Raw genomic sequence first — 56,597 nt, 5'->3', positions numbered from 1 at the left:
TCGTGGTCGAAACGCGGGTATAGATATAAACCTTAATTTTCTTCTTTACCATCAATGACTCCTTAATGGTTTGGACATACTTTCCACGTGTATCTTATTAAATATACTTAAATCTTTCAAAAAAAAGAAGGCCGACTCCATGGGAGTATCTCACAGAATCGGCCTAAGGCTATACTCGCCTTAATTAAAACATTTGAATCCCATTAATTTCTATGGGTTCTTTTGCGAAATCCATACCGGATACAGGGTTACGCCACTTGTTTTGTATCATTGTCCGCCGGAACTCCTCAGGAATTTTCAGTAAATACGATTCAACATAGTAAGCCAAATCACCGGGCCATACCCATGTTCCATCCGTATATGCTGTCGCTGTTCCGGAAAATCCCTTTTCAGGATGTAATACATCAACAGTCACTCCCGGACTCACAATTAGTGCTGACCCGTTTCTTAAATAATTACAGATCATCTCAGACTGTTCAGCATCTTCCTGATTGATGAACTCCTCCATACAAGGGTCGGTCACCTGCCCATGAGGCATTTCTTTGTAATATCCGATTGTTCTAAGTTTCATAATCTCACCTCTTTCTCTTCTGAGGGTGATAGTCAATCCACCGGCCGGTATTAGTAAACATATTATGACCTATCACCATTCTCCCACTAGGGAAAATATATAGAGTGTCCGAAGGAGCTCTCACAGTCTCTCCCATCTTGTTTGCCGGGTTTTGTGCAAAGGTTCCGGTTTTACTCCCCGTCTTACAGGAAAGCAATCGAATGTTTCCACCGCCATAACCCTTATCGCTTTTCAAGAATTTAGCCAACTGTCGATGATCGAGTACAATCTCTTTGTCCTTCCCGTTTTCACTCACAATTACGGAGATGCTGTCCGGAGAGCCGTGCACGGCTACATCTGTAAACCCATTCTCCTTCTTTACTCGCTTTGCAACCTCCTTTAGCTCAAAGCCTTTTCCGTTTCCTACCAGAGTGGAATCGGCCGCAACGACATGAGAATGAGATCCACTATTCCTGCCGCGCAGGATTGGAATAACACTACCGCGACAAATACAACAGATAAGATGCCAGATACAAGTTTCCATCTTTTCATGCCATTTGCCTACCTTTTGGTATGTTTATGGATTTATAATAACTGTCTCTTTTGCATAATCATTAGCTGAATAGTCTTCATAATTGTAGGCGCGAATGGTTAATTCAATAGCTTCGACAGTTTCAATGTTATTTTCCTCAAATGCAGACGTATTGAAGCTCATATCAGAAAATGCCACGTTTCCGGCCGAAACTGATCTTGCCCAAAACGGGTCTATCATATAACCATTAACAGACACATCCTCTACATAGAACATAACGCTACTGTCCGATTTGTTCTCTAGATACAAGTTTAATGTGTATCCCAATATAGAATCATTTTCTGTGCCAATAACCGTTGCCTTGCATTTCTCATTATCAATAAGCACCTGGTCAGAGGCTTGTTCTTCTCTAACAAATAAAGTAGCATTCTCTTCACCTAAAGGATAGACATGTACTGTTTCACGGGCCACCTCCTCATAATCTGCCAACTCATTTGAATCGTATACTCGGAATGTCATAGCGATATCCGTGAATTCGATGCCGTTCTTCTTTAAGCAGTCATCCATGAAATTGATTTCTTTGTTGGCCTTCTTTCCGGCAGCAACCTTGTTGGCAAAAAGAGGATCAACTTCAATTCCGTTTACAGAGGCAGATACGACGGAATACATATAGGTCTTTTCGGCATTTTTATTTTCCAAATAAACCTTTAAGGTATCTCCCCACATGTTGTCGGCATCGATGTCAGTGATTTTTATAGCGCATTCATCGTTATCGACAACTGTAACCTCCTCAAATTTAACTTCCGGAGCGGAAGTCGTTTCAACAGGATTTGAAGCTGCCGGAGTAGACGATCCACTCGATGAGCCGCATCCTGCCAACAGAATCGCGATCAAGCCCCCCGACAAGAGAACAGAAAGTAACTTTTTGGTCTTTTTCATTATTTTCTCCTCCTTTTGTAGTTTCTTAGGAACTCAGAAACGGGCATATTTACCTATTGCTTATATTGAAACTATCTTTCAACTCTTCCGGAAAGGCTCCGATTGACTCTACTATTGGTTTTGTCTTCTCGTTATGGGTAAAAAACATTATAAGTGATAGATAAATATTCCAAGGCATCCTTTTCTTTTGGTTTCAATTGCACTATATGTTTGCCTACTAATACCTATCGTATTGCCTATCCGGTCTTGCGTGAAGCCTATTTTTGCCTTCAAAGAGGGGAGTTCTTCAGACAGAACGTCAATAAAATGATCTCTATCGATTTCAATACTTATCCTTTTTATATCATCCACTATTCATCACATCTTTCCCTTCTTGAGACCTACTTATTCCTTGTTTTCGCGTTTACAGGCTCATTGGGTCCACCTCACTCTATGATTTTTTAAGAATATATTATCGGGAAAGGTACTGTAGAGGTATGCTGTGTTTTAAGGTTACCCCATATTACATGTTTATACCAATGACACTATTCTGTCATGATGCTTATATTTTAACATTTTATCTGTTTCACAGAAACTATCTTAACCACCTATTATTCTTATTATTTCTAACTTTTCGTCCTGGCTACCCTCTATCTTCCTACATGAAGCTCTCGTCTCGTTCTTCCTATTATTACAAAACGAAAGCCGCCCAAATGACATAAGGACGGCTCAGAGGCATAAAGTATCGGCGATACTTTTTCGTATTCAGTTTTACAGTTCAAGACCTGATGTAATCACGCAATCCGGTATTTGCCACATCTATCAGTGCCACAAACCACTCTCCGATGATAGGAATCATGAAGATCACGAACCCGGTACTGATCATTTTCAATGCTTCCGAGCCGCTGTTTGTCACTTCCGGGTAACAAAAAAGCGCCGTATTGCTACGACGCTTTTGTCTTGCTCGGAAGATGGAGCAAGGAAACGCTATTCAATTATTTGTTGTACTTTTTCTTTCTGCCGGCAACCGTTATACCAATGGCAGCACCGCCGCTGACAATCAGCAGCGCAAACCACAATGCGGGGTTGGCAGTGTCGCCGGTGCGCGGAATCGAGGAAACAGGCTGTGCCGTTGGCTGCGGGATTGCCGTTTCCGTCGGCTTTGCCTTGATGGTGAACTTAGCTGTTGCCGTACCGTGTTGAGAAACAATCGCAAGCGTATGCTCACCCACGGAAAGCGTGGCAACAAAATCACGGTTCAGCGTGATGATGGTGCTGCCCTCTCTCTTCGTATAGTTCTTTTCTTCCAGCGTAGTCCCATCAAGCTCTACACGAAGGAAATCGGCAAAGGATGCATCAGAATTGAAGGTCAGTTCCTTTTCCTCACCCTGCGTGACCGCTGCACCATCCCCGGCTGTGATTTTCGGTGGCAACTTTGCCGTCACGGTGGCAGCCTTGGTGATTTCCTTGGTTGCCGCAGCATCGGAGAAATACTTCTTGCAGCCGTCGCAGTACCAATACGCAATATTGCCTTCTTCAGCAGCGGTGGCAGCCTTTGCGTCAATGTGTTTCAGGTCGGTGTGGTTGTTCGGGGCAAGGCTGCCGTAACTGTCTCCACAAATCTCACATATGGCCTTATCCTTGCAGGTTGCCATACCGCCGGAACATTTTTCTGTTTCCACGGCATTGCAGGTGCAGCGGCGGCTGTGGGTGCCGTTGCCGTTCGATGTCCAGTTCCCATTGTGGGTATGTTCATCGCCCTGTCCATTGAACACCGGCAGTGTCTTGTCAGCTGCAGCCAGATATTTGCATTCGTCTGCCCACGGGTCAGCATTGTTGTCGCGTTCGCCGGCCTTGAGCAGCGCCAGCACCGTGCCGTCAGCAAATTCCGCAGCGGTTCTTGCTGCGAGATCTGTGTCCGTGTCGCTTAGATAGTAGCAGTTGCGTAAATGATCGGAGCCGTCGGCTTTGATTTCTCCAGTGTATTTACCTGTAATCTGACCGGCATTGTAGCAGTTGGCAATATAGCCGTAAAGATTCACTCCTCCGGCAATCCCGCCAACACGGTTAGCACCCGTAATGGTTCCAACATTATAGCAATCGCTTATCAATACGAGGGAGGACTGATATCCTTCGACGCAATTGACATATCCTGCGATTCCGCCGGCTGAACCACTACCCTTGTTTTCCACTATACATAGGTTGGCGCAGTTTGCGACAAGACCGTAGAAAGACCCCGATATGAGAACTGCATGAAATCGGATAAATTACATCAATAATAGTATATTCGTATCAACGATACATTTTTAAGAAAAACAAGCCCCTAAATCAAGCTTATTACTATGATCTAGGAGGGTTCAAAATACCATTATTGCCACCGGAATTCTGGAGATATAGAATAACTGATTCTTGTCCCTTCAATTTTTTTCTTTAAAGCCCGGGTTTCTAATGCATCCATTGGTTTAAACTCAAATCCGGTTACCTCAATAATCTTTTTTGCTTCAAGCATATTGCAACCACATATCTGTGCAATTTCTTTTAATACATCTTTATCATGTTCCTTTGACGTAAGAATCTTTATAGTATACTTATTTGAATCAAATTCTATAAGATTATCAATTTGTGTAGCCGGAGCTTCATCGCAAACAGGGCAAATGTACTCTGTTTTATCTCCAACTTTGTATTCTATCAATTCACTATTGCATTTTTTACACTTCATTTTTTCTTGCCTCCTGGATAAAAAGGAATAAACCCGCCTCTTATTTTAGAATCAGGATATTTTTGATTGTATTGCGAACGTGGCGCCACAATATGACGTCCAGATGGATATGCCCAAACAAGATAGTTTGGAGCCCATACTGTAACATTTAATTTATTTGCAAGGTGTTGTGCAAATCCATCCGGCAGCGATCCTGTATTACAAGAAAGTAACCTTATTCCATTTTTCTTATAATCTTTACGATGCTTCAGGATTCTGGCCAGCTCTCTTGGTGTGTAGTAATCATTATCACCATCTCCAAACTTAATTTTATAAGGTGTCCCGTGTCCAACCACGTCATACAAGCCATTAGGATCAACATCTTTACGGTTCGCAATATTATTGATGTAATCATAATCAGCACTGGCAAATACGATTTCTCCTGCTGCAGGATTACCTTCAAAATACCCTTTTGTGGCACCAAAGCCACCATGAAATCCAGCTCCCATTACTCCACCTCCTTGTGTGAGGCAGAATAATCACTTTCAAAAACAATAATTCTTATCCCGTCATCTATATATTTCTGAAAATACTTTTCCGGGGCGCTACCATATATCACCACAGCAGATGGCTGCAGCAATTTTATGATAACATCAAAACCAGCCAAGAAGATTTCTCTATCAGCCTTATGTTTCAAATTCCCATGAGAGCCTACCGCTATCACACAGTGTTTCTCAATCCCATCACAGCAAATATGATATGTCCGTCTATCACCATATCTGATATTTGGAATAATCTTAATTCCATTAATCTGAAGCCAATGGCCGATTGCCCTGCTGCGGTAAATATTCCATAGTTGCATAACCAGAGGCATATCCCTATATAAGCTGAAATCCGGAAGAACAACTCCGTTATAGCGCTTTAAAATTTCAAGGTATTTCCTTGGATGTCTCCATATTCTTTCAAATATATAATCATCCTCGTAAAAATGCACCCACTGATTATAATCTTTACAGGACAATACCTTTGAAAATGCTATAAGTCTGTTAGGAATGTCATATGTAGGCCTGATACGAGGGAACTCAAAGAAACCGGCATATGTAGTCATTGCTACTAAAAAAGCATTAAAAACGTCTTTGCAACTTTTACGCTGTGAATTTACTTTGCTCATAATAAAGTACCTCCTATGAGATATACGACCGGTGACGAGCATACTCCACCGGTGGTGACCTCACAGGTACTTCATATGAATTGTTCAGATTCGAGTTGAAGTACCCGTCAGGCGATCAAACAGTTGCTGTTCCTTCCAGAGAACTTTAACTGCAGTTACATTTTTTATTGCCATACCCGGCAATTTGTGGTAGGGTAAAAGTGTTCAGATTCGAGTTGAAGTACTCGAGCGGCACCGTACGATAGTTCCAGCTATTGTATGGTGCTTTTCTTTTACCCGATAAGTGGCACATCGTAATCACCCTCTTTCTCTATTATTTTATATACTAATCTTGTCGATACCACTCCTCAATATGTATAGCGAGATCTCTTATCCAACTGCCAGCTATCTCTTTCCTGCTGCATCTCATAATCATCTTCATACCATGTATTCCTATTCTTCTTTAGTAAAATAGAATCTATGAAAGCCTTGTATTTAAAGAGAATCGTTTCATCAAAAAGACTTTCATCAGCGGACCTCCAGTCATAATTGATTTTACCCATTGTTTCGATTCTCTTTTGTGCCGCTTCCTTCGAAACGCCAAAAGTCTTTGACAAAAATTCAACGGTTATTACTGCCCCTCTGTCTTTAAGTTCATTTAGAACCTGTTCCGGCATTAGTATCTGAGCCGCAAAACAATTAGCTTCTACTTCAAGACACCCATATTTTTCATCATTTTCATATTTCTTTAATTCATGTCCCAAATAATAGTGCCCAAATTCATGAAGAATAGAAAACTTAATGCGAGGTCCATAATCATCCTGATTATAAAAAATCATATATCTTCCGTTCTTACTTTGAAGTACAGCAGCCTCGCTTCCAAAAGCTTCGATATCAACACCATAATCGTGAGCGCATTTAAATGATAAGATTTTCATATCAGACCACTCTTTAACAATGCTCTTTGTATTAACTGGAAATGCTACTAATGTACTTGAGGCAACCAATATTTCGTTAGCCAAAATATTAGCTTTTTTAAAGTCAGGTTTCTTAGATGCCATCATCATCGTCCTCCTCTCCGTTCTCAAAAATGTCATCGAACATTACAGAGAGCATTTTTTCTGCTTTTTCAAGACGACCTTCATCTAATTTTCCCAGTCCGCGTTGGAGATATTGCAAGCGTTCACTATCCGGCTCTTTATCCTCCATCTTTTCATTTCCAAGCAGATAGTCAATGGATACATTAAAATACTTAGATAGTTGAATCAGTACATCATCGCGTGGCACAGTTCCTTTGTTTTCCCACATGCTGATGCGGCTCTTGTTAATATTCAATTCTTTTGCCAATCCATCAAGAGTGAGGTTCTTATCAGTCCTAAGTTTTTTAATCCTATCTGCAAAAGTGTTGTTACCCATACTCACACCTACCTTTCAAATTTATTGTACTTGTTCAATTTAATTATGTCAATATTTTTGTTTGTGTTCAATTTTATTGAAAATACCATATATTGTATCTCGGTCAATCTTCGGAAACTCATCTGACATATTCCACATTTTTACCAACCTATTACATTGGGTAAAAAGTTGGTAAATCCTTTCTCCAAATAACAAACCCTCCCTGGTCTGTCAAAGAACAGAATGATCATCCCATCTTTTGACATTCCTTGGAGGATTTGTTTATTGGTAATCAAGGCGCTTAAGGATAAGCGCATTTGCACTGAGGCTCATTTTGGGAAGTAACTATTATTATCACTTACTTATCATTTTGGCCAAGTCTACCGAACTAGCCAGTACTTACGCCATCGCCACGCCAATATTTTATATTTTTTGTGAAGAAATGGGAATTTATGTGAAATCTATGATATGTGGGAATTCCGAAATAATAAGGCTTTGGAACTTATGGAGGGAAACGTGAAATGCAGCACTGACGCCGATTCCTAACTTCATTTTTCTTTTGTAAATTACAATAACAAGTTGGACACCCTCCGCTAGGCAGTAGCTTGGTAGATTCGGTCGATTTCCTCCTCAAAGATTTCATCCGGGTGTCTTGTAACCCAGAACCTTCCTTGGGAGGCAGTTACACCAGGTCTCCGCATCGGAGATCTGCTGACCAGTAAAGTCATCAATCCGCTTACCCTTTAATATGAACCTTCTGATCAGGCCGTTATGCCGCTCTACGATTCCCTTATCGCAGGACGTGTAGGGATGAGCATAGTAAACAAGCGTATCAGCCATCTTCTCAAGATCTGAAGGGTCGGCGAATTCCGAACCATTATCGGTCGTGATTGTTTTGAACACTTCACTGAAGTGTTCGCTGTAAGTCTCCTGAATCTGTTTGATTGCCTCCATGACACACTCTGATGTCTTATCTGCAATCGGAAGCATCAGGAACTCACGGCTTTTGCGTTCAGCAAGAGTGAGCAGGACCTGATCATCCCGGGTCTTAGCCCCCAATACGAGGTCACATTCCCAGTGCCCGAATTCCTCACGAGATTCGATCTTCCTTGGACGTTCCGGGGTGCTGCGGTCTAGCTTTTTCTTATTGATCCGAGATCTATGTTTCTTGGACTTACGCTTCAGCTTTTCGGGAATGTTATGGTTCCTGATGCCAAGGAGGCCAAGATCAACATAGCGGTAAAGTGTTTTTATGCAGACGATCTGTCCTCTGGTAAATTCACCATCGAGAACAGCGCATCCAACACAGGTATCCAAGGACCAGCCGTCTTCTGTAAAATGTTTCAGCACATACTCCAGAAACGCTGATCTGCTCAAAAAGTCATAATGCCGGCAACTGTGCTTTCGGTTGTTATCATAAGCTTTCTAACCAGCAGGCGCCTTATAACGGGTCACGTGGCCGTTATACAAGGCAACTGAACCACGTGCCATTTCATTCGAGACAGTGCTCGGTGAGCAGCCGATCTCGCGGGCAATTGCCCGGATGGAGTAGTTGTCTTTAAGACGAATCTGAATAAGAACTCGTTCCTCATACGAAAGATGTCTGTCTTTTATATGGAAAGTTATGGTAGAATGAGAGCAGTCCATGGTGGCGATTCTTCTGTAGAAAGTTGGTTGTGGTGACTTACATTCTACCAAAGATCCTGCCATGGATCTTTATTTTATTCAGATGTCCAACTTCATTTTACGATCGGCGACCATAATGTAATTGCAACAGCTTCAAAGATTATGAGCATAAAAAGCGGCGCCAAATATTTCTTCAATCTATCACCTCCATTCGACTTTCCCTGATATCTATCTCACAGCTACAACTCCCCAACATCTAACTCGGCAACTCAACATAGTGACATCTATCAAGGCAACGGGGCTCTAACACTTTTTGAGCCGGATTGCCCTTGGATAAGTTACCGCAGACGATTACTCGCTCCATTCACTCGAAACTGTCCGAAACCGAAAAGTGCCTGAAATCAAGGGCTTTCGCGGCTATTTTCCATCTACCCGTGACATCAATACTTACCGTCTCAACATGGCACGATTGTTCAATAAAAACCTATTCAAGCCCTATTGTACAAGGGAATGGCGGAACACTTATTTTCGCCCTAAAATGGGTATGTCGAATCGATATAAGTGTTGAGTTGCCTTATTGCTCGTATAGACCAATAGGATAAATACCTATTACCTAAGTTTCAATTTATAAATTTAGTTCGCTAGTAGCAAACAACGCTGCCTCACCCGAAAGGAATACTTTGTCTCCATCTAATCTGCAATACAAAGTTCCTCCTCTCTGCGATGCCTGATATGCAACTAGTTCTGTTTTGTCCAAAACCTTACTCCAATATGGTGCAATATGACAATGTCCAGAACCACAAACAGGATCCTCTATAACAGAGAGTTTAGGAGCAAAGCTTCTTGAAACACAGTCAACATTTTTTCCCTTAGCTGTAATATGTAATAATAATCCATCTATCGACTTGACCTTATCCATATCCGGCTTTGCATTAATTATTTTCTCTTCATCATCTAATATGCATAGCAAATCTCTACCCATGAATGCACTTGTAGGTCTATAACCAATAGCCTGCTCCATTTCATCAGTTACAGCAACTTCTTTTAAATCGTATGCCGGGAATTCCATTTCTAATAATTCACCATTTTTTACTACAGTTAAGTCTCCACTCAATGTGGTAAATACTACCTGATTTTCATTAGGCATATAATAGTTTAACAAAACATAAGCTGAAGCAAGAGTAGCATGACCGCAAAGGTCGATTTCTCCTCCCGGTGTAAACTATCTCAAATGATATTTCTCGCCTTCTTTTACTATAAAAGCTGTTTCTGAAAAATTGTTTTCCTTTGTAATACTCATCATAATATCTTCAGATAACCACTGCTCTAATACACAAACCGCAGCTTGATTACCATGAAAAATATCCTTCGTAAAAGCATCAACAATATACTGTTTCATCTTCCTACCTCATTTCATAAAATTTAAATTTTATCTCTCTACTTTGGATTCAGATATGTAATCGGATTTTGTGCCTGATATCTTTTTCTTCAAGTTCAACAGCACCATTAATTCTTTCATACTCATCTACTGATAAAACCTCTGCTGAATGATGCCTGGCAGCAATGTTTGTCAGTCCTGCATCACCAACATAGTTGAATGCATTGATCAATGATGCATCTGCAGCAAATACCTCTTCTTCAGTTAAGTTTGAATTTATAATTATCTTTTCAACTTCAAGTCCTGCATTCTTAATATCTGCAATAGCCTTCAGTTTTAACTTCTCACTATCAGGACTTCCCAGGCTTTCTTTTTCGTGTTCAAATACTCTGTTTTTAGTGCTTTTTCAATATAGAAGATTTGCTTACTGCGAGGATCTATGAGTCCATAGACATAATAATCTCCAAGTGAAAGAAGGCTCTTCTGTGAAAATCTATCCATAGAACTCGCCACCTATTCGTTGCTTGTCTTTATCTGCTCTCCATCTGGGAAGATAAAGGATTGCTCAAAGGTTACCCCCATGACATCAGCTATCATCTTTAACTCCTCAAGAGTTACAGTATCTCGCATCTCATCGATTCGTTTTCTTAACATTTCCTGTTCGGCATCCCTGGTTACAACTGCTGCCTTCTTTTCTCTTAAGGCATCAATCTCATTTGCAATTACATCGTACTCGGCATTCTTATTCACGCACATTACAAGCTTTTCTTGAAGTTCTGCCATCCTTTGGTCGATGTACTCAAGTGTTGCCGTAGAATCACCATTCAGCACATCTTCGATATTGTGCTGCAACCGTACCAGGAACTGTTCTCGTCCTCCAAGGGTCTTATTGATGGCTCTTACCACTGCATTCTGAATCTCTGTTTCACTGATAGAATCAGCATCGCAACCTTCATTTGGACCATTTTCAATTCGGCTGGCACACCTCCATTTGTTGTATGATGCACCTCTGGCCTTCCAAGCCACTCTTCTGAAAAGATCCTCCGCATTTACCACAGTAAACAATGCTCGATAATGCATATTTGCTGCTGTAGACTCTCTTGATCTTTCCACCTTCTGTTTTTAAATGTGCCCTGCGAAGAAGTTCTTCCTGCACCTGCATGAACAGATATCTTGGAATGATTGCCTCGTGATTATTCTCAACTCTGAAAATAATACGTACATCTGCTTCGTTTAAAGTATTGATTGCATCAAGTACTTCAACAGTATCTCTTCCAATGTCTACTGATATTTTTTACTACAACAATATCCGTAAGTCCGGCTTTACATTCTTCTATCATTTTATGAAATGCAAGACGAGCAGATCCTTTTTTAGAGGATGCAATATCTATATGAATATCGACAAGTTTCAAGTTGTTATGCCCGTATACAAATCCAACCAAACCGGAAATCTATGCCTTTAAACTTTCCAGCCGTTCCATACTGTTAGAACTCACACGAGCATAGATGACAACGTGCTTTACGGATTCACTTATCCTTGGTGTATCACTCTTACCTTACCTGGCATAACTACCTCTACTTCCCAAATAGGCTACTTGTCCATAAAAATATATCATATGATTATTAGCCTATTATCAATCTTGCTTTAATCCATATTAGGAATAAACATTTTTATCTACCAAACCTATTCTCAATACTTCTGTCTATTTTCCATCATCTACCATATCACGAAGCTTGAGGATAAGATTTGTAAGGCGGATATAACGCTGTATGGTCATGCAGCTCTCACCCATCTGTTTAGCCAAAGCCTCATTGCTATTAATAGCCCTCTCTGTGATTTCATCCTGCTGAATTATCCAATTTCCAACTTCATCGTGGCTGGACTGCAAAGGATATATCTTCATAGTAGAATTCTCCAACTTCGTTCCATCTTGGTCCGAGGTTCCCGTCACATTTTGTGACGAAGATAACTTTTCCCAACTTGGGAAGAAGTTATCTTTTTGCCAAGTTGGGAAAAAGTAAATCCGTTCTTGCTCCCTGCCTCTTCATTTCCTCCAACTTCATCTTATAAGCAAACGCTTTCTCACTTGCCTTCAGATGCTCACGCTATAAATTGCTATCAACCATGGCAATCACCGCTTGATTATCATCCAAATCTCGAACTACCACAGGCATACAATTAAGTCCCGCCCATTTAACATGCAGCTTTTCTTCTACGCCCTGCAATCAGTTCATAACCACCATCCTCTCTCGGTCCTGAAAGTGCCGAGACAATCACACCTTCTTTCTCAATGCTCTGCATTAATTCAGAAAGCACCATATCATTTTCTACCTTAAATGGATGCCCATTAAAATCATGCAATTCCGATAAGGGAATCATTCTGATATCGGTTTCCACCACAGCACAATCGTTTTGTTGTGGAAAAGAATACAATTTTTCTTGTTTCTTCATAAAATCAATTATTCTCGCACATTTATCCGAGAACGAAAAAGAGCCGCTTATTTCCAAAATCACTTGAAAATAAGCGGCTCAGACCACTTTGTTACTTTATTGAATTGTTAGCTATTCTTAATGAAATATGAACGACAAATTTTTGTGTTTCCGAACTGCACCCTCACAACCACTTGTACGTTTACACCACTGAAAATTACCTTTTTCTTGTCTTTTCGTTCACTTTGAGAAAATAGGATATGTCGCTCAAAGTGCCTAAATTCAAGGAGTTTCAGGTATTTTTCCTTTGGAGCATTGTCACCGTCTCGACGTGAAAGGACTGCTGTCTATGAATTACCATCGTGAAAGGAAACATATCCATGAACCTTTTAACGATAGGTCGAGGCTATCGTTAAAAAAGTGTCACCACTGAAGACACTTTTTTAACTGTTCTCTACTTTTGAATTGCTTCTATAATATATGTCTTTCCTTGGAAAGGAACCTCATCTCCAATCCAACAGCCTAAAAGACTTTTTGCCAATAGCGGAATCTTTGTGGAATTCGGAAGATAATTTACCAGTATTGTTTTTGGTTCATCGGTTTCCTTAATACGAACATTGACTTTTTGACCAATAACTATATACTCTTCTTCAACACTATCTTCAGAGTTTTCTTCTTCTGATATGTCATTGCCATCAACATCCATATCTTCATACTCTTCGGATTCCTCTTCAATCTCTATCCCCTGCTCATCACCTTGTAAAATTCCATAGATGTTATCAATGAGCATATCAGCAATCTCATCCTCATCAAGACAGTCTAAAACAACTCCACCGCCTACTGCATTCAAGAATTGCAATGTTGGTCTTATATGTTCCTTGAGTGAAAGCTGTGTGTTTTCCTCTTTGAAGTTTTTGAATGCTTTAACGATGCCATTCAAAATAACCGGATTTGCAGAGAAATTATTATTGTAAAAAATATCGGAAATTTTACTACTAATATCGTTGCTACCTATAATATCCAATTTTTCAAATGGATTTGCTACATTACTTGGATCATAGGTATTTCTTCCAACCCACCAACACTTGGCTATGGAATTTCTAAATAATCCAGCTCTTGTACCACCAGAAAAGAAAAATCTCGATTTTATATTTGATACAGCCTCTTTCTGTGCTTTAGGTGATTTTGTATCATAGTCCCATCTTTTTCTAAGGTAATCGTAATAAACCGAATGGCACAGACCCGCCCACAGTCTTTCATCACAAGCCTGTGACTCTGTCAAAAATGACAAGTGCTGATAAATAATCTTACAGTTCGCAAACTCAACTTCACCTTTTGACATATCAGAATCAATCGGTGCCAACTGGAAATCTTGTATCTCCTTAAATTCGACAAACGGATCTCCTCCACAGACCTTCCAAAGCCATTTATTATCCTTTTCCGTGAAATACATGTTGTAAACTATATCGAGGTTTGATTTAAGGATGTCCAGTGCTTCTTTTTTCATAAAATATAGTTTCATTTAGACATCCTCCTCTTCCTCACCAGTTTCAAACAAATCTGCAAATTTTCTCAATGCAGCATTCAACGGTAATTCCATTGCTTCCTGTGCTAATTGCACAGAGGTCTTATCAGAATATAACATCTCATTTTCCAAGTCTACTCCACGTTTCTCATAGGCCTTTGATAAAGAAATATACCAATTTGTACCTGCATAATTTTCAATGCCATTCTCTTGCTTTAATTCTTCAAAAACATATACTAAGGCAGGGAAAACCATCATGGAGTTCAATATTAGTTGAAATTCTTCTTTGTCACAGAAACGAGAGTAAATCTCATACTCTTCTAATCCCAAACCGATACCGATTTGTGCAGTTGACAATTCCACCTCCATTGGCTTTGGTTCTGTTGTTAACCGCTTATACACCTTAAAAATTGAACTTGCGCTGTTAAATTCTTCGTAATTCTTTACAATATCAATAGCTGGTATATTTTTATACGCAAGAATACTTCCTTTCGACAGTTCGAATGACAGCCCCTGATAATCATCGTTCCAATTAGAATTCACAAAATGATTAACATCTTTTTTTGTCACTATTAAAACGATAATTTCTATTCTTCCGTTAATTCTTCCAATCGGAATTTCTTTGCTTACATGATTGGAAATATCATAAATCGTAGTTCTATATGATGTGTTTACGCATTCAATATGAATCACATATTCAGCATCACCTTCCAGGATCATTTTCTGAAGTTCTTTGTTATCCATTTCTATATCGAAATCAAACAACAGATTATTAACACCATTCATTTTATACTGCACATCTGCATCAAAGACAGAATCAGTGTAATCATCTCTTTCTTCGCTTAGAACTGGATATGTATATAATCTTTTAGTTATGTTCATATACATTTACCTCCATCGCATAATCCCGGTTATCAAGCAAAGCGATTTCAAACTGGACTTTTTCGTTTCCCTTCATACTAGAAAAATCTACACCTTCCGAACTCTTCTTTATTCCTGTGCACCCCATCAACTCTGATGCAGAATGGATGGCCAGTCGATTTGATTTACCATTTTCACCAACTGTAACAATCTCAACATGCCCTGCACAAATATCCCGTGGCAAAATAAAGGAAACTCTATAAGTGTTTCTCGATGTCTTTATAACTCTAACATTCTTAAGTTCTTGGTTTATATCTCCACCATATCTTTTATGTACGGTATCATGTCCACCTTGTTCCGCTCTTCCTTTATGAGAATCCTTTTTACTCCTATGTCTAGTACCGCCTAAATTCCGAGTTGTTGGATCACCTCCATTAGAACCGATGGTTCCTTCCGTATCCGTGTTTTTCGACTTTCCATTTCCATCACTGCCGTAAAATAAACCCTTTGGCTTTGTTTTTGATGTTCGAGGCTGAATTGTAATGGAACCAATCGTATCTTGAAGACTTTCTTTATTGCTGTCATCTCCACGCTGATTAGTCTTATCCGATTCCTTCTGTAGAACACCAGCCAAACCTGCAACTTCAATTTCATCGTCACTGGAATGTTCGCCCAACGTTTGAATACAGCCTCTTATCCAATCCTTTAGCTCATTGTTATATTCTTTTGCAAGCGGCACATCTGTTGAGTGTCTGCTTGGCAACCACTTATCATGTGCTGGCGTTTCCATTTCTCTAAAGAATTCATTAAGCTCTTTACCTTCCATTTCAAGCACACCAGAAAATGAAATAATTCTCGACATATTACCCAATGCAAATAATTTCATTCCGGAAGATCTAGTGATGAGAATTTTTCTATTCAATTTCTCCGAAGGATCGACCAGAACGCTAAGTTTTAGAGTTCCCATCCCGTGAAAGTCCTTTTTGAACACTTTTGTTTCAGGTCGAACAAGCACTTGGTAGTACCAATATGCATTTTTTATTTTTGAGTTATACGTGCTGAGATAACTTGCAAGCGTAGAATTATCGATGACTTTATTGTCAACTGTAACACTTAATAAATTCTTGTGAATAGACATCAAGAAATTTTCTAGAACCTCGTTAATTACATCGCTATTCCATTCATGTCCCGCATTAAATCCGTACACAAAAACATCTGTACCAATCTCAGTTCTCTGATATAGTTTTTCCAACTCACTGATAGAATCAACAGGTAAGTTGCCTTCCGGATTTCCGTAATAACCAATTCCAGTTGTCATCGTATTCATACTATTGCTTAAATCTTCCGGAAAAGATATAAAGCGTGACATTCCCTGTGCAGCAGTCTCTTGATCTTCATTTAGAGTTCTATAAAAAACTAATCTATAATCCGAATTTGTAAATGGTGCGTTCTTTCCTATTCCAAATGCTCCGGCTTTATCACCCGTTTTTGTCGCACCACCATCAAGTTTTGTCAATACATTCCAGCCTTCGTCACTATCCTCATATGGATGGCTAAGTCCAGTTGTGTTGAAATCGCTAATTCGCAAAACAACTGTATTAGGCTTCTTAATTGCATTTAATGCCTTTGTCAGTACCTTAATGGTCTTTTCACTATTCTTTTTCGACCAATAATCATAAGCCTTCTGAATTTTAGAAGCATACTGCTCATATCCAGGAATATCAGAAGAAGGAATTCTATACTGTTCAAAATCAACTTTGATGGTCGCATTACTGCCTACCACCGCTGCATCTAATGAGTTTTGACAAATTTCTCTTGCAAGCGACTGTATCTCTGTTCCTGTAAAGGTTTCAATGCCTGCGTCCGATACTCCACGCACTTGTCCAAATCCATTATGCGGAAACTTCCATTCAATAGTCATCTAAATCACCTCAACGTAAATTTGCTTTCTTTATTGCTATTATCATGATACTTGCTTTTACAAGTTTTTAATTCTGATTCTAGTGCAGAGAAAATCTTTTTTACGTCTTCATCAGTGTATTCATATGTTGCGGTATTAGAGCAGTTACTTAAAAGTCGAATCATATCAATAATTTTATTTGTTCTAGCTTCAGCAACTCTTATAAATTTATTATGCTTCGATTCAGCCATAATTTTCTCCTTATCGTACATTTTTATTTTATCACACACATTTCAACTATATTGTCTATATATCGCAATTATTTCAAAATTATTTTTCATATAATTTTATTATTTGCAAATTAAAACGTCCAGCCTTCCATCTGGACGCTGCTAATTTATTTATATTTTATCTTAAAACATTGATTTCCATCTTGGCTTTAAAACAGACCACAAACTTATCTTTGTTATCCATTCCACAGTGTCAACTCTATCGAGTAGACCGGTTCCCACTTGGCCAATTTTAAGCACCAAAAAGGACTTCCACAACGACTTCATATACCTTTTAACGATAGCTTTTGAGAAAGTCCTTTGTTTTCTACACTTTATTTACTTGCTAGGGTTCACTTTTGACATCAATACTACCGTTTCCACATGCATCGGGTGATGTATTTGACTGCAAACCAGAATGACTTAAAGAACTATTAGAAGATGTATCATCACTCTGGCAAACCTCTTTGGTATGACTGTCAGAACCGGTTTTCTTCTTGGACGCATTAAGTCTTTTGGGTTTAAAGTGATTAGCATCTTTTCGATCCTTAAATCCAGTCCGATAAACAAAAGTTATCATCGACGGATCAGCATTTCCTTATTCATTATAACCTCCCACTATGACATAATTCACTATACTTTCAAACACTTGACGATCAAATTCTTTTATGGTTGTCTCTGCCTCCATTTTTTCACGCATGAATGAAATACGATCCTCTAAATCAAGTTTAGAATTTCCTATGCCATTCATGATAGTGTAAAGGAAAAGGGCGAGCGTAATCTTCATGTTCATATTTTGTTGACAATGCGATCGATACTTGAAAACGGTGAATGGGGAGAGAAATCCCGTAAAGTCTATAAGCATGACAAGGAACGATGGACGATTAAGGGCTTTTCAAGGAAGATTTATGAGCGTAAGCATATATCGGATCTTGAAAGCTACAACTTCTTCCGGCAGGAATTAAAGGATATTATCAAAGAGCCGGATGGAAAGATTACGCCAAAGAAGTGGAGAAAGGAACTTGATAAGCTTAATGAGGAATGTCCCAAGGCGAAAAGTACCTATTCACGGTCAGTTTATCGTCTGGCGGGAATTGAAGTGTTAAGACATAACCGCATCGCCCTTATTCAGATGCTTGAGAATGAAAGTAGGCAACGACAGAGAACTGTTGAACAGTCACGGTCACAGGTACAGGTATCGAAGAAAAAGAATGACAGAGGGATGTCACTATAGAGAGGAGCAAAGAATATGATTGAAGAGAAAAATATAATACAGAACAATGAAGAAAAGCCGATGCAGAAATGTGTCGGCTTTTCTCGTAAGATTGGTAATACAACCTATGAGGTATCCGGCTATTATTCTGACACAGCGACAGAAACTATAGAAAGCAAGATGAAAAGGATTATCAAAGAGGATATAAAATCAAATGATTTCAAATAGAGGATTAATAATTGCATAATTGCAATTTATAATAATGTTGTGAGTTTGCAAACATCACATGTTCAGAAAAGAAGGAGAAAGCATGAATTGGAATGAAATGGTGTCTGATCTTATGAAAAAGAAAGGGATTAATCAGAAACAGCTTTCTAAATTAAGCGGTATCACCGAAAGCTCAATCTCCCGTTATCTGAAAAGCGATAAGACTCCGAGGATGGATGTGATGGTGAATATCGCTAAAGCACTTCAGGTTGAAACGGATTATTTCCTTAAGGAGGAGGACAAAGGACAGACTGCGATAATGTTATTTCAGCTGCAATTGCAAGAAAGGGTGGTAAATTAACACCAGAGGAAAAAAACAGATTGATAGCTCTCCTTATAGGAGGAAACGAAAATGTATAGATCCTCTGACATATATGAAAATATCGTTAAAGTCATAATTGAGATCTTTCTTGATTATGATATTAAGGATTTTCCGATAGATGAAAAGGATATATGCAGACGACTGGGAGTTGCGTTGGTACCCTATTCTGAATTTCATAAAGAAGCAAGAGCTTTGCTTGAAAAGAAAAGTAAGTACGGCTTCTTTGTCATGTGTACAAAGGAAAACCCGCCAACGATTTATTACAATGACAAGTTTGAACCCTATGGTGCAGTCAGGCTGACAATTCTTCATGAGTTCAAGCACTATCTGTTTGACGAAGATGCTAATGATGAAGATCAGGATGATCTTGCTGACTTTTTCGGGAGATATTTTCTCTGCTCTATCCCTTATCTTATTATGAAGGGGATTGATACAGAAAATGAAATAATCTCTCACTGCGGTGTCAGCGGATTTGATCTCAGCCCGAGCATAGGGATGTTAAGACCCAGACAGAGACTTAGCATTTTGGTGAATGCGATCCATGCATGTTATCTGGGCACCAAAGGGATAAAAATTCTTCCCAATTATAGAGCGGGAGACTTCGGAACCTTATGTGCGGCGGATTATTTCCCAGATGAATGTTCGTTTATTGTCGGTAACCTTGGATGTACTAATAACAGGTTTAAGGCTTATGGAGAATACCAACTCGATATAGTACTTCAGAAGAAGAATCCGTCAATTCTGTTTGTATATGGTTCTATTTTCAAGAGGGAAGCGGCACGTTTAATTAGGCAGTACGGATTTGAGATAATCTCGTTTCCGGATCGCCGTAACAGAGTAAGAAATAATAGCCGGAGTTACCGTTATTATTTGTCCGAAAATGAAATCTGTAAGGTATTATATGCAGACGCAGCGAAAAGGAGGACGGCATAATGGGAGCAAAAGCTATTTATACTGATGAAAGGCGTAAAACTATTCATCAACTCATAATAACAAAAGATATAGAAAAAATAAGAGGCGTGCTGCATGACCGGGATGAATATCGGCAGTTCTCAAGTGGCTGGAAAGCTGTAAATTTGGATGAGTATGTATCAAAATTTGGGATTAGTAATATTTCCAACAGCTTTAATAACAACATGCGTAAAATCACATTCTTTAAGGATGGCAGACAGTATGCGATTATAACTGCAATTGGTGGCAAGTATTTTCGTGTTGGAGAAGTACGTGCAGATGGCAGAATAGGGAGATATTTAACTCTTAATCTCAAAGATCCAAGTATTCCCGGAACTTTTCAAGGAGCTGCAAGAAGGGCGGAAAACTTCAGGTTGACTCATTTCAGAATGACGCATAAGAAAGGAACGGTGTGATATGAGAGATTTTTTTCAAGGAAAAGACGAACGTATTGTAGATGGCACTCGATATACAAGATATCTCGATTTGGACAAATGGTATGGCATTGTGGTTCCTAAGGATGAAAACGCATATAATGAGATGTGTGACTATAAAGTATGGGATGACAATAAAGGTGATATAAGAGATATTTACTGGTTTATGAAATTTCACGAAGACAAGTTTTATCTTATGGAGAAATACTTATTTAATTTCATAGACGCAGAATGTAATCTGTTGATCAATATGTATGAAGAGGAGTGGATAGAAGGAGATAATTTGAAAAAAACTCTTGAGATAACTGATCGCATGATTAATAATTCAGATAATGAGGAATTTCTTGAACTGGCAAAGGAGTTTCGCAACCTTGTTCTGAAGGCAATTGAAGTCAATACATGTGTGGGGTGCTTTTTCTAAATGAGTGAAGAAAAGATATTCTTTCAGGACTTCCTGTTCAAAAATATGCCAGTTGATGGGCAGGACTATCCGACTACAGAACTTCAGTATCTTCCAGAAGGTGCAGATATTAGCAATTATATGGTCGTATCATTTGATACTATGCTTAAAATGAATAAGCCGGTGGAATGGGAAATGCTTTTTAAGCAAACAGAGAATAAGGATGTATGTATCAGGGATGATGTGGTGATAAATAATTCCGAAATGGAACCGTACAAATTGTTTTATCTCAAGACATATTATTACAATATCTTAAAGCATAGCCGGAATCTATATGTTTTCTAACGGAATACTCATCCGCCATCCAATTTGTCATTAAAAGAGTCTAAATAATCGGATCTTTTTATTTTTTCATTCTGTACTTGACAAACACACCCTAAGGAAAGCGTGGTTCTTGAATGTGGCAATCACTATTTTTGCACAGATGAAATAGCCAATCGAGAAGATCACTGCCTTCGCCAACCACTTCACCGTGGAATTCAAGCCCGGGATTACAATTGAAACTAAATCATAAAAAGGCTCCTCGCCACTGAACCTAATCAGTAGTAAGGAGCCTTAGCCTGTCTTATTCTTCTTTTGTCAGAACTTTCTTCTGCCAGCTCCACTTTCCGCATACCGGGCACTTCATATATCTCGTTCTGCCCACATGCATAGCAAGATTTGTCTGCCAATAAGTTGGAATGTGTCGATCGTGGCATTTACGGCATTCATAATATCCCGCTTTCTGCTCAATACCCACCGCTATAAATGCAACGGTGAAAATCATCACAAGAGCAACTGCAATAAGCGCGATCCTTATCCATACAGGCATCTCCACAAAAGAAGCCACAAAGCACATGAACAGCCCTGCTATAACTGCCGGAAAAGATATCATGTATTCCGTTCTCATCAGCTGTCTGTTCTTCTCCTCGACCTGCCGCCTCATTTCAAGCAAGTTTGCTTCTGCCCGCTTATCATACGATTCTGCCATGATTCTTTCGCCCGACAGGAGATCGTTAACATTAATTTTCAGAAGCTCACACAGCTCCAGCATGATCCCGGAATCCGGCATAGACTTTCCGGTTTCCCATTTTGATACTGCCCGGTCACTGATTCCGAGTTTCTCAGCAAGGCTCGCCTGAGTCATGCCCTGTCCCTTCCTGCATGATGCTATAAATTTTCCGATTTTGATTTGATCCATATCGGGCACCTCCTTTCACGGCTCAAGCATAGCCGGAATTCATGTAAATTCACACGAACCGGCAGTTGTTTTTGCCCACTCTACCGTTGGTTGAGTCCGGAAAAGCTCGTTATACTCCTTTTTGTAATCAAAAGCCATAACGCTTCCTCCTATCTTTCCTTGACATCTATCTCACAGCCACAACTCCCTGACATCTAACATGGCAACTCAACATATATAAGTATTGTCAATAATGTTTTTTTCATCTGTTCCACCTTTGTCAGAGTTCAAGCCACATTCTGCATATAACCTTCCAACAGCCTCGGCCCCTGAAAAACAGCCTTTCCACAGTCACAACTTCCGAAAATAGAAAAGCCACAGTCTCCACATGGCATAAGACAAGCACCTGAATGTTCGGTTTTCTACCGTCGCAGATTCTCGGCCGGCATTCTGCTACCGGCTCCGCGACACCCATCGTTAAAAGATTCAAGCTGTATGACATCTAATCCCGACACTCGCGCCGTATCTGTTGCCCTTCTATATCTGATACAATGTAACTTTTCCGGCATTTACACTCCTTAACCCAAAATGCACACTGGGTCTGTATTTCCTCGTTTCATACAGATGGGTGCACTGGGTGTATGCAAACTATCACACCTGCTGATCTTCGTTTTCCAGGCACAAACAGACCTGGAAATCCTCAATCTTCAACATTATAACATTTCGATTAAAATGATTTCACTCTGCCACTCAACACAAAAACACCCCGCCGGAGCGGAGTGTCTGTCGCCTGATTTATGTTCAGTTATACCATTATCTCGGTACCGTCCCGAAAGGTGAAAATCATCTCCTTCCGGCGGCCTGCTGTGACGAAATCCACCGTAAGGTTTTTAAACTCCGTCTTGTTGATCGTGATCGATTCAAAGATTTTCGTCAGTTTCATAATGCCCTCTATCAAATAGTTTATTAGCAGCCGATATCGTCGATATTACAAGCACCCGGCGTATTGCCCTTTTCCTTGATAATATTCAGATTTCTCTCTAAATCATTCAGCATAATCGCACTTCTTGATTTACAGCCCAAGAAGCGGTCTAACCCATTCAGCATAGCGCTCTATTGCAGCATCAGCATCTTTACAGTTGCCCGCCAGCTGATGAAAACCATGCTGCATATGGCCGACAATATCAACCCTGATATCAACGCCGGAATCATAAGCCGTGTCAGCCACAATCACTGCCTCGTCAACCATATTCTCATCTCCGCCTACCTGGATATAAACCGGAGGAAAGCCTTTCATTGTTTTCAGATACATCGGTGCAAGATGCGGATCTTCAATATCTGCCCCTGCATTCTTCAAGACATTTCCATATGCCTGAATGGAGCTTTTCGGATTCAGGGCATCCTTATCGTTCGTCTCATACCTTGGCGTGGTTCCCATAAGGTCGAACCAAGGGCAGATTGGCATGACTGCAGCCAGCATCGGAAGCCCTTCTTCAAGAATCGTCAAAGTTGTAGACACCGACAGTGCGCCACCACAAGAGTCCCCCGTAATGGCAATATGCTCCGGCTTGTACCCGACCTTAAGAAGCCACTTATACACAGTTACGACATCCTCCAATGGTGCCGGCCATTCATTCTCCGGGGTGTTGCGGTAGTTGACCAACAGTCCACGGCATCCGATTTTTTTCGCCATGTGTGCATACGCCTTCCTGTGGGAGTACATGCTTCCATAGGTATAGCCGCCGCCGTGGCAGCAGATCAGTATCCTGTCATCCGTGCGTTCTTTCGGCAGCGCCCACATACATTTCACTCCGTCTGCGTCAAACTCAATATAATCGACTTCCCCCGGTTCCGCACCTAAATCTCCCCATTTTTCAAAAAGTCTTCTGCCCTCTTTCAAAGTGCAGTCCGGCTCCTCCAATGAAGTACGCAGGGTATTGTAGTACTGTATAAACTCCTTTGCGACCTTGCTCTGCGAATCCATATCCGGGATTTGGTTTACATAAGATTTCTCATTCATTTTCATATTCAATCCTTTCTTTGTATGACAATTATATATCAAATGACAACGAAACAAATGCCGTTATCATCCATTTCAAAACAAGCATCTTCGGCACACATAGATTTTCCGGCCGGTTCTGCCTTTCTTCCTGTTACAGGCTCCTCATATTTTTCCGATGATTCCGGAGCCGCTCTTCACCGGCCATTTCTATCGTATTGCGAAGCTTCTCAAGTATCGCATCCTTGTCATCCGGCAGGCATCCGAACACGGGCGCCATATTTGACACATTCGTGGCATCCAGAATGGTGTTGATTTCAAGCGCCCCAACAAAAGCGCTTAATTCCATAATCTTTTCTGTTTCTGTTGCCTCACAAAATTCCCCCTTTCTTACTTCTTCCATAAGCGGTGTGTCAGGGAAGATTGAGAGTCCGGAAGCCAGTACCCTGACAGGTGACAGTTTGTTTAAGACCTCCGCCGTTTTTAACGCATGCCCCATACCATAATCATGACCGCCCAGTCCGTATAGGAATATGACAGAATAATGCATTCCCGCCTCATCCATCTTGGAGAGCTGTTCCACTATATCACCGGCATGATAGCCCTTGTTCATCTTATCGAGGACAGCATCATCGCCCGACTCGATCCCGAATACAATCATGTCGTATCCCATCTCTTTCAGTGACTTAAGCTGCTCCACAGACTTGTTCTTTACGCTGTCAACCCGGCCATATCCGCCGACGGAAACACCCCAGGGCAGGTATTCTTTTATCAGGTCCATGATTCTTTTAAGCCTGTCGTAGCTCAGCAGGAACGGATCTGCCCCCTGCAGAAAAATCCGCTTTACCTTCCGTCCGGAATCCCGGATTTCCTGAAGATCCTCCCGTATCTCACTCTCCGGAGATACGGAAAAAGGTGCTTCCTTGTAAAAGGTACAAAAGCGGCACTTATTATGCGAACAACCCGACGTTACTTGTAAAAAACAGGAACCGGCCTCATAAGGCGGCCTGACGATTCCACATGAAAAATGCATACGAATTCCTCCTCGTTTCTATATATTCTTATATCTCGCTTTATCGATATATAATGATTTAAATTAAACGGGATCTTCATCCCGTCTAATCTATGCTCAACTTAAATTTCGTGACTGAAGTAGTCTGCCAGCGCAGCGAGGGTCTCTTCATCCCGTCTGTAATATGTCCACTTTCCATGCCTTTCTGAAAGAAGAAGACCTGCTTTTTGCAGCATATCAAGGTAATGAGATACGGTTGACTGTGATATACCGGCTTTGTCGCGGATGCTTCCAACACACACACCGCCTTTCAGATCCACCACATCATCAAAATGTCCTCCCTGCGGCGGAAAGTTTTTCTCCGGTTCCTTCAACCACTCAATAATACTGAGCCGGGTTTCATTTGATAGTGCTTTAAAAATTTCAATCTTATCCATACACTTATTATATCTATCTTTCTCGATATGTCAATACTTATAAGCAAAAAAAAACGGCTGATAGAGAAATATATTTACTCTATCAACCGTCACATCAGTGCCATACGATGCCATCGCCGATGAGATTTTCCGGCTCAATCTCCGCAATATCATCAAATGTGCAATTCATTGCTCTGCTGATTCCGTATTATTTCGATGCTTCCAGCCACTCCGTAGATGTTTCCTCACCCGGAACTTCTATTGCCAGATGCGAGAACCAGCTGTCCTCTGCTGCGCCATGCCAATGCTTCACGCCAACAGGAATGTTTACGCAGTCACCCGGCTTCATTGCAATCGGTTCCTTGCCCCATTCCTGATACCATCCTCTGCCCCCGACACAGATCAGAATCTGACCGCCGCCGCTTTTGGCATGGTGGATATGCCAGTTGTTCTGACAGCCCGGCTCAAAGGTAACATTGTAGATACCGATCTGCGAAGCGGAAACCGGTGCCAGAAAACTTTTGCCGGAAAAATAACGGGCATAAGCATCGTTGGGCTCACCAATCGGGAAGAATAGGGACTTCTGATATTTTTCCATCTCCGTTGCCTCTGCAGAAGCTTCTTCTTTCCAGACTTCCTTCGCCTGATTAAACGCAGCCCAGGCTTTCGGCCATCCCGCATAAAAAGCCACGTGCGTCAGGATCGCGGCAATTTCACTCTTCGTCACACCGTGTTCCTTAGCATTTTGAAGATGATACGTCAGTGACGAATCTGTAATACCGGATGACACCAGTGCAACTACTGTGATAATGCACCGGGTTTTCAGATCAAGATCCGGATTATTCCAGTTCTCTCCAAACAACACATCATCATTGAAATGGGCAAACTCCGGAGCAAATTCTCCAAGTCTGTCTCTTCCCGCCGTCTGAACAATCTTACCGTCCATGCTTTTGTTCCTCCTTTGCTTCCTTTAAATAACTGCCTTGCCAAACCGGTAAGCCTTCTCCTGAATATCAGAATTCTCCGCAGCCTCTCCTGCATCGTTCAAGCCGCCACAGAATAAAGTTACGGCAAGACGCGCCTTAGGAAAGCAGTCAATCCATCCCTGCAACCCGCTGACTGCCCTCTCCGGTGTACTGGATTCATCTTCTGCCGCGACGGTTAACAGATAAACATTCCGGAACTGATAATCGGAAGGATACAGCGGATTCATCCGATCAAGCAGGGTCTTCATCTGCCCGCTCAAGCCGTAATAATAAATCGGTGTTGAAAATACCAGTGTATCTGCCATCTTTACCTTTTCCGCGATCCAGACCGCATCATCATTCAGAACGCATTTCTGCGTCTTCTGACAGACGAGGCAGCCGGTGCAGAACTTCAGGTTTTTACCTTTGAGACTGATTGTTTCCACTTCATGGCCGGCTTCCCGGATACCCTCTGTCATTTTTTCGGTTAGAAATTCTGAATTGCTCCTGCTCCTGAGACTGGTTGAAAATACAAGTATTTTACTCATGTATTGGTTCCTTTCTGATGTTGTCATCAATCTGTCTGTATCGTTATCGTTACATCGCTTCCAAGAGATGATGCAGAGACAACGACATCTGCCGCAATAGCAATCCCATATCGGTCATTGAAACGAACATGTTCCCTTATGACTTGTTCATTCAGTTTTGCAATATATCCGTATGCCATTTTTAATATCCTTTGTCATTCATAAAGATGCTCTGAAAATATCTGCAATATCCTTCTCCCGGAGCGGTGCCCATGCACTTTCAAGTCCTTCATTTTCTGCTACATGATGTGCCATCTCATCAATGCGGCTTTCATCAATGCCAACTTCCTTAAGATGCATCGGGATACCAATCGATGCAAAGAACCGGTACGTTGCTTCAATCGCTCGATCTGCGATTTCAAACCGATCCAGATTCGGATCAATCCCGAAAACATTGACACCGTATTTTACAAAGCGGCTGACAGTCTTCTCGTTCAGAATATGCTTCATCCACCGCGGCGTGATAATCGCAAGTCCTTCTCCATGCGTAATGTCATAATATGCTGAGAGTGCATGCTCCATGCCGTGGCATGGCCAGCCTGACGGACTGTTTCCAAGCGAATAGATCCCGTTACATCCATACGTGCAGTCAAGCATCATTTCCGCTCTTGCCGTATAGTCTTCCGGATTCTCGAGACACTTCTTCGCATTCACCATAAGGCTCTTAAGCGCCGCTTCCATAAATCCATCGTTAAGAAGCGTGGAATCCTCGCAGAAATACTGCTCCATAATGTGATTCATTGCATCCGCGCAACCGGCAGCCGTCTGTTTTCTGGATACCGTAAATGTGTAAGTCGGATCAAGGAACGAAACCGCAGGATAAAGAAGCGGATCCATATAGCCGATTTTATCGTTTGTCTCGGTTCTGGAAATCACTCCGCCGCAGTCATACTCACTTCCCGTAGCGGCAAGCGTAATAATATCTACAATCGGCAGTGCTGCCTGTGCCTTTACCTTATAGGAAATCAGATCCCACGGATCCCCGTCATACTTCGCTCCGGCTGCGATTGCCTTCGAGCAGTCGAGTACACTGCCTCCGCCAACCGACAGGATCACATCCACATCATGTTTCTTGCAAAGCTTTACGCCGTCCAAGACACTTGGATCATACTTGGGATTCGGCTGAATTCCTGACAGTTCCACAATTTCAAAATCACTGAGAAGCGTCTTTACCTTGTCATAAAGACCAATCTTCTTGATACTTCCGCCGCCGTAGGTCAGAAGAATTCTTTTCCCATATTGACGCATTACTTCAGGCAGCTGTTCCACTACCCCCTTTCCAAAAATCAATCTGGTTGGTGTAACATAATCAAAATTCTGCATGTTTTTCCTCCATAAATGCATTACTTACGCTTTTTCAAATTCCGGTTTCCACTGTGCAAACTGCATAAGCTGGGCATCGGTCCTGTGATAATATCTCTCGCCCTTATCCAGCTTTGCAATCTCCGCCATTTCATCATTCGTAAGTTTGAAATCAAAAATATTAAGATTGTCTCTGATATGGTCTACATTTTTGCTTCCCGGGATGACAACAAAGCCCATCTGTATATGCCAGCGAAGGATTACCTGTGCGGGTGTCTTTCCGTACTTTTTTCCAAGTTTGGCGAAAACCGGTTCATTAATGAGGGATTTATCTCCGTGTCCCAGCGGATACCAGCTCATAAGCCTGATATTATATTTATCGAGCGTCTTACACAGCTCTTTCTGTGTAAAATAAGGGTGCGCCTCCACCTGAACAAACTGGGGAACTACTTCCCACTTCGTCTGAAGTTCTTCTATGTACTTTCCTTCAAAATTGGAGATGCCGATGGCTTTTGCTTTGCCCTCACGGTATGCTTTTTCAAGCTGACGGTATCCGGCAAGCCAGTTGCCTGCAGGCTGATGGATGTAAAGGAGATCCACATAATCCACACCAAGGCGTTCAAGCGTCTCATCAACTGCGTTGTCATTTTCATACTCGCTTGGCCAGAGCTTTGTTGAGAGGAAGATTTCCCCACGCGATACACCACTATCGCGCATTCCGCGGCCGACAGCACGCTCATTGACATAAGCGTTTGCTGTATCAACCAGCCGATAACCCATCTTCAGGGCTTCCCGGACGCTGTTTTCTGCCTCAGCAGGTGATAACATAAATGTTCCGATTCCTACGGCCGGACATTCCAGTTTGTTGTTCAGAATAATATTCTCCATATGTAACCTCCTATATCAAACCATTGGACTTCAGCCAACTCTTAATCTGAGCGTCAGCTTTATTTGCACTGCTTCCGTTGATTGACAGTCCACGTTTCACATCTGCGCCCGGGCAAAGCTTTCTGATATCTGATTCACTGTATCCTATTCCACTCCCCTCGTTTGTACAAAGAGGAAGAATTGTCTTTCCTGAAAAATCAAACGCTTCAAGAAAAGTAAATTCTGCCATTGGCATTGTTCCCCAGTAATTTGGATAACCGAGAATCACCGTGTCATACGCATCAATACTTGTAGGAAGAGACTTGAGTTCAGGTCTTGCATCATGCTTTTGGTGTTCCTTTACCTCAGCAATGCAGGTGTTGTAATCCTTCGCATATGGTGTCTTCATTTCAATTTTGAAGGAATCTGCCCCAATCATATCTTTGATTTTTCGAGCCACAACTTCCGTGTTGCCAACCTCTATATATCTCATAGAACCGCCAAAATAATTTTCATCCGCTCTTGAAAAGAATGTCATTAACGTCTTTGCCATCGTATCTATCTCAATCTTTCTTAATATTCTCAGCATCCCATGAAAGGACACCGGTTTTCACGGCTTCATCGTATCGGGAGATCTTGTAGTTGAGCCTGTCCATAGTGGTCTGATACTTATCTAACTTCTTCTGTACCTCCGCACGCACTTCCATCAAAAGTTCTCGTCTTGCTGCGATTGTAGAATCACCCTGCTGAAAAAGCTTTACATACTCAATCAGCATTTCTACCGGAACCCCGGCATTTCTCATACAGACAGCATTCTCTACCCATTTCAGATCTTCATCAGAATAATCTCTAATGCCGCCTTTGGTTCTTCTGACTTCCGGAATTACACCTGCGCGCTCGTAGTAGCGCAGCGTGTCCGGAGAAAGATTGAATTTTTCGCAAACTTCTTTTATCGTCATCGTCATTACCCCTCTTTACAGTTTGCCGCTTGCTTTGTCATCTGTAGCTGTACTATACTCCCTGGAGTTAACTCCAAGTCAAGTACTATTTTGAAATTAATTTAGTTGTCCTCGCAAAATCGTCATTTTGCAAAATCATCTCCGCATTTCTTCTCGCATTGACAAGATCCCTCATCCTCTCTCGAGTAGTGCGGTACCGGGTATACTCCGCATTTTTTCTTGGCAAGACGTTTGAACTACCCATTCAGCTCTGCAACTTTTGGAATCTTCTTAAGTCCCGGCTGCTCATAATCGTGGATATCATTCTCCTGCAAAAACAGCAGAACCTTTGCCATCTGCTTCAGGTTAAAGACCTTTGCCCAGCGCCGATAACCGGCTCTATTGCCCTCCTGAATCTTTTCCTGCAGATCAATCAACAGGTCAATCCTCTGGCGTTTGCCGGTAAACCTCCCGTGTTTTTTTGGAAGGTCTTCCTTCCCGGCTATGTAAGGACAGTTATGATGTGTTTGACCGGAAATAAAATAATCTTAAAAAGCCTACGGAACATCAGGATTTCTCCCAATGCCCGCAGGCATGATAATGACTCGTTATTCAGTTTATAATCTCTTCAGATGCTGTTCCCTCAACCCGGTCTTTATTCTTTACAAGCTTTAAATAATCAATCTTGTCCGAAGTCAGCTTGTATATCTGCACCATAACATCGATAAAGCTCTCAAAGTCAAGTTGCTGTTCTTGAGTCATATTAAGCCCTTCATCAATACTTAATACACTTTACTGTTTTATAGTTAAAATCTCGTCTAACGGAAGACGCGTTGATGCAAGCCCGTTCAGATTGTCTTCCGACGCATAACCCAAAGCAATTCCCATAATGATTTCTTCATCATCCGATATAGAAAGAAGCGGACGAAGTTCCGCAGGGAACTTGATGATCTCATAAGCCGGGATTGAATCCACACCATGATCCTTTGCCGCCAGCATCAAAGTCATACCAAAGGCTCCAAGATCGTAAATCGGCCATCCCGTATGGCCTTTCCCAAGGGTCAGATAAACCAGCGCCGGTGCATCAAACAGCTTTTCGTTCATATTCAGAAATGAACCTCCTGTGTTTTCAATTTTTGTATCACTCCTTACAAAGTTCTCTTGCTTCGCCTGATTGCTGCCATTGCGTCCAGATCACCGTGTTTGATTTCCCGCTCAAGCGCCGAGACGATCTGATCCTTGCGTTTCAGAAAATCAGGGCATGAGAGGTTCCTGCCTGAAACGGTATGATGTGTGATAAAACTGCAGTCACATGTCAGGTTCTCTGCAAATATTTTCAGTTCCTCCAGCATTTCCTTTTCCGACATAGGATCGAACTCGCCTCTTCCGGCTTCCTCCAGAAGCGGTGTTCCCGGGAAGAGCGTCAGCCCACCCGTACCAACAAGCATCGGCTTACACCGGCTGAAGATTTTTGCGGAATTTACAGCGTGTTCATGACTATGAGACTTTCCTGCCACGCCGTTTAAAAATGTCATCCAATAGTCTATACCGGCTTCTTCCAGCTTATGGCACTGTTCCAGAATATCTTCGGCATGATATCCCTTATTTATACGGTCAAGCGTCCAGTCATCACCGCTTTCCACACCAAGGGAAATCTCACGCATGCCCAGTTCCTTCAGCTTTTTCAGTTCATCCACCGTCTTATTCTTCAGATCAGAGACCCTTCCCTCAACATAGATATACTCCATTTTCGGTAGATACCTATGTATCATTTCAAAGATTGGTGCAAGCTTTTCATAGGTCAGCACCAGCGGATTGGCAGAAAGGATCTGGATTGTTCCGGCATTCGGATCGCTTTCGGCCAGTTCCTGCAGGTCTTCCTCGATCCACTCCATCGGAGACATTTTAAAAGGCACGTCCTTATACATCGTGCAGAACTTGCACTTATTGTGGGTGCATCCTTGTGTGATCTCTAAAAGCGGCCAGGTCGGCCAGTAGGGGTTTCTGTATACAGTTCCTGTAAAATGCATTTTATTTTCCTCCTACCAGGCTTCTTTTACCATCTTCGCGCCAAGCTTAAAAGCTATCTTCAGATCCTCAGGGAATGCCTTGTCATGATGTTCCTGTTTAGCCTGAGGATCGAATATCGTCCAGTTGAGGCGGCTGTAATCTTTTACCTGTAGTGTGTTCCCTGCGATGAGCGTCTTTGTGTTTCCGACAGCTTCATCGAAACCGCCCTGATATTTTTTCATCATCTCCAGATAGCCCAGTGGTGTATAAAACTCCTTTGAAGCATTACTTGTCATGATAAACAGGACCGGTATCTTTCGGACGTCATAACGGTGAGGATCCTTCTGATAAGTCAAAACCTGGAACAAAAGCCTTTCATAAAGCGCATGAAATTCCGATGTTACGTCTCCAAAATAATTCGGAGAACCGATGATCAGTCCATCTGCTTCCCGGATTGTTTGAAGAACCGGGGCGAGACCATCCGGAAAAATACATTTCCCTTCGTTTGGTTTTCGCTTGCAGGCAAAGCATGACATACATCCTCCGTGCTTTTCCAGTTTATAAAGGTCAAAATGCGTTATTGCAGCTCCTTCTGACTCTGCCCCTTCAGCCGCTTCATTTACCATTGACCAGGTATTCCAGCCAATCCGCGGACTTGCATTAATCGCAACAATTTTCTTCATATATCCAACCGCCTTTCCGGACTTTAAATCTTCTAAATGACTCATATTTTATGGTTCATGCTTGCAAATGTACACATACAGAACTATAATTATGAAATATTATTTTACAGAAATGAATTTTTGTAAGAATCAACGGAGGCTCCTATGGCTGAAAGAACAAAACTATGGATAGCAAATACCATGAAAAAACTGCTCTTAAGAAAACCGATTGATAAAATCCGGGTAACTGAAATCTGTAAAGAAGCAGAGATCGAACGCCCTACATTCTATTATCATTTTCAGGACAAATACGACCTTATGGCATGGATGATATTCCAGTCCGCCTATGATACGGATATTCTTGACCTTGATTCCGCCGCAAGAGCGCTGGATCAGATGAAGAAAGATATCATCTTTTACAAAAGGGTTTACGAAGATAATTCACAGGAACCGATGTGGCATTATATACTGGAATACTTTGTAACTCGCTATACTCAGCTTGCCATTAGCATCACTCATAATGACATACTCGATCCGAGAATCAAATATAGTATACGGCTTTACTGCTATGGAACACTTGGCATGACCAGAGAATGGGTTTTATACGACAACATCACTCCTGCCAGAACAGCCGCTGCAATGATGAATGATGCTATGCCTGAATCACTGAAAAATATTTACTTCAAGAAATAAAAATAACGGTCAGCAGAGAACTCACTCCCTGCTGACCGTTATTCTTAAATCCTACGGATGAAGTGGGCATTCCTCCCCAACCTAAGAGGTCGGGGTCTCCTGCCCGCGATATGTTATGATGAACAACCTGTACCGTCGATATTACAGGCAACGGGCATATTGTTTCCATCATTGAGGATCCCGCCCTTTTCCTTAATTATATTCAGATTTTCCTCTAAATCATTGAGGGTAATTGCACTTCCTTTTAAGTCATAATGCTTCCCATTTATTTCAAGAAACAGCGTCGGGAAGGATGTGACTCCTATTTTTCTTGCCTCATAAAAGTCCGGATGGTACTTGCCCTCTTCAGAAATACGGATGAACTCCTCTGCGATCTTGTCTGCAGGAAGGTCATAGGATTTGGCAATTGATTTGATCGTCTCCACGTCAGAAAGTGATTTGCCATCCAAATAGAATGCTTCATGCATCTTTGACGCAAGATTAACATGTTCTCCTTTAGGTAAGAAGCTCCTGAGAACTCCAAATCCTATTGCGGCACCATTCGAGTCAGGAACCATACTTCCCGTCTCTAACAGGTTCAGATATGGCTTGCCGAATTCCACTCCAAACATATCCGCAATTCTTTTATTCGTATCACTCATATACGGAAATGCCAAAAGCGAATGTCCGTCCATAAATAATCCACCTGATAACGCCGTTACTTCCAATTCCGGATGTGCTTCAATAAACGGTTTAAGAATTGTCTCAAACCCATAGCACCATCCACAATAGCTGTCAAAAATATAATACACTTTCATATAAATACCGCCTTTCTGATCCACCGCATCATCAAAATGTCCTCCCTGCGGCGGAAGGTTTTCTCCGGTTCCTTCAACCACTCAATAATACTGAGCCGTGTTTCATTTGATAGTGCTTTAAAAATTTCAATCTTATCCATACATTTATTATATCTATCTTTCGCGATATGTCAATGCTTATAAGTAAAAAAACGGCTGATAGAGAAATATATTTACTCTATCAACTTTCATTCCTTTTACCTGTATCACAACGCATCTGCCCAATGCGGATTTTTCAGTAATTCGCGTCCAACTCCAATCAGATCAGCAGCTCCGGATTTCAGGAGCTTTTCTGCATCATCTTTTGTCTTGACGCCTCCTGTCAGCATGACGGGGATGGTTACGGCTTTCTTGATAGCGGAAGACATATCCTGAAAATATCCCGGCTCAGTATGTCCCTTTCTCGTATAACGGCACATCCCGCCGGAAACATTGATCATATCCACGCCTGCTTTTTCCAGCACCTTTGCCGCATATACACTGTCTTCGATTGTACTGCCTCCGTCCATATAATCGCAGCCGCCCAGACGGACGGAGATGGGGTAGTTATTTCCAACGGCATCTCTGACAGCCTCAATTACTTCTCTGTGCAGCCTTAATCTGTTGTCCAAAGTGCCGCCATACTCATCATTTCTGTGATTTGTCAACGGCGAATAAAACTGATTCAGCAGATAGGCATGCGCGGAATGAATCTCAACACCGTCGTACCCGGATTCTTTTGCCCGCACCGCCGCTTTTGCGAAATATTCCACAATTTCGGCAATCTGCCTCTTTGTAAGCTCATCCGGAGCAGTTCCGTCACCCATCATCGGAGTTGTCGGAAGAACTATACTGCTTGCTGAAACAGCTTTCAGACCGGTCACGGAACTAGGTGCGGCGGAACCGGCATGATTAAGCTGAACCATAGCTTTTGTCCCGCTTTGATGAATGACATCGGTCAGTTTTCGCAAGCCGTCTATATCATCATCACTTGAAATGGAGAGTTGCTTTGCTTTTGCCTTTCCCTGCTTCATAATATAGCTGTGTTCGGTGATGATCATTCCGAGATTCCCGCTCTTTGCCCTTTCCCCGTAATAATCCAGCATCGTATCCGTAACTTTCCCATCCTCCGTACTTTGATAAGTGGCAACCGGGGGCATAATGATTCGGCTGTTCAGTTCCATCGTGCCAACTTGTATTGACTGTTTTATCATGATAAAGTACTAACCTTTCTTTTATCTGTATCTTTGCTTTTCAATCCCTACCGTCGTTTGAGCGGAGTGCCCTGAACAAAGCACAGTCTCATCTGGTAGGGTGAATATTTTGTTGAGGATACTGTTTTGTAAATCTATCAGATTCCCGCCCGGATATTGATAGTTCCCAATACTTCCTTTAAAAATCGTGTCTCCCACAAATGCAACGTGATCTTTGGCGGAATAGTAGGTGACGGAATCCGTCGTGTGTCCCGGCGTATAGATTACGTGCAGGAAAAAAGACGGGTTTGCTTCCAGCGTGATATTGTCCCCATCATCTATAAATGTTGCATCTCGTATCGTAATCGGAGGTCCGCAGAGAGCCGACAGATTTTTTCCGGCATCCAGCAGATAATCGTTCGCTGTTCGATAGGCGAGTACGGGAAGATTTAATACACGGCGGAGTTCGTTTACCGCTCCGGTATGGTCAAAATGCCCATGTGTAAGCAGTATTTTTTCGATTTCCCAGCCGTTTTCTTTGATAAGCTCAAGCAGTCCTGCAGCTTGTGCGCCGGGATCAATTAAAAAGCCATGCTGTGTTTTATCGTCAATGTAAAAGAAGCAATTTTCCTCAAAATACCCTTTTACCGGTACCTCTATAATCATAGCTCAACCAATCCTGCAGCCATCCGGACCGCAGCTCATCCCCTGTTCCATGCCGGCCTCCGTCTCCTGCTCCAATGCTTTTTGAAGCGTGGCCTTCATGCCCTCTACGCTTTGTGCACCGGAAATTCCATACTTTCCTACTACAAAAAACGGAACCGCGTGGATGCCATTTTGGAAAGCCTCATTCTCGTCTGAAATCACTTCATCCCGGTACTTGTCTGAATCCAGGACTTCTCTTACCTCTGCCGCGTCCAGTCCGCACGCTTCACCGATACTCTTGAGAAGCGCTTTGTCCGCAAGTTCTTTGTTGTCGGTAAAATATGCTTTGAACAGTGCAGAGATAATACGCTCTGTCAGTGCCGGATTTCCTTTGCTCTGGGCCAGTTTCGTCAGGCGATGTGCATCCATTGTATTTGTAAAAAGTGTAGAGGCGTACCGGAAATCAAGTCCCTCAGCAATTCCCATCTGAGAGATATTTTCAATTTGCCTTCCGGCAGCCTCAAACGAGATTCCGTATTTATCAGCAAAACGTGTCTGCGTGTCGCTGACTGCGTGTTCCCCTGCGGAAGGGTCTAACCGGAAGGCTTTCATTTCAAGCTGCACATTTTTCATTTCAGGGATAGATTCAATCGCTTTCTTTAGACGCTCCTCACCGATATAACAGTAGGGACAAGCGTAGTCTGACCAATACGTAATTTTCATCGTTGCAAACTCCTTTCAAATAATCGAACGTGTTATATTTACTCTTGATTGCAATTGTACTGAACACGTTCTATAATGTCAATAGTCAAAACGAACTTGTTCTAAAAGGAGAATGACATGGCAAAAAAATGTGGGCGGCCTGCGAAAAGTGCAGATCAAGTAGACAGCAAACAGAGAATCATAGATACAACCATTGACCTGATTCGAAAAAACGGAGCGGATTATATCACCGTGAGAAATGTGTGCGCCGCAGCAGATCTTTCCATCGGAACTTTTTACCATTATTTCAGAGACAAAGATGACCTGCTTATGTACTTTGTCCGTGAGACTTCCTTTGAAAGCTGTTCTCTGAAAACACCCCTCAACAAGATCGGTGAGCGCATTTCAGAACTGTATATGCATCTCATAAACCGATACATGAATTTCGGCCTTGACTTTATGAAGAGCTTCTATACTGCCGGAAACCGTTCACTTTCAGCCTATATGTCTGAAGTTAATGGACAATTCGAGCCGGATACCGTGATGGCCCGCAGCGAACGGGAAATAACGGCGGCGCAGGCTCAGGGAATTATCAAAAAAAGTGCAAATATCCATGAAATATGTATGGACATCTGCACAATCGTTAAAGGCTGTGTTTTAGAGTGGTGTCTCATGGAGGGGAATATGGATATAAAGAGCGCTCTGCAACGGATTATAAATCTGTATATCCAGAATTATCTGAATTAGAGATTTTAGGAAACGTGGTAGTCAATTGCGCTCCCTGCCGATCTGAGCATCTTCAGTCCGCCAAAGGAAGCACTCGTCTCGAAGACCGCTGCCGCAATATGCTTATTCTCCTTCAAGGCTTTGAACTAAACGGATGATAGAGAAATATATTTGCTCTATCAACTGCCACATCAGAGCCATACGATGCCATTGCTAATAAGATTTTCCGGCTCCGCGACCAAAAATAAAAGTCCGAGGTCGATAGTTATCACCGGAAAGAAGCCATGAACCGGATCAAGGAGCTGCAGGACTTCATCGGAAGTCAGCAATCCGAAATCACCGAATTCGACGAAAGCCTCGTCCGAAAGCTGATCCAGCAGATCACCGTTTACGACGACCACCTTGCCGTCCGGTTCAAATCAGGGGTTGAGATCGACATCGAAGCGTAAAACGGCTCCTCGCCACTGAACCTAATCAGTAGTGAGGAGCCTTATTCTTTTTGCTTACAATAGTTTCTCTACATCCTTTGCCTTCAGCACTTTTCCTGCAGAAACAATTTTGTCATCAATCATAAGGGCGGGCATGCTCATCACCCCATATCCCATGATTTTTCCATATCGGTGATGTACTCAACCTCAGCATGAACTCCCTTGTTTGCTACCGCCTCTTTTACGGACTTCAAAAGTGCCTCACAACTTTTACAGCCACTGCCTAAAACCTTAATATTCATCTTTCTTATCCTCCTTCAGCGAAAAAGTTATATAAACTGTTTTAGCTATATACGTAAATTATTGTGCCAGATGCTGTGCTAGCTCAACAATTTTCGTATGGATTTCCCGAATTGTCTCGATAAAAGCTTCATCACCAGCTCCCGTTGGATCCTCAAGTCCCCAATCAAATCTCTCTGTGCAGGGAAGAAACGGGCAACGAACATTGCAGCCCATCGTAACAACCACATCTACGGCCGGGATATCGGACAGAAGCTTACTGTATTGCGTCTTTTCCATATCAATGCCATAGATTTGCTTCATCAGCCTCACTGCATCCTGATTAATCTGCGGCTCTGGTTCTGTTCCGGCAGAATAGCTCTCAAAGATATCGGGCGCAAGATGTCTGCCTAATGCTTCGGCAATCTGACTGCGACATGAGTTGTGAACACAGATAAATGCCACTTTTGGTTTGTTCATTGAAATTTCCCCCTACACCGGTAAGTACGCTATGGCATTGAAGCCGTATCCGACAATGATGATACCCACTGTGCATATGGCTATAAATGTCGCTAAGAGTTTTGGCTTGATAGCCTTTTTCAGCATTATAAGGGACGGAAGGCTGAGCGTGGTAACCGCCATCATAAAGCTGAGAATCGTACCGAGCAAGGCTCCCTTTGCCAAAAGTGCCTCGGCAATCGGAATCGTGCCGAAAATGTCTGCGTACATGGGTATGCCGACAAGCGTGGCGAGTATCACACCGAACGGATTATTGTCGCCGAGAACGGTTTCCACCCAGCCTTCGGGAATCCAGTTATGGATCACCGCGCCGATAGCCACGCCGACAAGGATATAAGGGAACACTTTCTTAAAGGTGGATGCAACCTGATCTCCGGAATAAATCAGCCGGTCTTTAACAGTGAGATTCGGAGACTCGATATCCACCTTGCTGTTGTTATTGCGGATAAAATCAGCAATCTGGTCTTCCATGTGCAGGTGTTCTATCAAAGTGCCGCCAATCCGACTATCTACATTAAGTCCGACCATGAGCAGCAACTGCTCAATCATGGCATTCAACCACTTCATCCCAAGAATCTAATCCTGAATAAAAGTCCACATTACGCAAAACTCGCTTTCGTTTTATTTGCTATTCGCACTAACAGGAGCATGACGGGTACCTCCGTCAGAACGCCTACAGTGGTAGCGAGCGCTGCAGGGCTTGTCGTACCAAATAGTGCAATCGCCACAGCTACCGCAAGTTCAAAGAAATTTGATGCGCCGATCATCCCGGCAGGAGCCGCAATATCATGCGGTAATTTCAGTAGCTTGCTTGCTCCATAAGCGATAAAGAAGATCAAAAATGTCTGAATGGTCAGCGGCACCGCAATCAGCACAATATGAAGCGGATTAGACAGAATCACCTCTGCCTGTGAACTGAAAATAATAACCAGCATCAGCAGCAGACCTATTGTTGTGGCATTGTCGAACTTGTGGACAAACGTGCTCTCAAAGTAATCCGCACCTCTTTGCTTCGTGACTGTTATTCTCGTGAAGATGCCACCCACAAGCGGAATCACAACGAACAGAAAAATGCTTACGAACAGAGTACTGTAGGGAACAACCACATCGGAAACGCCTAAAAGGAATTTTACAATCGGAACAAATGCCACCAGAATAATAAGGTCATTGGTGGCCACCTGCACAACCGTATAAGCAGGGTTCCCTTTTGTAAGGGTACTCCACACAAACACCATCGCTGTACATGGAGCAGCTCCTAAAAGCACAGCTCCGGCGAGGTATTCTGTTGCCAGTTCCGGTGATATGAAGGCTTTGAATATGACAAACAAAAACAGGTAAGCAATTCCATACATAGTGAAAGGCTTGATCAGCCAGTTCGTCACCCATGTGACCAGAAGTCCCTTTGGATTCTTCCCAATCTGTTTTACGCTCTGAAAATCTACTTTCATCATCATAGGGTAGATCATGACCCAGATGAGAACAGCGATAGGAATCGAAATGCCGGAAATCTGAAACTTGCCGAGTGTGGCAGGAATGGCCGGGACAAAATGCCCAATCAGTACTCCTATAGCCATGCAGAGCAGTACCCACACAGAAAGATACCGCTGAAATGTATTCATGCCTTTGCTTTGATTGTTCATGACTTTGCCTCCATTAGTTTGATACATTTATATATATCTATGTTTATGACCTTTATATAGGCAATCCCAAAGGACTGCCTATGAATTACAGATATCGATTACTTCTTTCCTTTACATCCGCAGGATACGCTGCTGTCTGTTTCACAGTCACATCTTACGTAGGAACCTATCATTTCCCGGAAATCTTTGACGCCGTCTGCGGAGATGGAGTAATGCATCCATTTTCCCTCTTTGTAGTAATCAACAAGGCCGCTGTCTGCAAGAATTTTCATGTGATGCGAAAGAGTCGGCTGCGTGATATTCAGTTCCCTCAGCAGATCACATCCACACTTCTCTCCATGCTGGAGCGCAAGCATAATCGCAAGACGGTTCTCATCTGTGAGTGCCTTTATTTTTTTGACGTCTTCTCTGAATCCCATGATTTTCACCTCCGAGAGATGTACATATTATATCGAATACATTTACAGTTATCAATGTGTGAATGTAATATTGTTTAAAAATCTTTTCGCATCTGATGGTAGTGTTGAAGCCTTTTTCCAACATCTATCTCACAGCCACAACTACCCCAACATCTAACTCGGCAACGGGGCATATTGACATCTATCAAGGCAACGGGGCTCTCACACTTTTTGAGCCGGATTGCCCTTGGATAAGTTACCGAGAAGCGTTTGATCTGCCCGATGTCAAATTTGCCTGATTGCCCGAAAACCGCAGTATACTTAAGCTTTCGCGCCTATTTTTCTTTGAACCTTGACATCAATACTACCGTCTCGACGTGCCCCGAGACAGTAGAAAAAATAATCATACTGGTTCATGCTGTCTGGGAATTGGTCAAGGTAGGGACATGCTGTTCGGGAATTTGTCAGAAATATGATGCTCCATTACCTTCAATGATATCAGCGACATTGCAAAACACATTGAACTGGAAGTTAGCGATTTCTTTTTCCGGTATTCTCTGTCCCGCGGATTTCCTCATGATAGAAATAATCTACGATCACCGGATGCCCCTGCGGGACTCTGCCATAAGGCATTTCATTATCCACAAAGGCACAATCATACTTCTTAGCCATTTTCTCAGCTTTTACTTCAAGTGCTTCAAAGTAGCTGCGATTATGCTTGTTATAGATCTCGTCGTAAAGTGGTACCAGATCAGGATATTTTCCGGCGATATAATCCATAATTGTCTTTTTGAAACCGCCTCGAAGATTGAGATTTTCGAGCCAGAACAGATCGCACTGATCCTTTACTCGCTCAAAGATCGCTTCAAAATCCGTGATACCGGGGAATACCGGGGATACGAAACAGACTGTACGGATACCTGCTTCATATACCTGCTTCATAGCAGAGATACGGCTCTCAATGCTCGAAGCAGAGTCCATATCATTCTTGAAATTTTCATCAAGTGTGTTGATCGACCATGAAACGGTTACACGTCCAAGCTTCTTCAGCAGATCAATATCCCGTACCACAAGATCCGACTTTGTGCAAATCAGAATATCTGCGTCACTGCCGATCAGCTGCTTCAGAAGTTTTCTGGTATTCCCGAATTGCTCCTCCTGTGGGTTGTAGCCATCTGTCACAGAACCGATGACTACCCGCTGTCCGGCATATTTCTTCGGATTTTTAATTTCCGGCCAATGCTTCACATCAAGGAAAGTGCCCCATTCCTCCTTGTGCCCGGTAAAGCGCTTCATAAAAGAAGCATAGCAATACTTGCAGGCATGTGTACAGCCCACATAGGGATTGACCGAGTAACCGCCTACCGGCAGACTAGACTTAGTCATGATGTTCTTTGTTTCAACCTCACGAATGAGAATTCCATTTATTACTTCTTCCATGATTTCTGTACCTCTAACACTTTATTAAATTCTTCCGGCATCTCCTGAATCATATTTTCATCCCCTATGATAGGGACAAGGTCTTCCTTCATAAACACCGGAATGCCGAGCTTGTGTGCCTGGTCCGTCAGAGACCATGTCCATTCCGGCTTCGTATGAATCTTCCTGCTCTGAGCTCCGGTCATGGTGCCGACAACGATCCAATTGATTCCGGAAAGGTCAACTGTGCCGGGATCATCGAATAACGGCTCAAAGGTAACATGGTAATGTTTTGCTCTGACGTTTTTCCGAAGGGCGTCGATACGCCACAGTTCTGCTTTCCTCGTCACCGTAACGCCAAACCATGCGTTTTCCAGATCGATATCAAAATCCAGCAAATCAGGTCGCTTGGTAAGGAACAGGAACTGATGCTGTGGATTTTCACGGATCTTTGCAAATACCTCGTCTCTCCATTCCGGCTTCCATCCAGAGAGATCGCTCATGCCGGTGAGAAGAAAGTTCTGCGGACGTTTCTTTTCCATCATCCTGAGCTTGCCTGGAAAGAACTCAGGATCAGAGAAGTCATCAATAATATGCCAGCGTTTCACATTGTTGCGGGCATAGCAATATGTACACCCCACTTTGCAGCCAATGACGATATTCATGTTCTGAATCTGATCTTTGATACAAATACTCATGACTTCTGCCACTCCTCAAGATTCTTTCTGATGCGGTCGAGGTATTCCTCAAACCGGGTAATTTCTTCCTCTGAAAAACCTTTGTAGTAAATACTACCCATCTCATCAGATACAGAATCGTACTCGCCCTTTAAGGCATGTGCTTTCTCAGTCAGAAACAGGAGTGTTTTTCTTTTGTCCGTTTCAGACTGAACACGGCTTATCAGCCCTTGATTTTCCATTCTTTCCAGCATCGTAGTAAGAGATGTTATCGCTAATCCGCATTTAGTCGAGAGTGACCTGATTGAGATACCATCCTCCTGCCACAGCACATAAAGAATACGTCCCTGGGCTCCATTAAACGCATCAATATTCTTTTCACTGAGAATCTTCTCGAAAATACGGTCTCCAAGCTGTTTTATTTTGGTGACAAGAAATCCTCCATTCATGTTCATACAAAAGCTCCTATATAGTAGTTTATTAAAAACATACTATATAGGAGCTTTATTGTCAACAGTTTATATGTCTTAATAGGTAAATTCCGATTTGTCTCCCCAACATCCAACCCCTACCCTACATCTAATCACAGTTGCAACCTGCCCGATTATTTAATCGCGACACACAACCCTGTAAAAACGCCCTGGATAACTTCCCTATGTGCCGTTTTCCGACCAGATTTCGGGTGCTCTAAATTATGAGAAAACCGCTGTTTATCAGCGGTTTTCGGGCTCGTCTTATTTTTTCTTCGACATCAACGCTACCGTCTCCACATGCCCTGTTCCCGGGAACATATCCACTACCTTTCCGCGCACCAATCTGTACCCGTCTTTATAAAACAACTTTAAATCCCTTGCAAGAGAAGTGGGCTTACATGATATATACACAATATTCTCCACTCCGTATTCCAATATCTTCTTCAGAGCTTTGGCATTTACGCCGTCTCTCGGCGGGTCAAGAATGATAATGTCCGGCTTAACCTCCACATCATCAAGGGAAGTGAGCACATCTCCCGCCAAAAAGTCACAATTATCAAGCCTGTTAAGATTCGCATTCTCCTTTGCGGCCTCCACAGCTTCCTCAACTATTTCTATTCCGACAACTTCCTTTGCAACCGGAGCAAGCATTTGTGCAATAGTTCCGGTTCCGCTGTACAGATCGTATATAACGGGTTTTTCGCCGTTTTCGATCATTTTATCCGTGTAAACCATATCTCTTACCACGCTGTACAGCTTTTCCGCTCCCTTTGAATTTGTCTGAAAAAATGAAAACGGAGTGATTTTAAGTTCAAGCCCGAGCAAATTTTCCGTTATATAATTTTTACCGTATAGTAAATTCAATTTATCGCATTTTACCGCATCGGCAACCGAATCATTTTCTATATGCATAATTCCCGCAATTTTACCTTCCAATTCAATCTCCGATTCAAGAAGTGCGTCATTGTATTTTTTTATAAATTCCGATGTACGCTCCGAATCCGAAGTCGTAGTAACAATTGCGACCATGATTTCACCGTTAAAAGCACTTCTTCTTAAGAGCAAATGTCTTAATACTCCTTCTCTTGTCATTGTATGATAATAATCAAGCTTCGACTCATTTGCCATTTGACGGGTTTTTCTTACGATTTTATTGAAATCTTCATGTACAATCAGACATTCATCTGCGGGAGAAATAGCGTATTTGGAATTTCTTCTGTGCATTCCTATTACAATTTCTCCGTCTTTTACCTCGTCTCCGAAACTGTATTCCATTTTGTTTCTGTACTCATATACATTCGGACTGGGAACCGCTTCATCAAATAATTCATTGCTTATTTTAAAATATTCATTATCTTCCGGCACATACGGTGTTTCTCCCTCCCCCGTATATGCCCCGTTGTGGATTTCATCAAGAGCGGTCCCCATAATTCTCACGATTTCTTTTCGTTTCATTTCGAGTTGAGCGGTATAATTCATCGGAAGGTATACACATCCGCCGCACTCTCCGAATACCGGGCACCTTTTTTCCGTTTCATAACATGATTTTTCTAAAATATTTATCAGATTGCCGGATGATTGTTTTTTTAATCTGAATTCTATTTTCTGTCCCGGGATAACATTTTTTACAAGTACGGTTTTGCCGTTATCTTCCCGATTATCGGATTCAACCACCTCAACTTCCGCTCTTGCCGGAAAATATATTCTGTCCGTTACTATTCCTTTGTATAACTCTTTTCGCTTCATTTTATTAATGCTCCTGTTTTTCTGCTTTATGCCCATAATACGAATATCGTATGTAAAATAACCCGCTTCATGTCGTCATATGCTTCCCCGTATTTATCAATCCTGTCAGATTGCAGAAGACTCTTTATATTCAGACTTTTATCAATTTTATCTGTTATTATTCCGTCTGCTCCTCTCGAATAAAATCTCGCCATTCCCATCGGAGTATTTACGGTCCATACAATGACCTTTTTCCCGGCCGCCTTTATCTTATCGATATTTTCCGGAGTAGCAAGCTCTTCCTCAATAATAATCTCATCGGTAGCGAGATTTTCAATTTCTCCGAATGCCGCGTAACACAAATACCCTGTTTCCGCATTTGGGTGTTTCTCTTCCATATATTTCATCAATTTGTAATTAAAACCCACAAATACAACCTGATTCAGCATTCCCTTATTTTTCACTATCCCGTAAATGTCGTCCGCCGTTTTTTCATCTGCCGTTTTTCCCTTAAGTTCTATGTATAAAACAATCTTCCCCTTTGCGGCATCGAGCATTTCCTCCAGAGATGCTATCTGACCCGATTCCTCACTGTGCAAACTGTTCTTAACTTCTAGTTTTTTTATTTCTTCAAGAGTTAATTCCGATGATGTTTTTTTATTACCGGTCAGCCGTTTAAATGTATCGTCATGGTTGATTATATATTTATTGTCCTTTGTTCTTTGTACATCGACTTCACCGCCCCATACGCCCTTTTCTATTGCTTTATTTAATCCCTGAACGGTATTCTCATCACCCAAATTTCCGCCTGCTCTGTGAGCTATTATCTTGGTATTTGCAACTTTCGGGAATTCTTCATCAAAATTGCCTGAGGTAAAAATACTTGAAAATAACAGAAAAACGGAAAATATCCCGCTCGCAATATACATATAAGCATAATCTCTGCGAGTCGATAAATACATTTCCTCGTATTCTCCCGTATATAAATCGTACATTTTCGTAAGTGTCAAATAGTGCATCGGTACAAATATTAATATAAATATTCCCGCAACGGATAATACAAGATAAGACATAAACGTCAAAAACGCTCTATATGCATCATTATCGTCTATTTTAACGACAAATACAGCAAATGCCGCTGCCCCGACTATAACTCCCGCGATAATAAGCACCACCAGAACACTTTTTAATATGAACTTAAAGTATGTCCATACGAAATTATTCCAATTTTTTTTGATCAGTTCCGCAGCATGTTCTCTTGCCGACGCCGTAGCTTCTTTTCCTATAATCAAACAGTGAAACGTAAATATGTTAAATACCGTAAAAACGAATGCAAGTAAGACTCCGAAATAATACAGTATGGTAAAGAGTATATTTTGATGTATAAATGACACTATAAAATTAGGCAAATACAGGTTTTCCGTCAGAGATATGGCGTTCAGACCAACTCCCGCAAGCGGAAGAATAAAGGCCATATACATCAGCATAAAAAATCCGAAGGGATTGTTAAAGTATTTTAATGAAAGAAACGCCTCTTTAACAACCTCCAATGTACGAACCGGTTTATTATGCAAAATTTTATTGCTTAATATTATCATGGCATTTACGTCAAATACCATGTATACCGATAATATTACCAGACCTATCAGCATTATTCCCCATCCCTGAACAGATGTAAATAAAAACGGAATATCTCCGCTGCTGATTACCGCTCTGTCGCTTGTCCAAAGAATTCCTCCTCTTGCATATCTGAATGCCAGATCAACAAGCAACAGAAACGCTTTTGTAAGTATCTGATACCTCAATATGGTCGGTATACATTTTTTGAATTTAAAAAATGTCTTTTTATCTGTTCTGTTTATCATAATTAAAATACGTAATTTGATTCCTATATAATTTTACATTACTATAACAAAAATGCATTCCATATGATACTGTTATCGCCTTCGGGCTTAAATCATATGGAATGCATTCTGTTTATAATTTGATTATATCATAATATTTCATATTGTCGGCTGAGTTAACATTTTCATTTACAAGTTTTTCTCCGTTTGATGAAACTTTGTAACTCTTTGTTATGTCTTTGGTTGTATTTCCGAAAGAACCGTTTGCGGCAATATAAATGTTGTCATATTCAACCGTAAAATATAGTTTTTCCGTTCCTTTACCGTTTGAAACCGTAGCACTGTACACCATATACAATTTGTTTTCAGGTCCGTCAAACTCTTTCGACTTATCCGAATTATTTTCAGCCGATGAACCATCCGAAGATTTTGTTTCTTCACTGTTGTCACCGTTTGAAGATGTTGTTTCTCCGTTATCTGCTCCGTTTTCCGTTTCAACAGATTTCTTCTTTAAGAAATAAACATCAGAAAGTTTAATATCCGATGCGGTTTCTTCATTAGGCTGTGTCAAATATCCGACATTGTTTGTTGCGGTATATAACATTCTGAATGTCTTATCCGCCGTCTGATTTGTAATCATGGAAATATTGTCGGCGTTGAGCTTATTTTTATATTCATCGGTTATTTTACCGGAGTCTGTTACGTATGTGCTGAGACCGTTTATTTCAATCTTTGTCTCGGTGGAAACCGGAACGTAACCCTGATTGGCTATAATATGAATGTCCGATGTACATGTTATTGTCACCATTTCACCGTTACTCAGATTAGTTGTCTTATCAGCTTTATATTCAAGTTTTTTAAATAATTCGTTATCCGAGCTGTTAACAATGCTTAATGTCGCATCAGGACTTATACCCTTTATATCTACTGTTACAAATGAAAAAATATCCGTTTTTTCACCTTCTTTTATATTTTCGGCCTTGTAGGCAAATTTATCGCTTCCGACATTTTTGTTTATATAATCCGATAACTTTTGATTGCCGTTAAGGATATCTTCAGGCTGAACAAAGTAAATATCAAAGTTATTGCCGTTCGCCAAATCTTTAGAATCTGTTTTTGCCTCAAGTTTGTCCACATACTGCTTTGTAAGGTCTTTTAATTCATCGTCATTTTCACCGTCCGTCAAAGCATTGTATAAATCATCTTTTTTAATGCTTACATCCGCCGTGGCATAATTGTTTACGCCTTTGTAATCAACCGTCACATAATCGGATAATTTAATTTTTTTTCCGGTAAATACGGTAAAAACCAATATCAATATTACTGCGACCGCAATTCCAGCAGCCACAAGTATAGATGTTGTTATTTTAGCTTTTTTTGACATATATACTCCTTAATCGATTGTGTTACATAAACAAAGCATAGTATACTATCTGCAATTTATCAAAGCAAATCATTTAAGTTTTATTTATATTTATAAACTTTGCTGCCCCCGTTATTTATTGTTTTATTAAATGTTCTTTATGCGGAATATGTAGGTATTTACAGGTTTATAAGGCTGAATTTCATGTGAATTTATGTCACCTGTCGGACGAAAACATACGAAATGATATGCGAAACCGTATATATTTTTATTGATTATTATACGAAGCTCTGCCTGAAAAATTGATTATATTATGTTGTGTAAAATATAATTTATGATATAATTAATTTACATTTTAAAGTTACATTTAACACAATGTAATTAACATTATCGGCTGATTGAACCGTTGTCTGATATACCTGATTCAGTTTATATTATATAAATAAAAGTGATTACTGATTACGGAGGTTTCTGTAGTGAACGAATACGATGTCATAATTATAGGTACCGGTCCTGCCGGACTAAGTGCTGCGCTTACTTCAACAATAAGAAATAAAAAAATATTACTTTTCGGAGATATTCATTCAAGTAAAAAAGTATACAAGGCTCACATAATAAACAACTATCTCGGTCTGCCTTCCGTTTCGGGAGAAGAATTGGCAAAGGCTTTTCTTGAGCATATTAAAAAATTCGATATTGAAATCAGAAACGAAAGGGTTGCCAGAATATATCAGGTCGGCGAAAAATTCGCGGTACAGGTGGGTCAGGAAATGATTCCGACAAAGACAATTATCCTTGCAACGGGCGTTGTTATGTCCAAACCGTTTCCGGGAGAAGATGAACTTCTCGGAAAGGGAGTAAGTTACTGTGCAACATGTGACGCCGCATTATATAAGAACAAAGATGCCATTGTGGTTTCATACAGTCCCGAATTTGAACATGAAGTTGATTTCCTGGCTGAATATGCCGATCATGTAACGTATATGCCTGTATACAAGTACGATTCCATTGAATTTAACAGAGATAATATTTCGATTGTCAACGAAAAGCCCGTTTCAATATTAAGTCTTGAAGACGCTTCCAAAGAAGACGGTATTGATCCCGCTCTCCTTGAAGTGAAAGAAGACCCTAACGCAAGTCCCTTTGCTCCGAAACTTGATCCTGTATTTTTGAAGACAAATGAATCAATACACAAAACGGACGGTGTCTTCATACTCAGAAGTGCAATATCTCCGGGTAAACTGATAGACGGTTTAAAAACCGTGGGACCTCATGTTGAAGTTTCCAGAAGAATGGAAACCAATATACCGGGAGTATTTGCATGCGGCGATATTGCCGGAGAACCTTATCAATATATTAAAGGCGCAGGTGAAGGCGACTCGGCCGCCATATCCGCAGCTGAATATATAGATAATTTAGCCCACAGTCATAGTGAATAATGTATAATGCATAAAAATCATACGGTAACATTTTTACCATACAATGTCTTAACATAAATATTTTTTAGATTTATCAATAAATGCGGAATTACTTTGAACATGTCCCACGATGAGGTATGTTAAAGTCATTCCGCATTTATTATTGTGTTTACTTATAAATATTTAAAATTAAATATTTCATCTTCGATGTATTGCCGCATATTTATATTTTTGATTTATCATGCCCACGGATCCTCTGATTTAGGAGTTTTGACTCCCACGAGCAAATATTGTTCCCATAGAAACCATTTTCCGTCGCTTCCACGCATGCGCAGTTTTACGGGTCTCGGATTGTCCGCACCTCCGCACGGAATAAATAATTTCATATATCCCTCTTCGGAGTTTGAATCTGAACTGCTTTCAATATCAACGGTAAACGGTTCTGAAGGTGTATAATCATTGTCCGGAACAGCTCCTCTGAAGTATGTAAACGGCAAATATGTTTTGCCGTCGCGATATCTGTCATTAATAAATGAAATATCCTGTCCGCTCATAGGGCGCGGTCCGCGAAGAAAATTCAGCATTTCGGTTCCGATTTCCCTGTCAGCCGCATATGCACAAAGTGCAAGCACGGTCAATGCAGCTGTCTTAAACGGAGTATCAAGACAACTTTCCGGCAATGCCTGCATTTCTGCCAAACTTTCGGGCAGTGCATTAAAAACAAAAGTCTCTCTCTTTTTACCTGCTGCGCCTAAAGTATTATTTGCCGCCTGTTTTGCCGTATTTTTCAATTTATCGAAAATGCTCATAACAATTCCTCCATACATCACTGTCTGAGTACCGATTAATTCAATTAAAGAATTAAATCATATGTATGAATATGCTTATATGGAATCATTTATAAATCATAAAACATGATATACATATGGTTCTCCGATTATGTTCATATTCGATTATATTATGCATAAATAAATACACCCAATCAATAATACCGCGGTAGCAGATACAATACTTATATATATCTTTTATTTAATATCTTTTGGACAAGCTCCTTATTGGTCTTTGTTTCGGAAAATAAATCCAATAATCTTTCCGTCACTTCTTCCCTCTTTACTCCGTTTAACGCCTTGTGAATAATGTCAACGGCTGCCAATTCATCTTCATCCAACAGCAAATCATCTCTTCTTGTGCCTGATTTATAAATATCAATTGCAGGAAACACCCTTTTTTCCTGAAGTTTTCTGTCGAGTATAAGTTCCATGTTTCCCGTTCCCTTAAATTCCTCGAAAATAACCTCATCCATTTTACTTCCGGTTTCAATAAGAGCCGTTCCCAGAATTGTCAGACTTCCGCCCTCTCTGATATTTCTTGCGGCTCCGAAAAACCTTTTAGGCATGTACAGCGCTGAAGGATCAAGTCCTCCGGAAAGAGTTCTTCCGCTTATCTGTACGGTCTGATTGCTTGCTCTTGTAAGTCTTGTTATGCTGTCCAACAGTATTACGACATCCTTACCGGATTCAACAAGACGTTTGGCTCTTTCTATAGTCATATCGGCCGCTCTCTTATGATGATCCGGCTGCTCGTCAAATGTCGAATAAATAACATCTACTCTGTTGCCGATAATGGACTCCTTAATATCCGTAACCTCTTCGGGTCTCTCATCTATAAGAAGAATCATAAGATAAATATCCGGATATTTATGCGTTATGGCATTTGCAATTTTCTTTATTAAAGTTGTTTTTCCCACCTTGGGAGGAGCCACTATCATGCCTCTTTGTCCTTTTCCTATCGGAGAAAGCAAATCAATAATTCTTGTGGCAATATCATTATTATTTTCAATTTCAATAGATATTTTCTCCTCAGGATAAATAGGGGTAAGATTATTAAATATTCTTCTCTTTTCGAGCTTGCTTATCTCAACATCATTTATCTTTTCGATATATATGAGGGCCATAAATTTGTCTTCAGGTTTATTTCTTCTCTTAAGTCCCTCTATCTGATCGCCTGTCTTAAGATTAAATCTTGTAATATGAACCGGAGAGACATATACATCATTCGGTCCCGGCAAAAAGTTGTCGCATCTTAAGAAACCATATCCGTTTTCATTTTCAACAATTTCAAGAATTCCGACTACCTTTTCCGGCTCCGTTCCCTCTACGGCATACGGATCCGTATTATCGGATATACGGTTGCCGTTTCTGCTTCCGTACCTTGATTCTTCGTATTTATTTCTGTTGTAACGATTATCGGCATCCGAATATCTGTTTCCTGAACCGGCGGAATCTTCATATCTCTCCGTCGTTGTATGATCCGACACGGAATCGTCATTTTTCACGGCGGTGCCTACGTTACTGATTTCATCACATTTGTCAATATTTAAGTCGTAGTTGCAAAGAACATCAATAAGATCATCTTTTCTGAGAGATGATATTCCCTTTATTCCGTTATCTTTGGCAATCTTTTTTAACTCTAAAATGGACAAATGCTCAAAACGCTCTCTGTTGCGCATTTTATATTCTCCTATTCATCTTGCACGGAAAAGTATCGAAGTGATAAACTTCAATAAACGCCTGAGACTCAGGCTGTTAAATCAAAATAAAATTACCTAATAAATAATAGTGACATATTTATAAAAAGTCAAACTTCACAATCTGTTTTATACTAAATCCGTATTTATTCTTTCAATTATAATAACCGCACATTTCGACATTTCAATTCCCGACAGTCAATTAATTATTAACCGTATTTTATTCGGTCGTTTAGCTCTTAGTTCTTAGCCGTACCTTATTCGGCTGATTATCTGTCAGCCTTGCTTTATTCAGTCGTTTAACCCTCGGTTCTTAACCGTACCTTATTCAGTCTGCTATCATCCCGTCGTTAATCTTCGTTCCCGTTACCGATTACTGTCTCCATACGATGCAATATTTCATCCAGACTGAAATATCCGCTTTTTGAAATAAACAGTTTACCATATGTAAATGACAATACTGCAGGCGAAGATAAAATCCCCATCTGAGCGGAAAGTTCCGTATACTTTTCTATGGGAATATATCTCATTACCACATTTTCATGATTTCTGCTCCAAATATCCAATTTATGAAAAATAGACTTACACGGAGCACAATTTTCTGTTCCGAACTGAAATATAACAAAATCATTGTTTTTTATTATATCTTCCGGAACCTCTTTTTCCTCTATCTCTTTAAACATATTATTCAATTTTAATTTCCTGTTGCATATTTGAAAAACCGTGATTTACCGGTTTTCACATAATTAACTTCAGTCTGTTCATCTTAAGTATTATGGCTCTGCCGTCCTTTGAGTTAAATCCGGCGACACTCTGTGAAAACTTACTTTTCTTCCGTCTTTTCCTTATTCAGTTCGGCAAGAACTTTTCCTAATGCACCGACAAAGAAATCTTCCTGTTGCGCGCCGGAAATGCTGTATTTGTTATTAATTACAAAGAACGGCACTCCCCTGATACCGAATGCATTTGCATCAGCCTCGTCTTTTCTTACTTCATCGGAAAAAGTGTTTCCGTCCAATACACTTTCAACTTCAGATTTGTCCAATCCGGCTTCAACCGCAATTCTAATCAAAACGTCTCTATTATTAAGCTCTTCGTTTTTTCCGAAAAATGCATCAAACAGCGAAAGAATCATTCTGTTGGCAAGTCTCTTGTCGCCTTTGGAATAAGCCAGCTTTGTCAGCCTGTGTACATCGAAAGTATTGGTGTATTTTGCAGTTTTAAGGAAAAAATCTATTCCCTCTGCCAACCCCATTTGCTGAATCGATTCAAGCTGAGCATTCGCCTGTTCTTCAGTTATTCCGTATGTAGCGGCGATCTTCTCTACGCCGCTGTAATATTTATCTTTATCCGCATCCGGATATAATTCAAAGCTTCTCATATCAAGTTCCACCTGATCTGCTATTCCGAGCTTTTCGATTGCTTTTAATAATCTTATTTCACCGATATAGCAAAAAGGGCAAACATAATCGGACCAATAGGTTATTTTTATCATGCAGCCTCCTTTTTAATATGCCGATAACTATCCGCTTATTTACTGACTTATATTTTTATATATTGCATTTTTATATATTGTATAAGTATATAAATATACATACGCTTATACTTATATTTCTGCTTATGCTTGTATTTCTGCTTATGCTTATATTTCTGCTTATGCTTATATTTCTGCTTATGCTTATATTTACGTTACTGTCCTACAATGCGTTCATTTCATTTACAAAATATAATTTATCCGTAACTCCGTCTTTCGCCGTATTACTTAATCATCCGAGTTCTCTGTTAATTATCTCAATCATTTTACGGAGTGCATTGCCTCTGTGGCTTATTTTATTTTTTTCATCTGATGAAAGCTCTGCGCTTGTTCTGTTATATTCCGGAATAAACAGTATTGGATCATAACCGAATCCGTTGCTGCCTCTTTGCTCTTTTGCAATAATTCCCTCCATGGCTCCTTCCGTAACAAACTCTCTTCCGTCGGGCAAAACCAAGGCCATGCAGCACCTGAATCTTGCAGTTCTTTTTTCATCTTCAACATTTTCAAGCTTCTCAAGCAGAGCATTGTTTTTTATATCATAAGAAGTACCTTCTCCCATGAATCTTGAAGAATAAATACCCGGTGCACCGTCCAATGCATCAATCTCCAGTCCGGAATCGTCAGATATGGAAGGTTTACCGGACAATTTGCATATTTCCCGCGCCTTTATTAACGCATTTTCTTCAAATGTTGTTCCGGTTTCCTCAACATCCGCGTTTATGCCCGCATCGGCAAGTGAAACAAATGTAATATCGCTTCCCGACATCATTTCCGATATTTCTTTTACTTTAGATTTATTATTAGTTGCCAATATTATTGTATTATCCATGTAATTCCTCTCATATTCTCATGATTGTTTTCAGGTCATATTCTAAAGTTATATTCTTAATTCATTCTTTTAAAACATATACTCATGTCATATTCTCATGATTGTTTTCTTTTAGGCGGTTTCTTTCCTTCAAATGAATATAAATATGTTTTAATCATACCGTTATACAATTTTCTCTTTTTCGTTGCTTTCCGGTTAAAATCTTTTTCTATTTCTTCATAAGGAGTAATCACATATGCAGACCAATCTTCAAGTTTACCGAATGCACTTCCCAATTCTCCGTAAAGCTTAGGTAAGGCTTCCTTCTCTTCAAGCCTTTCGCCGTACGGAGGATTTGTAATTATAAAACCGTATTTTTTAGCGTGGCTAAGTTCAGAAACGTCCCTGTTCTGGAAATGAACCAGGTCTGATACACCCGCTCTTGCCGCATTGTCTCTTGCAATCTTCAATACTTTTGCGTCAATATCATATCCCTGTAAATGAGTCTCAACATTAGTATCAATTGCATCATTTGCTTCTTCCAAAACATCATTCCATATAGATTGCGAAATCAAGTTGCTCCATGTCCGTGAAGTAAAATTTCTGTGCATTCCAGGTGCAATATTTGCAGCCATCATTGCTGCTTCTATTATAATGGTACCGCTTCCCACAAACGGATCTATCAGTATTCTGTCACCTCTCCAAGGCGTCAGCTTAATAATTGAAGCGGCAAGAGTCTCCGAAATAGGCGCATCGCCGCTTGCAACTCGGTATCCCCTTTTGTGCAATGCCACACCTGTTGTATCAATACAAACAGAAACACTATCCTTTAATATATTTATTTTAATTGGATATTCACTTCCGGTTTCCTCAAAGTAGCTGATGCCGTATTTTTTCCCTAAACGGGTCACGACAGCCTTTTTCACGATTGATTGTATGTCGCTTGTGGAAAATAATTTGCTGTTTACCGAGCTTGCCTTTGTAACCCAGAATTTACCGTCCTTTGGAATAAATCTTTCCCATTCCAATTCGGCAATACGGTCAAATAATTCCGTAAATGTAACCGCCTTAAATTCTCCGACACATATCATAACTCTTTCGGCAGTTCGAAGATTAACATTTGCCCTTGCAACGGCTTCGTCATCCCCTTCAAAGTATACTCTTCCGTTATCAACTCTTGTAATATCATATCCCAAATCATATATTTCTCTCTTAAGGACCGCCTCCAAACCGAAATGACATGGACAAACAAGCTCATATAAATTATTCATTTTATTTTCCTTTGCAAAGACATAATAAAGTTTACATATAATAAATTTAAAATTAAATAAAAAAAGCCGACTTAAAAAGTCGGACAAGAAATGTACGTAGCAAGATTCGAACTCGCGACCTTCTGGTCCGTAGCCAGACGCTCTATCCAGCTGAGCTATACGTACATAAAAACATGCCGGCGATCGGGGTCGAACCGATACGGGTATTACTACCCACAGGATTTTAAGTCCTGGGCGTCTGCCAATTCCGCCACGCCGGCATAATAATAAATTCTAAAAGGAAACAACATCACTCTTGTACAGGTACAAGAAAGCGACCCGAAAGGGACTCGAACCCTTGACCCCCGCCGTGACAGGGCGGTGCTCTAACCAACTGAGCCACCGGGCCAGACAAAAACATATTAAATATGTGAGTGGAACTTCGGGGACTCGAACCCAGGACCGACCGGTTATGAGCCGGTTGCTCTAACCAACTGAGCTAAAGTTCCATAAGAGCCGACAGTCGGAGTCGAACCAACAACCTATTGATTACAAATCAATTGCTCTGCCATTGAGCCATGTCGGCAAATCAGAACCGAATAAAATGTTCTTGCTTATAAAAAGCTATGACCCCAACGGGATTCGAACCCATGTTACCGCCGTGAAAGGGCGGTGTCTTAACCGCTTGACCATGGGGCCTTCTCTTTGAGTGTATCACTCG

The 56,597-nt window shown here is 41.1% G+C and carries 66 protein-coding genes, 6 tRNA genes and 5 pseudogenes (1 of these 77 running past the window's edge); 11 read left to right on the top strand and 66 right to left on the bottom strand.

Going from position 1 to position 56,597, the window contains the following annotated elements:
* The 23 genes and pseudogenes from ACYQ1N_RS05965 to ACYQ1N_RS05855 form a co-directional block, all read right to left on the bottom strand.
* A pseudogene (locus ACYQ1N_RS05965) lies at positions 1-52 on the bottom strand (recombinase family protein) (its annotated part extends 59 nt beyond the left edge of the window); the annotation flags it as partial.
* Positions 53-184: 132 nt separating this feature from the next.
* Positions 185-571 (bottom strand): hypothetical protein, encoded by a 387-nt coding sequence (locus tag ACYQ1N_RS05960; protein WP_459833903.1) that lies wholly within the window; start codon positions 569-571, stop codon positions 185-187.
* A 4-nt stretch (positions 572-575) separates the two neighbouring features.
* Positions 576-1,094: a hypothetical protein gene (locus tag ACYQ1N_RS05955; RefSeq protein ID WP_459833901.1), complete on the bottom strand. Its 519-nt coding sequence runs from the start codon at positions 1,092-1,094 to the stop codon at positions 576-578.
* Positions 1,095-1,127: 33 nt separating this feature from the next.
* Positions 1,128-1,976 carry a hypothetical protein gene (locus ACYQ1N_RS05950; protein ID WP_459833899.1) on the bottom strand — a complete coding sequence of 283 codons (849 nt, stop codon included), beginning with the start codon at positions 1,974-1,976 and terminating at the stop codon, positions 1,128-1,130.
* Between the two features lie 192 nt (positions 1,977-2,168).
* Positions 2,169-2,372: a hypothetical protein gene (locus ACYQ1N_RS05945; protein WP_459833897.1), complete on the bottom strand. Its 204-nt coding sequence runs from the start codon at positions 2,370-2,372 to the stop codon at positions 2,169-2,171.
* A 623-nt stretch (positions 2,373-2,995) separates the two neighbouring features.
* Positions 2,996-4,042, bottom strand: a complete 1,047-nt coding sequence (locus ACYQ1N_RS05940) for a hypothetical protein (RefSeq protein WP_459833895.1) — start codon at positions 4,040-4,042, stop codon at positions 2,996-2,998.
* A 326-nt stretch (positions 4,043-4,368) separates the two neighbouring features.
* Entirely contained in the window at positions 4,369-4,719 is a 351-nt protein-coding gene (locus tag ACYQ1N_RS05935) for a hypothetical protein (RefSeq protein ID WP_459833893.1), read from the bottom strand.
* A complete protein-coding gene (locus ACYQ1N_RS05930) occupies positions 4,716-5,207 on the bottom strand; it encodes a hypothetical protein (protein ID WP_459833891.1) in 492 nt (163 codons plus the stop codon). The genes ACYQ1N_RS05935 and ACYQ1N_RS05930 overlap by 4 nt, the downstream gene beginning before the upstream one ends.
* Positions 5,207-5,869, bottom strand: coding sequence for a DUF4417 domain-containing protein (locus tag ACYQ1N_RS05925; RefSeq protein WP_459833889.1), 663 nt, complete (start codon positions 5,867-5,869; stop codon positions 5,207-5,209). The genes ACYQ1N_RS05930 and ACYQ1N_RS05925 overlap by 1 nt, the downstream gene beginning before the upstream one ends.
* 347 nt (positions 5,870-6,216) lie before the next feature.
* Positions 6,217-6,909 (bottom strand): ImmA/IrrE family metallo-endopeptidase, encoded by a 693-nt coding sequence (locus tag ACYQ1N_RS05920; protein ID WP_459833887.1) that lies wholly within the window; start codon positions 6,907-6,909, stop codon positions 6,217-6,219.
* On the bottom strand, positions 6,899-7,264 hold the full coding sequence (locus tag ACYQ1N_RS05915) for a helix-turn-helix domain-containing protein (RefSeq protein ID WP_459833885.1): 366 nt from the start codon (positions 7,262-7,264) through the stop codon (positions 6,899-6,901). The genes ACYQ1N_RS05920 and ACYQ1N_RS05915 overlap by 11 nt, the downstream gene beginning before the upstream one ends.
* A gap of 572 nt (positions 7,265-7,836) precedes the next feature.
* A pseudogene (locus tag ACYQ1N_RS05910) lies at positions 7,837-8,890 on the bottom strand (IS30 family transposase).
* 604 nt (positions 8,891-9,494) lie between these two features.
* Positions 9,495-10,268 (bottom strand): annotated as a pseudogene (locus tag ACYQ1N_RS05905) (PhzF family phenazine biosynthesis protein).
* A 49-nt stretch (positions 10,269-10,317) separates the two neighbouring features.
* A complete protein-coding gene (locus ACYQ1N_RS05900; protein ID WP_459833949.1) occupies positions 10,318-10,611 on the bottom strand; it encodes a GIY-YIG nuclease family protein in 294 nt (97 codons plus the stop codon).
* Complete coding sequence (locus ACYQ1N_RS05895) at positions 10,584-10,748, bottom strand: GIY-YIG nuclease family protein (RefSeq protein ID WP_459833883.1); 165 nt, start codon at positions 10,746-10,748, stop codon at positions 10,584-10,586. The genes ACYQ1N_RS05900 and ACYQ1N_RS05895 overlap by 28 nt, the downstream gene beginning before the upstream one ends.
* 12 nt (positions 10,749-10,760) lie before the next feature.
* A complete protein-coding gene (locus ACYQ1N_RS05890; RefSeq protein ID WP_459833881.1) occupies positions 10,761-11,360 on the bottom strand; it encodes a hypothetical protein in 600 nt (199 codons plus the stop codon).
* Positions 11,361-11,506: 146 nt separating this feature from the next.
* The gene (locus tag ACYQ1N_RS05885; protein ID WP_459833879.1) at positions 11,507-11,659 is read right to left on the bottom strand and encodes a hypothetical protein; all 153 of its coding nucleotides are present in this window, start codon (positions 11,657-11,659) and stop codon (positions 11,507-11,509) included.
* 291 nt (positions 11,660-11,950) lie between these two features.
* Entirely contained in the window at positions 11,951-12,151 is a 201-nt protein-coding gene (locus tag ACYQ1N_RS05880; RefSeq protein WP_459833877.1) for a hypothetical protein, read from the bottom strand.
* A gap of 290 nt (positions 12,152-12,441) precedes the next feature.
* Positions 12,442-12,699, bottom strand: a complete 258-nt coding sequence (locus ACYQ1N_RS05875; RefSeq protein WP_459833875.1) for a ParB N-terminal domain-containing protein — start codon at positions 12,697-12,699, stop codon at positions 12,442-12,444.
* Between the two features lie 433 nt (positions 12,700-13,132).
* On the bottom strand, positions 13,133-14,200 hold the full coding sequence (locus ACYQ1N_RS05870; RefSeq protein WP_459833873.1) for a DUF6339 family protein: 1,068 nt from the start codon (positions 14,198-14,200) through the stop codon (positions 13,133-13,135).
* A complete protein-coding gene (locus tag ACYQ1N_RS05865) occupies positions 14,201-15,085 on the bottom strand; it encodes a hypothetical protein (RefSeq protein WP_459833871.1) in 885 nt (294 codons plus the stop codon).
* Positions 15,072-16,985: a hypothetical protein gene (locus tag ACYQ1N_RS05860; RefSeq protein WP_459833869.1), complete on the bottom strand. Its 1,914-nt coding sequence runs from the start codon at positions 16,983-16,985 to the stop codon at positions 15,072-15,074. The genes ACYQ1N_RS05865 and ACYQ1N_RS05860 overlap by 14 nt, the downstream gene beginning before the upstream one ends.
* A 5-nt stretch (positions 16,986-16,990) precedes the next feature.
* Entirely contained in the window at positions 16,991-17,215 is a 225-nt protein-coding gene (locus tag ACYQ1N_RS05855) for a hypothetical protein (protein ID WP_459833867.1), read from the bottom strand.
* A gap of 739 nt (positions 17,216-17,954) precedes the next feature.
* Between ACYQ1N_RS05855 and ACYQ1N_RS05850 the strand changes: the two genes are divergently transcribed.
* The 7 genes from ACYQ1N_RS05850 (at position 17,955) to ACYQ1N_RS05820 (ending at position 21,165) form a co-directional block, all read left to right on the top strand.
* Positions 17,955-18,467: a MobA/MobL family protein gene (locus tag ACYQ1N_RS05850; RefSeq protein WP_459833947.1), complete on the top strand. Its 513-nt coding sequence runs from the start codon at positions 17,955-17,957 to the stop codon at positions 18,465-18,467.
* Between the two features lie 15 nt (positions 18,468-18,482).
* The gene (locus ACYQ1N_RS05845; RefSeq protein ID WP_459833865.1) at positions 18,483-18,674 is read left to right on the top strand and encodes a transposon-encoded TnpW family protein; all 192 of its coding nucleotides are present in this window, start codon (positions 18,483-18,485) and stop codon (positions 18,672-18,674) included.
* A gap of 82 nt (positions 18,675-18,756) precedes the next feature.
* Positions 18,757-19,014, top strand: a complete 258-nt coding sequence (locus ACYQ1N_RS05840; RefSeq protein ID WP_459833863.1) for a helix-turn-helix domain-containing protein — start codon at positions 18,757-18,759, stop codon at positions 19,012-19,014.
* A 51-nt stretch (positions 19,015-19,065) separates the two neighbouring features.
* Positions 19,066-19,968 (top strand): hypothetical protein, encoded by a 903-nt coding sequence (locus tag ACYQ1N_RS05835; protein ID WP_459833861.1) that lies wholly within the window; start codon positions 19,066-19,068, stop codon positions 19,966-19,968.
* The gene (locus tag ACYQ1N_RS05830; RefSeq protein ID WP_459833859.1) at positions 19,968-20,402 is read left to right on the top strand and encodes a hypothetical protein; all 435 of its coding nucleotides are present in this window, start codon (positions 19,968-19,970) and stop codon (positions 20,400-20,402) included. Before ACYQ1N_RS05835 ends, ACYQ1N_RS05830 begins: the two co-directional genes overlap by 1 nt.
* Position 20,403: 1 nt before the next feature.
* Positions 20,404-20,841: a hypothetical protein gene (locus ACYQ1N_RS05825; RefSeq protein WP_459833857.1), complete on the top strand. Its 438-nt coding sequence runs from the start codon at positions 20,404-20,406 to the stop codon at positions 20,839-20,841.
* Positions 20,842-21,165, top strand: a complete 324-nt coding sequence (locus ACYQ1N_RS05820) for a hypothetical protein (protein ID WP_459833855.1) — start codon at positions 20,842-20,844, stop codon at positions 21,163-21,165.
* Positions 21,166-21,445: 280 nt separating this feature from the next.
* Here the strand turns inward: ACYQ1N_RS05820 and ACYQ1N_RS05815 are convergent, their stop codons facing one another.
* From ACYQ1N_RS05815 to ACYQ1N_RS05740, 16 genes are all read right to left on the bottom strand, one after another.
* The gene (locus tag ACYQ1N_RS05815; RefSeq protein WP_459833853.1) at positions 21,446-22,060 is read right to left on the bottom strand and encodes a helix-turn-helix domain-containing protein; all 615 of its coding nucleotides are present in this window, start codon (positions 22,058-22,060) and stop codon (positions 21,446-21,448) included.
* Between the two features lie 1,051 nt (positions 22,061-23,111).
* Entirely contained in the window at positions 23,112-24,116 is a 1,005-nt protein-coding gene (locus tag ACYQ1N_RS05810; protein ID WP_459833851.1) for an alpha/beta hydrolase, read from the bottom strand.
* Positions 24,117-24,192: 76 nt separating this feature from the next.
* On the bottom strand, positions 24,193-25,071 hold the full coding sequence (locus ACYQ1N_RS05805) for a radical SAM protein (RefSeq protein ID WP_459833849.1): 879 nt from the start codon (positions 25,069-25,071) through the stop codon (positions 24,193-24,195).
* Positions 25,072-25,172: 101 nt separating this feature from the next.
* Complete coding sequence (locus ACYQ1N_RS05800) at positions 25,173-25,487, bottom strand: ArsR/SmtB family transcription factor (protein ID WP_459833847.1); 315 nt, start codon at positions 25,485-25,487, stop codon at positions 25,173-25,175.
* A 187-nt stretch (positions 25,488-25,674) separates the two neighbouring features.
* A complete protein-coding gene (locus ACYQ1N_RS05795) occupies positions 25,675-26,412 on the bottom strand; it encodes a carboxymuconolactone decarboxylase family protein (protein ID WP_459833845.1) in 738 nt (245 codons plus the stop codon).
* A 24-nt stretch (positions 26,413-26,436) separates the two neighbouring features.
* Entirely contained in the window at positions 26,437-26,979 is a 543-nt protein-coding gene (locus ACYQ1N_RS05790) for a flavodoxin family protein (protein WP_459833843.1), read from the bottom strand.
* Positions 26,980-27,005: 26 nt separating this feature from the next.
* The gene (locus ACYQ1N_RS05785; RefSeq protein ID WP_459833841.1) at positions 27,006-27,158 is read right to left on the bottom strand and encodes a hypothetical protein; all 153 of its coding nucleotides are present in this window, start codon (positions 27,156-27,158) and stop codon (positions 27,006-27,008) included.
* A gap of 19 nt (positions 27,159-27,177) precedes the next feature.
* On the bottom strand, positions 27,178-28,341 hold the full coding sequence (locus tag ACYQ1N_RS05780) for an iron-containing alcohol dehydrogenase (RefSeq protein ID WP_459833839.1): 1,164 nt from the start codon (positions 28,339-28,341) through the stop codon (positions 27,178-27,180).
* Positions 28,342-28,365: 24 nt separating this feature from the next.
* Positions 28,366-29,148 carry an aldo/keto reductase gene (locus ACYQ1N_RS05775; protein WP_459833945.1) on the bottom strand — a complete coding sequence of 261 codons (783 nt, stop codon included), beginning with the start codon at positions 29,146-29,148 and terminating at the stop codon, positions 28,366-28,368.
* A gap of 70 nt (positions 29,149-29,218) precedes the next feature.
* A complete protein-coding gene (locus ACYQ1N_RS05770) occupies positions 29,219-29,776 on the bottom strand; it encodes a flavodoxin (protein ID WP_459833837.1) in 558 nt (185 codons plus the stop codon).
* Positions 29,751-30,152 carry a MerR family transcriptional regulator gene (locus ACYQ1N_RS05765; RefSeq protein ID WP_459833834.1) on the bottom strand — a complete coding sequence of 134 codons (402 nt, stop codon included), beginning with the start codon at positions 30,150-30,152 and terminating at the stop codon, positions 29,751-29,753. The genes ACYQ1N_RS05770 and ACYQ1N_RS05765 overlap by 26 nt, the downstream gene beginning before the upstream one ends.
* Positions 30,153-30,382: 230 nt before the next feature.
* Positions 30,383-30,562, bottom strand: a complete 180-nt coding sequence (locus ACYQ1N_RS05760; RefSeq protein WP_459833832.1) for a hypothetical protein — start codon at positions 30,560-30,562, stop codon at positions 30,383-30,385.
* Positions 30,563-30,737: 175 nt separating this feature from the next.
* Positions 30,738-30,887 (bottom strand): hypothetical protein, encoded by a 150-nt coding sequence (locus tag ACYQ1N_RS05755; protein WP_459833829.1) that lies wholly within the window; start codon positions 30,885-30,887, stop codon positions 30,738-30,740.
* Between the two features lie 30 nt (positions 30,888-30,917).
* Positions 30,918-31,229, bottom strand: coding sequence for a nitroreductase family protein (locus ACYQ1N_RS05750; protein WP_459833826.1), 312 nt, complete (start codon positions 31,227-31,229; stop codon positions 30,918-30,920).
* A 44-nt stretch (positions 31,230-31,273) separates the two neighbouring features.
* Positions 31,274-32,155, bottom strand: coding sequence for a radical SAM protein (locus ACYQ1N_RS05745; protein ID WP_459833823.1), 882 nt, complete (start codon positions 32,153-32,155; stop codon positions 31,274-31,276).
* 12 nt (positions 32,156-32,167) lie between these two features.
* On the bottom strand, positions 32,168-32,863 hold the full coding sequence (locus tag ACYQ1N_RS05740) for a flavodoxin family protein (protein ID WP_459833821.1): 696 nt from the start codon (positions 32,861-32,863) through the stop codon (positions 32,168-32,170).
* Positions 32,864-32,962: 99 nt separating this feature from the next.
* Between ACYQ1N_RS05740 and ACYQ1N_RS05735 the strand changes: the two genes are divergently transcribed.
* Positions 32,963-33,490, top strand: a complete 528-nt coding sequence (locus ACYQ1N_RS05735; protein WP_459833818.1) for a TetR family transcriptional regulator — start codon at positions 32,963-32,965, stop codon at positions 33,488-33,490.
* Positions 33,491-33,603: 113 nt separating this feature from the next.
* On the opposite strand, the gene ACYQ1N_RS05730 is transcribed toward ACYQ1N_RS05735, so the two are convergent.
* The 4 genes from ACYQ1N_RS05730 to ACYQ1N_RS05715 all read right to left on the bottom strand — a co-directional run bounded on the left by ACYQ1N_RS05730 (position 33,604) and on the right by ACYQ1N_RS05715 (position 36,866).
* Positions 33,604-34,368, bottom strand: coding sequence for a DsbA family protein (locus tag ACYQ1N_RS05730; protein ID WP_459833815.1), 765 nt, complete (start codon positions 34,366-34,368; stop codon positions 33,604-33,606).
* A 164-nt stretch (positions 34,369-34,532) separates the two neighbouring features.
* Positions 34,533-35,519, bottom strand: a complete 987-nt coding sequence (locus tag ACYQ1N_RS05725) for an NADH:flavin oxidoreductase (RefSeq protein WP_459833812.1) — start codon at positions 35,517-35,519, stop codon at positions 34,533-34,535.
* A gap of 21 nt (positions 35,520-35,540) precedes the next feature.
* Positions 35,541-36,164: an MBL fold metallo-hydrolase gene (locus ACYQ1N_RS05720; RefSeq protein WP_459833810.1), complete on the bottom strand. Its 624-nt coding sequence runs from the start codon at positions 36,162-36,164 to the stop codon at positions 35,541-35,543.
* A gap of 3 nt (positions 36,165-36,167) precedes the next feature.
* A complete protein-coding gene (locus ACYQ1N_RS05715; protein WP_459833808.1) occupies positions 36,168-36,866 on the bottom strand; it encodes a DsbA family oxidoreductase in 699 nt (232 codons plus the stop codon).
* Positions 36,867-36,983: 117 nt separating this feature from the next.
* On the opposite strand from ACYQ1N_RS05715, the gene ACYQ1N_RS05710 reads away from it, so the two are divergent.
* Positions 36,984-37,592: a TetR/AcrR family transcriptional regulator gene (locus ACYQ1N_RS05710; protein ID WP_459833805.1), complete on the top strand. Its 609-nt coding sequence runs from the start codon at positions 36,984-36,986 to the stop codon at positions 37,590-37,592.
* A 263-nt stretch (positions 37,593-37,855) separates the two neighbouring features.
* Complete coding sequence (locus ACYQ1N_RS05705; RefSeq protein WP_459833803.1) at positions 37,856-38,020, top strand: integrase; 165 nt, start codon at positions 37,856-37,858, stop codon at positions 38,018-38,020.
* Between the two features lie 54 nt (positions 38,021-38,074).
* Here ACYQ1N_RS05705 and ACYQ1N_RS05700 read toward each other — a convergent pair.
* The 11 genes and pseudogenes from ACYQ1N_RS05700 to ACYQ1N_RS05650 all read right to left on the bottom strand — a co-directional run bounded on the left by ACYQ1N_RS05700 (position 38,075) and on the right by ACYQ1N_RS05650 (position 48,357).
* Positions 38,075-38,301 (bottom strand): annotated as a pseudogene (locus ACYQ1N_RS05700) (thioredoxin family protein).
* A gap of 58 nt (positions 38,302-38,359) precedes the next feature.
* Positions 38,360-38,758, bottom strand: a complete 399-nt coding sequence (locus ACYQ1N_RS05695; RefSeq protein ID WP_459833801.1) for an arsenate reductase ArsC — start codon at positions 38,756-38,758, stop codon at positions 38,360-38,362.
* A 12-nt stretch (positions 38,759-38,770) separates the two neighbouring features.
* A pseudogene (locus ACYQ1N_RS05690) lies at positions 38,771-39,373 on the bottom strand (permease); the annotation flags it as partial.
* Positions 39,374-39,396: 23 nt separating this feature from the next.
* The gene (gene arsB, locus ACYQ1N_RS05685) at positions 39,397-40,437 is read right to left on the bottom strand and encodes an ACR3 family arsenite efflux transporter (RefSeq protein WP_459833798.1); all 1,041 of its coding nucleotides are present in this window, start codon (positions 40,435-40,437) and stop codon (positions 39,397-39,399) included.
* A 98-nt stretch (positions 40,438-40,535) separates the two neighbouring features.
* Entirely contained in the window at positions 40,536-40,856 is a 321-nt protein-coding gene (locus ACYQ1N_RS05680; RefSeq protein ID WP_459833795.1) for an ArsR/SmtB family transcription factor, read from the bottom strand.
* A 510-nt stretch (positions 40,857-41,366) separates the two neighbouring features.
* Positions 41,367-42,275, bottom strand: coding sequence for a radical SAM mobile pair protein B (locus ACYQ1N_RS05675; RefSeq protein ID WP_459833792.1), 909 nt, complete (start codon positions 42,273-42,275; stop codon positions 41,367-41,369).
* On the bottom strand, positions 42,263-42,952 hold the full coding sequence (locus tag ACYQ1N_RS05670; protein ID WP_459833943.1) for a radical SAM mobile pair protein A: 690 nt from the start codon (positions 42,950-42,952) through the stop codon (positions 42,263-42,265). The genes ACYQ1N_RS05675 and ACYQ1N_RS05670 overlap by 13 nt, the downstream gene beginning before the upstream one ends.
* Entirely contained in the window at positions 42,949-43,386 is a 438-nt protein-coding gene (locus ACYQ1N_RS05665) for a radical SAM mobile pair system MarR family transcriptional regulator (RefSeq protein WP_459833790.1), read from the bottom strand. The genes ACYQ1N_RS05670 and ACYQ1N_RS05665 overlap by 4 nt, the downstream gene beginning before the upstream one ends.
* A 279-nt stretch (positions 43,387-43,665) precedes the next feature.
* Positions 43,666-45,150 carry a 23S rRNA (uracil(1939)-C(5))-methyltransferase RlmD gene (rlmD, locus tag ACYQ1N_RS05660; RefSeq protein WP_459833788.1) on the bottom strand — a complete coding sequence of 495 codons (1,485 nt, stop codon included), beginning with the start codon at positions 45,148-45,150 and terminating at the stop codon, positions 43,666-43,668.
* 26 nt (positions 45,151-45,176) lie between these two features.
* On the bottom strand, positions 45,177-46,994 hold the full coding sequence (locus tag ACYQ1N_RS05655; protein WP_459833785.1) for a glycerophosphodiester phosphodiesterase family protein: 1,818 nt from the start codon (positions 46,992-46,994) through the stop codon (positions 45,177-45,179).
* Between the two features lie 112 nt (positions 46,995-47,106).
* Complete coding sequence (locus tag ACYQ1N_RS05650; RefSeq protein WP_459833783.1) at positions 47,107-48,357, bottom strand: hypothetical protein; 1,251 nt, start codon at positions 48,355-48,357, stop codon at positions 47,107-47,109.
* Between the two features lie 455 nt (positions 48,358-48,812).
* Between ACYQ1N_RS05650 and ACYQ1N_RS05645 the strand changes: the two genes are divergently transcribed.
* Positions 48,813-49,775 (top strand): NAD(P)/FAD-dependent oxidoreductase, encoded by a 963-nt coding sequence (locus ACYQ1N_RS05645; RefSeq protein WP_459833780.1) that lies wholly within the window; start codon positions 48,813-48,815, stop codon positions 49,773-49,775.
* Positions 49,776-49,993: 218 nt separating this feature from the next.
* On the opposite strand, the gene ACYQ1N_RS05640 is transcribed toward ACYQ1N_RS05645, so the two are convergent.
* The 12 genes from ACYQ1N_RS05640 to ACYQ1N_RS05585 form a co-directional block, all read right to left on the bottom strand.
* Entirely contained in the window at positions 49,994-50,563 is a 570-nt protein-coding gene (locus ACYQ1N_RS05640) for a DUF6935 domain-containing protein (RefSeq protein ID WP_459833777.1), read from the bottom strand.
* Positions 50,564-50,766: 203 nt separating this feature from the next.
* Positions 50,767-52,263 (bottom strand): transcription termination factor Rho, encoded by a 1,497-nt coding sequence (rho, locus tag ACYQ1N_RS05635; RefSeq protein WP_459833775.1) that lies wholly within the window; start codon positions 52,261-52,263, stop codon positions 50,767-50,769.
* A 368-nt stretch (positions 52,264-52,631) separates the two neighbouring features.
* Complete coding sequence (locus ACYQ1N_RS05630) at positions 52,632-52,964, bottom strand: thioredoxin family protein (protein WP_459833941.1); 333 nt, start codon at positions 52,962-52,964, stop codon at positions 52,632-52,634.
* Between the two features lie 140 nt (positions 52,965-53,104).
* On the bottom strand, positions 53,105-53,776 hold the full coding sequence (locus ACYQ1N_RS05625; protein ID WP_459833772.1) for a DsbA family oxidoreductase: 672 nt from the start codon (positions 53,774-53,776) through the stop codon (positions 53,105-53,107).
* A gap of 271 nt (positions 53,777-54,047) precedes the next feature.
* On the bottom strand, positions 54,048-54,647 hold the full coding sequence (locus ACYQ1N_RS05620) for an XTP/dITP diphosphatase (RefSeq protein ID WP_459833768.1): 600 nt from the start codon (positions 54,645-54,647) through the stop codon (positions 54,048-54,050).
* A gap of 95 nt (positions 54,648-54,742) precedes the next feature.
* Complete coding sequence (locus ACYQ1N_RS05615) at positions 54,743-55,897, bottom strand: THUMP domain-containing class I SAM-dependent RNA methyltransferase (RefSeq protein WP_459833766.1); 1,155 nt, start codon at positions 55,895-55,897, stop codon at positions 54,743-54,745.
* Positions 55,898-55,988: 91 nt separating this feature from the next.
* Positions 55,989-56,062 (bottom strand) — tRNA-Arg (locus tag ACYQ1N_RS05610).
* 9 nt (positions 56,063-56,071) lie between these two features.
* A tRNA-Leu gene (locus tag ACYQ1N_RS05605) sits at positions 56,072-56,157 on the bottom strand.
* A 54-nt stretch (positions 56,158-56,211) separates the two neighbouring features.
* A tRNA-Asp gene (locus ACYQ1N_RS05600) sits at positions 56,212-56,285 on the bottom strand.
* Positions 56,286-56,311: 26 nt separating this feature from the next.
* Positions 56,312-56,385, bottom strand: a tRNA-Ile gene (locus ACYQ1N_RS05595).
* 5 nt (positions 56,386-56,390) lie between these two features.
* A tRNA-Thr gene (locus tag ACYQ1N_RS05590) sits at positions 56,391-56,462 on the bottom strand.
* 41 nt (positions 56,463-56,503) lie between these two features.
* Positions 56,504-56,575: transfer RNA gene (locus tag ACYQ1N_RS05585), tRNA-Glu, on the bottom strand.
* Positions 56,576-56,597 lie beyond the last annotated feature (22 nt).

Source organism: Howardella ureilytica (genome assembly GCF_054657495.1).
The sequence above is the reverse complement of the archived record's forward strand: the minus strand, read 5'-3'. Positions and strand labels throughout refer to the sequence as shown.

Coding starts and splice junctions, on each gene's coding strand:
- ACYQ1N_RS05960 (WP_459833903.1), bottom strand. CDS start 571: ATGAAACTTAGAACAATCGGATATTACAAAGAAATGCCTCATGGGCAG.
- ACYQ1N_RS05955 (WP_459833901.1), bottom strand. CDS start 1,094: ATGGAAACTTGTATCTGGCATCTTATCTGTTGTATTTGTCGCGGTAGT.
- ACYQ1N_RS05935 (WP_459833893.1), bottom strand. CDS start 4,719: ATGAAGTGTAAAAAATGCAATAGTGAATTGATAGAATACAAAGTTGGA.
- ACYQ1N_RS05930 (WP_459833891.1), bottom strand. CDS start 5,207: ATGGGAGCTGGATTTCATGGTGGCTTTGGTGCCACAAAAGGGTATTTT.
- ACYQ1N_RS05925 (WP_459833889.1), bottom strand. CDS start 5,869: ATGAGCAAAGTAAATTCACAGCGTAAAAGTTGCAAAGACGTTTTTAAT.
- ACYQ1N_RS05920 (WP_459833887.1), bottom strand. CDS start 6,909: ATGGCATCTAAGAAACCTGACTTTAAAAAAGCTAATATTTTGGCTAAC.
- ACYQ1N_RS05915 (WP_459833885.1), bottom strand. CDS start 7,264: ATGGGTAACAACACTTTTGCAGATAGGATTAAAAAACTTAGGACTGAT.
- ACYQ1N_RS05895 (WP_459833883.1), bottom strand. CDS start 10,748: ATGGATAGATTTTCACAGAAGAGCCTTCTTTCACTTGGAGATTATTAT.
- ACYQ1N_RS05880 (WP_459833877.1), bottom strand. CDS start 12,151: ATGAAGATATATCCTTTGCAGTCCAGCCACGATGAAGTTGGAAATTGG.
- ACYQ1N_RS05875 (WP_459833875.1), bottom strand. CDS start 12,699: ATGAAGAAACAAGAAAAATTGTATTCTTTTCCACAACAAAACGATTGT.
- ACYQ1N_RS05870 (WP_459833873.1), bottom strand. CDS start 14,200: ATGAAACTATATTTTATGAAAAAAGAAGCACTGGACATCCTTAAATCA.
- ACYQ1N_RS05865 (WP_459833871.1), bottom strand. CDS start 15,085: ATGAACATAACTAAAAGATTATATACATATCCAGTTCTAAGCGAAGAA.
- ACYQ1N_RS05860 (WP_459833869.1), bottom strand. CDS start 16,985: ATGACTATTGAATGGAAGTTTCCGCATAATGGATTTGGACAAGTGCGT.
- ACYQ1N_RS05855 (WP_459833867.1), bottom strand. CDS start 17,215: ATGGCTGAATCGAAGCATAATAAATTTATAAGAGTTGCTGAAGCTAGA.
- ACYQ1N_RS05845 (WP_459833865.1), top strand. CDS start 18,483: ATGATTGAAGAGAAAAATATAATACAGAACAATGAAGAAAAGCCGATG.
- ACYQ1N_RS05840 (WP_459833863.1), top strand. CDS start 18,757: ATGAATTGGAATGAAATGGTGTCTGATCTTATGAAAAAGAAAGGGATT.
- ACYQ1N_RS05835 (WP_459833861.1), top strand. CDS start 19,066: ATGTATAGATCCTCTGACATATATGAAAATATCGTTAAAGTCATAATT.
- ACYQ1N_RS05830 (WP_459833859.1), top strand. CDS start 19,968: ATGGGAGCAAAAGCTATTTATACTGATGAAAGGCGTAAAACTATTCAT.
- ACYQ1N_RS05825 (WP_459833857.1), top strand. CDS start 20,404: ATGAGAGATTTTTTTCAAGGAAAAGACGAACGTATTGTAGATGGCACT.
- ACYQ1N_RS05820 (WP_459833855.1), top strand. CDS start 20,842: ATGAGTGAAGAAAAGATATTCTTTCAGGACTTCCTGTTCAAAAATATG.
- ACYQ1N_RS05815 (WP_459833853.1), bottom strand. CDS start 22,060: ATGGATCAAATCAAAATCGGAAAATTTATAGCATCATGCAGGAAGGGA.
- ACYQ1N_RS05805 (WP_459833849.1), bottom strand. CDS start 25,071: ATGCATTTTTCATGTGGAATCGTCAGGCCGCCTTATGAGGCCGGTTCC.
- ACYQ1N_RS05800 (WP_459833847.1), bottom strand. CDS start 25,487: ATGGATAAGATTGAAATTTTTAAAGCACTATCAAATGAAACCCGGCTC.
- ACYQ1N_RS05795 (WP_459833845.1), bottom strand. CDS start 26,412: ATGGACGGTAAGATTGTTCAGACGGCGGGAAGAGACAGACTTGGAGAA.
- ACYQ1N_RS05790 (WP_459833843.1), bottom strand. CDS start 26,979: ATGAGTAAAATACTTGTATTTTCAACCAGTCTCAGGAGCAGGAGCAAT.
- ACYQ1N_RS05785 (WP_459833841.1), bottom strand. CDS start 27,158: ATGGCATACGGATATATTGCAAAACTGAATGAACAAGTCATAAGGGAA.
- ACYQ1N_RS05780 (WP_459833839.1), bottom strand. CDS start 28,341: ATGCAGAATTTTGATTATGTTACACCAACCAGATTGATTTTTGGAAAG.
- ACYQ1N_RS05775 (WP_459833945.1), bottom strand. CDS start 29,148: ATGTTATCACCTGCTGAGGCAGAAAACAGCGTCCGGGAAGCCCTGAAG.
- ACYQ1N_RS05770 (WP_459833837.1), bottom strand. CDS start 29,776: ATGCTGAGAATATTAAGAAAGATTGAGATAGATACGATGGCAAAGACG.
- ACYQ1N_RS05765 (WP_459833834.1), bottom strand. CDS start 30,152: ATGACGATGACGATAAAAGAAGTTTGCGAAAAATTCAATCTTTCTCCG.
- ACYQ1N_RS05755 (WP_459833829.1), bottom strand. CDS start 30,887: ATGACTCAAGAACAGCAACTTGACTTTGAGAGCTTTATCGATGTTATG.
- ACYQ1N_RS05750 (WP_459833826.1), bottom strand. CDS start 31,229: ATGAACGAAAAGCTGTTTGATGCACCGGCGCTGGTTTATCTGACCCTT.
- ACYQ1N_RS05745 (WP_459833823.1), bottom strand. CDS start 32,155: ATGCATTTTACAGGAACTGTATACAGAAACCCCTACTGGCCGACCTGG.
- ACYQ1N_RS05740 (WP_459833821.1), bottom strand. CDS start 32,863: ATGAGTCATTTAGAAGATTTAAAGTCCGGAAAGGCGGTTGGATATATG.
- ACYQ1N_RS05735 (WP_459833818.1), top strand. CDS start 32,963: ATGGCTGAAAGAACAAAACTATGGATAGCAAATACCATGAAAAAACTG.
- ACYQ1N_RS05725 (WP_459833812.1), bottom strand. CDS start 35,519: ATGATAAAACAGTCAATACAAGTTGGCACGATGGAACTGAACAGCCGA.
- ACYQ1N_RS05720 (WP_459833810.1), bottom strand. CDS start 36,164: ATGATTATAGAGGTACCGGTAAAAGGGTATTTTGAGGAAAATTGCTTC.
- ACYQ1N_RS05715 (WP_459833808.1), bottom strand. CDS start 36,866: ATGAAAATTACGTATTGGTCAGACTACGCTTGTCCCTACTGTTATATC.
- ACYQ1N_RS05710 (WP_459833805.1), top strand. CDS start 36,984: ATGGCAAAAAAATGTGGGCGGCCTGCGAAAAGTGCAGATCAAGTAGAC.
- ACYQ1N_RS05705 (WP_459833803.1), top strand. CDS start 37,856: ATGAACCGGATCAAGGAGCTGCAGGACTTCATCGGAAGTCAGCAATCC.
- ACYQ1N_RS05695 (WP_459833801.1), bottom strand. CDS start 38,758: ATGAACAAACCAAAAGTGGCATTTATCTGTGTTCACAACTCATGTCGC.
- arsB (WP_459833798.1), bottom strand. CDS start 40,437: ATGAACAATCAAAGCAAAGGCATGAATACATTTCAGCGGTATCTTTCT.
- ACYQ1N_RS05680 (WP_459833795.1), bottom strand. CDS start 40,856: ATGGGATTCAGAGAAGACGTCAAAAAAATAAAGGCACTCACAGATGAG.
- ACYQ1N_RS05675 (WP_459833792.1), bottom strand. CDS start 42,275: ATGGAAGAAGTAATAAATGGAATTCTCATTCGTGAGGTTGAAACAAAG.
- ACYQ1N_RS05670 (WP_459833943.1), bottom strand. CDS start 42,952: ATGAGTATTTGTATCAAAGATCAGATTCAGAACATGAATATCGTCATT.
- ACYQ1N_RS05665 (WP_459833790.1), bottom strand. CDS start 43,386: ATGAACATGAATGGAGGATTTCTTGTCACCAAAATAAAACAGCTTGGA.
- rlmD (WP_459833788.1), bottom strand. CDS start 45,150: ATGAAGCGAAAAGAGTTATACAAAGGAATAGTAACGGACAGAATATAT.
- ACYQ1N_RS05655 (WP_459833785.1), bottom strand. CDS start 46,994: ATGATAAACAGAACAGATAAAAAGACATTTTTTAAATTCAAAAAATGT.
- ACYQ1N_RS05650 (WP_459833783.1), bottom strand. CDS start 48,357: ATGTCAAAAAAAGCTAAAATAACAACATCTATACTTGTGGCTGCTGGA.
- ACYQ1N_RS05640 (WP_459833777.1), bottom strand. CDS start 50,563: ATGAGCATTTTCGATAAATTGAAAAATACGGCAAAACAGGCGGCAAAT.
- rho (WP_459833775.1), bottom strand. CDS start 52,263: ATGCGCAACAGAGAGCGTTTTGAGCATTTGTCCATTTTAGAGTTAAAA.
- ACYQ1N_RS05630 (WP_459833941.1), bottom strand. CDS start 52,964: ATGTTTAAAGAGATAGAGGAAAAAGAGGTTCCGGAAGATATAATAAAA.
- ACYQ1N_RS05625 (WP_459833772.1), bottom strand. CDS start 53,776: ATGATAAAAATAACCTATTGGTCCGATTATGTTTGCCCTTTTTGCTAT.
- ACYQ1N_RS05620 (WP_459833768.1), bottom strand. CDS start 54,647: ATGGATAATACAATAATATTGGCAACTAATAATAAATCTAAAGTAAAA.
- ACYQ1N_RS05615 (WP_459833766.1), bottom strand. CDS start 55,897: ATGAATAATTTATATGAGCTTGTTTGTCCATGTCATTTCGGTTTGGAG.